The sequence below is a fragment of the Bacteroidota bacterium genome, assembly GCA_016718825.1.
GTDB lineage: Bacteria > Bacteroidota > Bacteroidia > J057 > JADKCL01 > JADKCL01.
On sequence record JADKCL010000030.1, the window covers coordinates 57,523 to 104,058 of the forward strand.

Genomic DNA, 46,536 nt, shown 5'->3' on the forward strand with positions numbered 1-46,536 from the left:
GATGCCAATGGGAACTTTGCTTGGGTCAGGCAGGTCGTCGTTCCGATTTTCGCAGATGGGCAGGCGATCGCCGTTTGTGCAAATGGGGATGTATTGGCAGGAGGCATTTTTCAAGGAAATGTTGACAGCGATCCAGGTCCAGCGACTGTCATTGTCAATGCTGTCGGAGGATGGGATGGCTATCTTTATCGCTTGGGATCACTTGGAAACCTGATTTGGTTTCATACCCTTGGTGGCCCCGACGACGAATACGTGCGTTGTATCAAGGAAGACGCTGCAGGAGATATTTTCATTGCTGGCGAATTTCGTGATACCGTCGACTTTGATCCGAGCCCTGCAACTGACTTCGCCAATAGCATGGGTGCCTCAGACATTTACGTGCAGCAACTGACCAGCGGTGGCACCTATGTCTCCCGTCTTCAATTGGGTGGCGCCGACGGAGAGTCCGCTTTTGGTTTGGTCGCTGCCAACAATGGAATCTACCTCGCAGGCTATTTTGGTGGAACGGTTGACCTCGATCCTTTTGCAGCCGTGGCAAGTTATGTCTCCGCAGGCTCCGAAGATGCTTATGTTCTAAAAATCGGTGGAATTGCGACGCAGGTGTCGAATGTTGCTTCCGATTTCTCGGCAATCGCATTCCCCAATCCGACCGAAGGGAAATTTCAAATATTAGGCTTGGAGGATGAGAAAATCAAAGAAATGTACCTGACGAATGCAGCAGGGATGGCGTTGTCGATTCGCTCCGAACTGAATGACGGTCAGATGCCACAATTTGATTTAAGTGGAAATCCAGCAGGGATGTATTTTCTGACGATTGTGACGGCAAAGGCACGGTGGACGGTGAAGGTAGCCTTAAAGTGACGGGTTAGGACTAAATGGAGATTTCAACAAAAAAAGCATGCACCCACTACATATTATTACCCTGGAATCCATTCATTACGGCGGTGACCGCATCGGAAATGACCTATGGATGCGGTTCACTTTGGAAGGCCACCGCACGGTCAATGGGCACGCAACCTCCGTCAAACCGGCTCCCATTGAATTGCATCCGAAATTTGACAAGGATACCCAAATGGCCTTGAACCTACCGGTAAAGCTGTACCAATTGCCTCTTGGAAATCCTGCCGGAGTCTTTGAAAGCGATGTCTTCGAATGCAAAATCCATGTGATGATCGTGGAAAAGGACAAATTCAGCGATCATGGACACCGCACCTCACATGTCATTAGAATTGATCGATTGGCCATCCAACCACACCCATTCGAATTGGCCGTCCACGTAAAATCCCACGGCGGCGACAAAGGGAAAACTGCTGTTTTTCAATGTCTGTTTTTGTCGGGGTTCAGGGTCGGTTTTGGAAACCGGGCTAAACAAAAACGTGGCGAAGTCCATGGTTGAGAACCCAACAGGCCCTTCCTTCGACCATCCTCGGACTTGAACGGGGCATGCGAATTCCCGGGCCGCAAGGAAAGTATGGAAAGGCGATAAGCATAAATTGTTTTCACCGTGAATGCAGCACAAATCTATTTGATTTTTCCGCACCACAATGTAACTTGATCTCCTCAACGTCATCGGCGCTTCCAATAGCGTCATTTGATCACTCTATTACTAACGTCCAATTATGAAGAAATTAGTACAATTAGGATTGTTTTTGCTGTTTTTTACGACCGTACATTTCGGATGGAGCCAAACCTACACCTTTACAACAGGTGGAGCAACGGCCAACATTGGTCCCACACAACTGCAACTCAATGCAGCGTACGCCTCCACGAACCTCGCCGGAAATGTCACATCCATGGGCGGGATCCAATATTGGGTGGTTCCTGTCACAGCCAATTATGAAATTGAAGCCTTTGGCGGACAAGGTTATGGCCCCTTCGGCGGGCGTGGTGCCCATATTTCTGGCGAATTTGCCTTGAATGCGGGTGACACCCTCAAGATTCTCGTCGGTCAACTTGGTGGGCATTATTTGAATTATCCCGCCACGACTTACAACCATCAATTCGGCGGCGGCGGCGGCTCCTTCGTGACGAGGACCAACAATACGCCTTTGGTGGTTGCTGGCGGCGGCGGAGGCAATCATTCTGCAGCCTACATCGTGGCCTGTGATGGTCAAATTACAACGAATGGTTCGGGAGGGGCATTGGGCACAACCTTGGCCGTGGGTGGCACAAACGGAAACGGCGGTGCCGCTGCTGCGAGCGCCGATGGAGGAGGTGGTTTGCTCTCCAATGGTTTGGGCATTGCCGGTGGAAAATCCTTTCTCCTCGGAGGACAAGGTGGGATTGATGAAGGCACCGGCGGATTTGGTGGTGGCGGCGGCACAAGTAGCTGGAACAACTACCGCGGCGGTGGCGGCGGTGGCTACAGCGGTGGTGGCGGTGGCAACAATGGGAGTGTTTGCTGTGCAGCAGGCGGCGGTGGCGGTTCGTTCAACGCAGGCCTCAACCCCGTCAATCTCGCGGGCGTTCAAATTGGGGATGGGAGTGTGATCATTCGTCAAATTAGCCTTCCTCCGAATGACGGCGGTGCCTACGCAATCCTTGGTTTTGTACCTCCTGTTTGCGCAGGAACCTATCCCGTCGAAGTCACCATCAAAAACTTCGGCGGCAATCAGATCAATCCGATTACGGTCAAATGGACCGTCAACGGGATTCCGCAGCCGGATAGCATTGTGACGACAGTGATTGATACCGTGGGTGGTAGCTTGCCAGATTCGCTGAATGTGGTCTTGGGCAATATCGCCATCACTGCGGCCACCAACATCAAAATCTGGACGACGTTGCCGAATAATCTGTCGGATCCAACTTCTGCCAATGACACCATTGAGGTGAATATTGCGGCGCCTGCCATTGTATCCGCAGTGGTCAACAACAACATCGCTTGCTTCGGCGCATCTACCGGCAATGCCACGGCTTCCGGCATCGGCGGATTGCCAAGTTATTCCTACCTATGGTCCAACGGTGCGAACACAGCCGCCTTGACAGGTGTTCCTGCCGGCACATATTCTGTCGTATTGACCGATGGAAATGGCTGTACGGATTCGACATCGGTCGTCATCACGGAGCCTACCCAAATGGTGATTTCCGATTCGACCGCCAACATTACCTGCAACGGAGACAACGATGGCCAATCCCAAATTGCGGTCAGTGGCGGCAGCCCCGGCTACAGCATATTGTGGTCCACCGGAGACTCCTCATGGGCCATTTCGGGACTTGCAGCCGGTGATTACAGCTATGTCGTAACCGATTCCGCCGGATGTACGATGGCGGATACGGTCACCATCACCGAACCAGCAGCAATTGCCCTGTCGTCTGTGGTAACCGATGAAATTACCTCGTCTCCAGGCAACGGCGCAGTGGACTTGACCGTCGCGGGTGGCACAGCAGGCTATACCTTCTTGTGGAGCAACGGCGCCACCACCGAAGACCTCACGGGCTTGACCGCAGGCACCTACCTCGTGACCGTCACCGATGCCAACGGTTGCACCGACACCCTCACCGCCGTCGTAGGCCTGATCGTCGGCACCCAAATGCCAATGAATGGATTCGACTTCAGCCTGTCGCCGAATCCCAGCAACGGCACATGCAAGATTGTGGTGACCGGACAATTCGACAACATCAGCATCGTAGTCACCGACCTGCTCGGCAAGCAGCTCGTGTCCATCCCCAATGCCGATGCCACCACCCGCCTCGACCTCAAAATCGACAGCGGCATCTACCTCGTAAAACTGACAAGCGGCGACGAAGTCCTGACCAAAAGGCTCGTCGTAACCCGCTAGGACATTGCGTTAGCCCATCCTCGGATGGGTTGATAGCTTCAAAACCACAATGCACTGAAAGAGAGGGGAGTGGCCCCTGGATTTTGGGGTATTGTGGTTTTTTTATTATGCTTGTCCAGACCTTTGCCAGTATCAATCTGATTTGTGCTTTGGATGGCCCGAAGGGCCTAAACAACAATAGCCGTGGACGAAGTCCATGGTTGATGGCCCCAACACCTGCTTTCCGCCGCGAGCCCCGCCGGAGGCGGGCTCGCGGCGGATCAAATCATGGGTGCCGCAACCATGGACTTTACCACTTCGCGGCAAGCGGCAGCGGGGTCGAACTAACACGCACTATCGATGATGTACAAATTTGAATCTCAAGATTCGGCATTTCAATCAAATCCCAAAATGAACTTTCCACAAACCATCAACGAAGACACTTTCAACGGACGAAATGCGACAAGGTCCTGCTCCGCAGGATGACCAAACGGCAACAATAGCTCAGCGTCAATGACGCAAGAGAAAACAGTACCACAAATTCCAATGGAAAGGCACCATCCAAGCGCTGAAAGCGCGAAGTCCCCTAGCGAAGGGTGCAGCCCTTCACGCACGAGCAACAAGAAAAGCCGTCCCGACGAACAATCAAAGTTCGAGAAAACCCATTGATTTCAATTTGCATCAAATCTGGAATTTTGAGGTTTGCCTTCTCTCATAGAGGCACCACCTTCCTATGATGTAGGTGCGACCTTGCTCCGAGGTAGGTACGACCTTGCTCTATGGTAGGTCCATCAATCTTCCCTTGCACACCTCCCAGGCCAGAAGTGTGGATATTTTTTTGTTAAGAGACACTCCGATCGCATCCGCATCCTTTTGCCTTGGAGGTAGGTGCGACCTTGCAAGAGGCTAGGTCTGAGGTACTGCTGATCATCATTCGGTTCCTGTTTGGCACTCCAAAACCTTCAAAAAGGAACATGTCCTTTCCTCGATTCTCGCTAACTTGCCCCCATGGAATCGTGTCTCGAACGCGCTCATTACGACATTGCCCCAATTTGGGCACTTCAAAAAGTCACATGGCTTCAAAAGTAAATACCATACATACGAGCCGTACACTGATGTTTTCGGAGCTAAGTGGCTTGATGGCCAATGCTGCCACGGACCTTGATTTTCAGGCGGCTCTTCAAGCCAACGCAATCGGCAAGACGACAAAGACAAACACCACTAAAACAGCGATGCTCCTTCGCAAGCTCTATCTTTTGGACCCTCTTCGGAGCGAATTTAGAGCTTTCTTGTATTTCTGGGGATTGGTGCAGCCAACCGAACGTCCAATGTTGGCACTTGTATTCGCACTTGGAAATGATACCCTGCTTGCCGAAAGTTCAGAGGTGGTCTTGAGCGCATCGCTTGGACAGCGCGTGGAGGTGGATAAATTTGAGATGCAAGTTGAACGGTTTCATCCGAACCGATTTTCCCCGATCACGTTGCATTCAGTGGGGAAAAACTTGGCAAGTTCTTGGAAACAAGGGGGCTTTCTCAGCGGAAAATACCGGAATCTGCGGATCGAAGTGCGTCCAACTTACCTTGTGGTCACGTTCGCTATGCTTTTGGCCTACCTCCATGGCGACCGTGGCGAATACATTCTTGCGAGCAAGTGGGTTCGAGTATTGGACCTCTCGCCCGAGCGCCTTCGTGAGCTGGCACATGAGGCTGCCAAACGTGAGTTGATGGTCTTTCAGTCCTCAGGTTCGGTGACAGCCATCACCTTCCCAATGTTATCAAAACAACTTGATCTCCATGAAAACGAGAATCGATAAGCTTTTGGCTGCATTTGAGTCGGCCGTGCAGGAGCCCTTGGTTGGTACATTATCTGGTCAGGAACGCGTTTGGTTTTTGGTGTACGATCCTGCGGAGCAGCGGAAGATCGATTTGCGCATGGGCGATTTCGAAATGGCAACGCGACGCGCCGGGAAAAGTTGGGTTGAGGTCTCGATGAAACGCACATTTCCCGAGTGGATGGCAGCCCATCCTTATCGAGATGCGTATTTTGCTGATCCAGAAGCTTTGGTGGATCAGCTGGAGGCAGAGTTTAAGGACTTTGCCATTCGAAGTATTCTGGATCAAATTCATGATCGCAAGACCGACGAAAATGTGTTAATTGCCATTCGTGATGTGGCGGCGCTCTTTGGTTTGGCAAGGCTTTCAGATATTTTGAAAGGTGCCTCCGGTGCCTTTACCGGACGGGTATTGGTCTTTTTCCCCGGGGAGTTTAGTCAAAATCAATACCGATTGCTCGATGCACGCGATGGTTGGAGCTATTTGGCGAGACCCATTACCGCTTAAAAATGAATTGAATCGTGAACAACAGAGAACTATTCACACTCGATCCTCAAGACAAAAACCTTCTCAATGACGGCGTTGTCGAAATCAATACCACGCGTGACACGCAAGGGCTGAAAGTGATTCACCATGAGATCAAGACTTTTGTTTGCGAGGGCGAATATCAACGTGGCATTTTCCGCATCCTCGATACCTACCTGAAGCACATCGATCAGCCCAAGCAACCAGCTGTTTGGGTGAGTGGCTTCTTTGGTAGCGGTAAATCTCATTTGGTAAAAATGTTGGGCTACCTATGGGAAGATTTTAAATTTCCCAACGGGGATACTGCACGCGCCATCAAGCCACTTCCAAGCGACGTCGGAGATTTGTTGGTAGAGCTCGGGCGCAAGGAGAAGTTGCACGGGACACTGTCGATTTCGGGAACACTCAAGGATTTTCCCACGGCCGACTGCCGGTATTCGTTTCTGCAATTGCTATTGACAGCCTTGGGACTTCCCACGCAGTATCACCACTTCAAATTCGTTCACTGGGCGATGAAGGAGGGAATCTACGACGATCTCAAGGCGATTGTCGAAAGTAAGGGCAAAGACTTCAAGTCCGAATATGAAAACTTGTTTGTCTCCTCGACGATCGCACAGGCAGTCCTGGAACTACGGCCGGAGTTTGCGGAAAATGAAGCCAAGGTTCGGGAGAATTTCAAGGCAAATTTTAAGCGTGTAGAGGGCGTGAATCGTGATCAGATGATCGCAACCATTCGCGACGAAGTGTTGCCCCTCAAATTTGGCAATAAGATCCCGTGTACAATCATCGTTTTGGACGAATTACAGCAATTCATCGGGCAAGACAGCAACAAGACGATCGATATTCAAAACCTCGCCCAAGACATTTGCAGCAATTTTGACGGCAAATTTCTCCTGGTGGCCACAGGTCAAAGCGCATTGTCAGATACGCCGCAGCTCCAACCTTTGCAGGATCGCTTTTCCGTAAAGGTATCCCTGTCAGACACTGATGTCGAGACGGTCACGCGCAAAACAGTCTTGGAGAAGAAGCCATCTGTCATTGCAGAGCTCACAAAGCGGCTTGACAGTACAGTTGGTGAGATTTCCAGAAATCTTTCGGGGACGGAATTTGGATACCTCACGGCCGATCGCGTGAATTTGGTCGCCGATTATCCGATTTTGCCAAGCACGCGCAAGTTTTGGAAACGCATCCTGTTGGTGATCGACAAGGCTGGGACGCTGGGGCAATTGCGTAGCCAATTGCGGATTGTGGACGAAAGTTTGAAACGCGTGGCCACGCTTGAAGTTGGTAAGATAATCCCAGCCGACTTTGTATTTGAACAGAAACAGCCTCAACTTCTCCAGAACGCACTTCTTTTGAATGATACCAACAACCTTATTCTCGAAAGAAAGGCCAAAGGCGGCGATCATTTGTTGGAAGGCAGGATTTTGAGTGCTGTTTTTCTCATTGATCAATTGCCCAAAGACATGCCGGGCGGCAGGATCAAATCCAATGAAACCACCATCGCCGACCTTCTCTTGGATGATTTGAATACGCCTTCAGATCCGTTTCGAACCAAGGTAAAGGACCTTGTAAGAAAATTGGTTGACGAACAGGTGCTCATGCCGATCGATGACGAATTTAAGCTTCAAACCAAGGTCGGAAGCGAATGGGAGCAGGAGTTCAGAATCCAGATTAACAAACTTACCAATGCAGGCGAAGACCAAATTGCTCAGCTTCGCAGAGAGAAGATCTTTGGCTATTTCAAAGAAAAAACTAAAGGAATCAACATTCTTCATGGGACCTCTCGGCTGAGGCGAGATTTTGAAGTATGGACAGCCGCAGAAAAGCCAAGCACAGACAACAAGCTCAATCTTTGGGTACGCGATGGTTGGTATGAGCAAGAAAGCACCGTGATGAACGAATTGCGAAGTGCAGGTGCTGATACGCCGCTCGCCTACGCCTATGTTCACAAAAAGCGTGACACAGAGCTCCGAGAGGCCATTATCAAGTTTTTGGCTGCTTCTTCCACGCTGCATACAAAGGGATTGGCGTCTTCTTTGGAGGCCGAGCAGGCACAGAAGAGCATGGAAACCCGCAAAGGTTTGGCCTTGCTCGCAATCAACGAATTGGTAGAAAAGATCGCTGCTGACGCCAGCATCTTTCTCGCAGGTGGCAACAAGGTCGACAGTGGCAATCTCCTTGACAATGCCAAGTCAGCCCTGGATAGTTTGGCAGATCGGCAATTTCCGGACTTCAGAGCAAAGGCTGATTTTGCAGACTGGGACAAGGCCTTGAACAAAGCCCTTGCCGGAGACCCCGATCCTTTGAAGCGCATCGGCTACGACAAAGACGGAAAAGACCACCCGATGGCAATCGAAATCTTGCGATTCATCGGAAACAAAAAGCTTACCGGGAGGGACATCCGGGCAAATTTCATGCGCTCCCCTTACGGTTGGAGTCAGGACGCGATCGATACGCTTTTGCTTGTCTTGACCCATCTCGAAAACTTATCCACCAAGGAGACTGGCTTAAACCAAACCAAGATTGGCAAGGCAGAATTCGAGAAGGAGGTGCATACCCTTACCGCCCTTCACAAGATTGAGATCAAGAAGCTCTATTTGGACGCGGGAATCAATTGCAAACCCAATGAGGAGTTCCTGCAATCGCTCAATTTCCTCAATTTGCTCAAGAATCTAGCTGCCAAAGTATCTGGATCTGCACCTTTGCCAAAGCAGATTCCGACGGCATTTTTGCAGGATATCCAAAACCTTGATGGCAATGCGCGGCTGCTTTCCATTTACGAGCAGGCAGCCGATCTCAAAGCAAAGTTGGTCGAATGGCGGGTTTTGGCTGAAAAGGCGGATCAACGACAGCCGTCATGGGAATTACTGAGCCATCTTAAATCTTTCCTGAACTTTGGCGCGGAGTCTGAAGCATTAACAGCACAAGTAGATGCCATTGAAGACGATCGACTTTTGCTGCACGAGCCGGATTTGGTCGCACCGTTGTTGCAGAAAGTATCTGATTTTCTCTGGGCCGAATTGAATGCCCGGAAGTCGGCATACAATTCAGTATGGCAATCTCAGATGGCTGATTTGCAAACGAACGCTTATTTCGAGAAGTTGACACCTGAGGAAAAGCATCTGTTGCTCGTGCGTCACAACATCCTGCATGGGGCGGATGTGAAAAAGCTCGACAGTGCGGCCCTTCTCAATTCGCTGCGGCATACATCGTTGGATGCGTGGAACACAAAACTGAGTGCGCTGCCAAGTCAATTTCAGGCTGCCTTGGCAGAGGCCGTTAAAATGGCTGAGCCCAAAGCCCAAACCTATGCTTTGCCCCGCAGAACCATCAGCACCCAAGCAGATTTGGAGGCTTACCTTAAGGACCTGAGAGCAGATTTGGAGGAGAAGCTGGCCGAGGGGAATTCTGTGATTCTGCAGTAAATCGGGAGACGTGGCATTCTTGCGATGGAGGCGCTTGCTACGGCATAGGTAGGCGTTCCTAGCTTCCTGAGCAATACTATTGGTTACCAAGAGAGAAGTTGACGAGGAAATCGACGCGGCAACAGTGCAATTGGGGGAAACTAATTTGGAATGCTCGGGGAAGTTTCTAATATTTACTCCTGTAAACAAAATCTACAAATGCATGATTCCAAGAAACATCAACCTCATATCCTACCTTAGGGTACTGTTATTGATTTGGTGCTTAACGGCCGCCACCTTCAGTGAAATGGCAGCGGCTACCGGCGATAGAAACCCAGTTGGTTTGGGAAATTTCACCGACGTTGACAATGGTGCAACGATGACTGCTGGGGATGGACATCCACAATTTCGGGAAAACAAAGGGCAAGTGAGTGACCAGTTTGGAAATCCGAGATCGGATGTACTCTTTAGTGGAGAGGATGCGGGGTTGATCTATCATCTCAGACGGGACGGTGTATCCTATCAAATACAGAAGGTGAACAGCAAGCTGCAAGGCGATGAGGGTTTATCTGGCTTGGAACGATTCCCTTTTGGCCCATCATTGTCCCTTTTGGAAGGAAAGGTTGTGGATTCAGATAGTATCACGTGTTACAGAGTGGATCTTCGGTGGTTAGGAGCAAATCAGGGCGAGGTACAGAAGGTGGACGAAGTAGATGGCTTCGAAAATTACTACCTGCCTGTTTGTCCTGATGGTGTCCTAGGCGTAAAGTCGTACCATGAGGTGACTTACATGGGCATTTATCCAGGAATTGACTTACGATGGCATGCAAAGGACGGACATTTGAAATATGATTTTGTTGTTGGCGCTGGAGCGGACCATCGGTTGATTCAAATCGAAATTAAAGGTGCGACCGGTATTAGGATCAATGAGCTCGGGTCGCTTGTGATAGAGACTCCCTTGGGAGAGTTGATAGAGGATGCACCCATTGTCGTGCAAGGAATGCGGCAATTGGAAGCGAGATGGGTCGTGGATGCCGATCATGCATGGTTTGATATTTCCGGATTGGAGCCGGGGCAACCATTTATCATAGATCCCTCTATTCGGCTTTGGGGAACATACTATGGTGGTCCTGGCAGTAGTGAATTTGCGATGAATTGTGATACTGATCCATCTGGCAATGTGTTCATGGCAGGCCCAACCACGTCGTCGGTCAATATTGCCACCTCTGGCAGCTTTGAAACGGTATATACCGGTGGCATCAACCAGCATGCCTACTTGGTTAAGTTCAACAGTTCCGGTACGCGGCAATGGGGAACCTATTATAACAATGTCAATGGTGGCAGATGCGTAGCAGATGCCTTGGGAAACGTGTTTCTATGTGGCACCAATACTGGCATCTTCCCGGTAGGCACCCCCGGCAGCTACCAAATGTTCAATGCAGGTGGGTTCGATGGCATTCTCGCGAAATTTGACGCCAATGGTGCTCGTCAATGGATGACTTATTACGGGGGGCCAGGCGTTGATCTCGGACTCCATTGCGATGTGGACCAAATGGGCAACCTTTACCTGGTAGGTCGCACGATGTCCACTACAGGCATTGCAACCCCTGGGTGCCATCAACCCTCCTATGCTGGTGGTGGGGCATTTGACTTGTTCATGGTCAAATTCAACAGTGCGGGTTGGCCCCTCTGGGCAACCTATTATGGAGGGCCTGCAGACGAAGGTTGGCCTTATACCACAACCGACCCGATGGGTAATATTTACCTATGTGCTAGCACACAATCCAGTTCTGACATTGCTACGCCCGGCAGTTTCCAACCTGCGATCGGAGGAGGTTTCGATGGTTTTTTGGCAAAGTTTGACGGTGCTGGAACACGGCAATGGGCTACATACTTTGGTGGTTCAGGCCTTGATGGCTTCGGTTCTTGTTCACTCTTTGGCGGTCAAGATTTGTTCGTTAGCGGACATAGCAGTTCGACGATAGGCATTGCTACTGCAGGTAGTTTTCAACCCACCTATGTCGGCGGGTTCAACGATGGCTTTCTTGCAAAATTCAACACCAATGGGAATCGTCAGTGGGCGACCTACGTTGGTGGTCCATCCAATGAAAGTGGCGTTTATTGCACCACAAATCCCGCTGGAGAGATCTTCGTTGCAGGCCTCACCAACTCTACAACCAACATCGCCACTTCAGGGGCATATTCAGCACTGTATACTCCAGCCGCGTACGATTGCTTCTTGGCTAAATTTTCATATTCTGGCATGAAGACATGTGCCACCTATTATGGAGGGCCTGGAAACGAGATTGTTCATTCTATTGAGATGGATCCCGCGGGGAATGTATATTTTACTGGCAGCACCACCTCCAACTCGGGAGTCAGTACAGTCGGCAGCTGCCAAACTGCGTATGGAGGAGGAAGCTCTGATGCATTTTTGGTAAAGTTTGCTGGAAATTGTCCCATTGTTTTACCCGAAGGCGAGATCGGCCCGTTAGATTATCCTTTCGAAGTGTGCGTGGGAGACTGCCCGGTCTTAAGGGCCAAGATTTCAGCCGGGAATCCAGCCATGTTGGTATCTTTTGACGATTTGAATCTCTCCTTGGCTGGCAAACGCGTTGGGGAAGAAATGATCGTCGATGATCTTTGTTTTCGGCAAGCCGGAAGCATGCACGGGAAAGTGATGGTCGACGGGCAAACGGTAGCCTTGATCCAAATCCAGGTCAATGAATGCGAAAAAAAGGCTTCCATTAAGACAAGCCCAAACCCCTATTCCGAGACATTCACGTTGACGATCGATAGCTGGGAGGATGGGCCATTGCACGTGGCGATGCACGATTTGATGGGCCGGAAAGTATTGCAAATTGTTGAGACCAATCTCCGAGCAAATGAATCTTATACCTTAGAGGTTACCCCTATGCTGCCGCATGGGATTTACCTCATGAAGGTAGCGATCGGCGCGAATGTACAAACTGTTAAAATTTTGCAGCAGTGATTGCACGTAGGTGGGACTCCTGCCTAGAATGAACATGATGCCATGGCCTGAAAAGCTCATGGTGATGGTGAAATCCCATTAAGGCTACAAAATTTGGAATTTGACGCTGACAAGTCGAAATTCGTCCCCAAAGGCAGCCCACTTGTGCCCGCGATGAACGCTTTGTTTTCGTAAAATTACCCGTATGAAAAGAATAATCCTTTTGGGTGCAGTGCTGCTGAACATGGCAATCAGCTTTGCCCAAGCACCCGCCAATTATCCCAACAAGGCCATTTGCACCGAAACGACCACTGGCGAGGAGGGCGAGCAACGAATTACCAAAACCTGCTTGTGGGGGGATTTCAAAACCGTAGCAATAGGAGATGAAGACTACCGCGGGCAAGTCGAATGGGACTATGCCTTATTTCGCAAGCAAAACGGGAAATATTCCAAGATCAGCAATGCTGAATTGTTTGCGAACAACCGAACGGAAGTCCTTGCAATTTTCAATGAGAAGATCGCCCAAGACTATCGATCAATTTCTAGCGATCCAGAAATGAAGGATTGCTTTGAAGGTAATCCGACCACGGCTCCCCATTTCTCCTTTGAGGACATGGGCCTGGAGTTTGATGGGGAGGATGCCAGTTTTCATGTCAGATTTGGACTCAGCGTGGCCTGTCGCGCAGCTGATGGGACCACGCTCACACTTCCACTCGAGGACTGAAGCCGTTCGTCCTTCCACAGGGCAAAGTCGTGACACCCTCAAAACCATCGCCATTGGCAAACCAAAAGGCTGTCATGCTCGGCAAATGGACAGGAAATCTGGGCGATAAACAGCTTACCGTTGTCATTGAAAAGATTGAAGGCAATGTATTGACGGGATACAACATTGTCGGGACGAATCAAAGGCCGCTGAAGGGCACCTTTGTCGATCATCATTGGGGTCAACTTTGCTCCACAGCCTACGAGGCAACCTTAAAAGAGCCCGGAGATGACAAATGGGATGGTGTTTTCACCATCGTTTTTGTGGGCTATGAAGACGACAAGCTCGTCGATGATAGTCCCGTTTGCATCGGCAACCTTCAAGGTTCGGAGGCACACGGTTCTTGGGAAGCCAACAATGGACAGATGCGCAAGATTTGCGAATTGCTGAAGCAAGATTAGAATTGAACTAAAAACTTAAAATGGAAATAAGAATGAAAACCTTGAATCGCTTTTCCTTTCTCATGTTGATGCTGTTTTTCAGCGTAGCCGGCATCGCCCAGAGTGGCACCACCATGGAAGAATTCAATTACGTGACCAAAGGCCTGAAAATTCAGCTGGATTCTGGGCTAGATATGAAGAAGGGGTATGAAATAGTGCCTTTGGATACCCTCATCATGAAGGTTCCGGGATCAAGCTATCAAGAATATCGGGGATGGGAGCTTTCGTGGTTGATGCGCGTCATCGACGACAAAAGGGAAATTGCCGCCTATATCATTCGGTATGGGGTTGTTTATGAGGGGAAAACACCAAAATTCGAATCGCAATATTATTGCATCGCTCGGCCCAATTCGAGCGAGGAAGTGATCAATACTTCACGGTACCACCTGAGCAGCAAGGTTACGGGGACGGATCGATTGCACGGGATTGTTTTTTTGTTGGGGTCTGGGTTGGATTGGGAGTGAGTTCAAAGGCCGATAGAAAACAATGTTGCGAAAAAGCTGCATGCCTATTGCAGAAGATTAGAATTTGGGCGCAAGTCTTGTTGCGGTAACTACGTGCAAGAAAATCGCATGTTGTAGCGAAATAGGCAATTTTTGTTATTTTAAAAAACTACCAGATTGTGAAAATTGCGTAATTGGTCAGGTTTATACACTTCAAGGCAAGTGGGATAAGGAGTATTGAAATTATTCTCTTGCAAAAACGTAGAAATGTTATTATATTTGCAAAGAGGTTGTAAATAAGCAAATTCTATTGGGTTTAAAAATAAATAAATTATTTAGTTATGGAAGAGATTAAAATTGGAAATTGGATCATCAAGGATGATAAGATTTCATGGAATGGAGAACCAGATTTGGAGTATTCTATCGAAAAGGAGAGGCTTGCAGAGTTCAGGCCTGGCACGGATGGAGCATTCTATGATTGGCCGCTTCATCTTGCGCAAAAAACTTGGCTGAATGCAAAGGATATCCAGGATTTCAACAAAGCGTTTAAGCGGGCATTTGAACTATATGGCTTAGTGTTGGATGAAAACATATTTGCTTTGACTCTAGAAGAGCAGAATTCTGAAATCTTGAATGGGGCTAATTAAGGTAGATTATCAAACAATTAATTATTTCCCGAAAATTTACAATTAGTGGAAAGATGAAGATGGAGGGAGTGTTGGTTGTGGACTTTGTGGCAGCGACGATAGGAAGACCGATGACGGGCGACAGTTGATGTTCCGATCATTTGATTTAGCGATAAGGCACCATAAGGTAAAGTTCTGAGCAATGAACGCTTCGCCTGAATAATAGTTTGTGCAGGAAGATTGCATTCACTATTTTTGTTGTCCCAGAATCGTGGCTGGGTTTGCAATTTATTTGAGATTGGAACTTTATGAATACGATGCCCAACTATCCTTTTCCTGCTCTTGCGCGTGATCCTCGGCAATGCGTACTCTCAGTATTCAATCAAAACCCAGTGAAGCCAACTGAAGTCGAACCGTGGATGACTCCCGATGAGATCGCCGAAATCATTTCTGAAAAGCTCATGGTGATCGTCAGGGCCCAATTTGAGGCTACTCGAATTGAATTTGAAAAAGAGCAGGCTGCGAAGGCTGAGCAAGAAGTCTAAGCTCCATGAAGCCAATGGCCCACGTCTCGGTTCCAACATTCGTGTACCATGGAACCGTCGCGTGGGCCTCGCTTTTTGCCTCAATGTATTCCATTCCCCCATTAGCTTCCCTGAAATCCGTTTCTCAATTTTCCATTCTCCATTCTCAACTATGCGTACATCTCGGGATTATATGCTAAAGCACCTGAAATACAGTGGTTTGAAAGAACTTCTGGGATGGGCCGAATACCCTCTTCTTAAACCAGCCCCAAACATTTGTGGGGTTTGGCTTGGTCAAGTAAGGGAATTCCCAGCTTCCAAGCAAGCACCTTGGATTGAGCTGTTCCAACTCCTGTCCCCGAAATGGGCAAAAAGGTTGTTGTTCGACCAGACTCGGAACAGTCCATGAGGACTCAGATGTTGGCCCCGAATGAAGGGTGAGCTTCATGGAATCCTTCCATCGCAGATGGAAGCAGCATTCGACTTATCATTCGACATAGTTGCCAACATTCCCGAAGATCGGCCTTTGCCATTCGGAGCTATCATCTTGGTTCAAATGCCCCGCCAATGCTGCGCAGATTTTGGTGACTTCGGCAAACACTGTGGAATGTGGGCTTGGGTAGAGCGATGGCTTTGTATTTACCCAGGACGAGATCGATGCCAAGCCCATTACCGATGTGATTAACAATCCTTCAAGTCCGTATGGTGGGAGAAAGGGCGGAAACGGCAAGCGTGAGACGATAAGGTAGCCGAAGTAAGACGTTGAAGGCAAATATGCAAGGGGAAATCTGGAAACAGGTTTCCCTTTTTTCATTGGGCAATGGGCTGATTCTTGAATTGTCGGGAATCGATGTAATCCATATTCGTTTTGCCACGATGCACAGAATAACCAATAACGATTTGTTAGGAATCATCGTGTTCCCTTTGTGTTCCTGATGAGTTTTGTCGTGTTTCATAACGAACTATTAGAAATTGATGAAATTGGATGCCATTTTGCAAGTTGCTCAACGACTCAATGGTAACAGCAGTAAACTCTGTTTGCAGATTTTTTACGCAACATTTGAACACTAACGATTGTTAGCCTTTTGCTCGAAATCAAACGTTAACAATTCTGTCAGCGACAGCCCCAAGGTGAAGACACGAGCCATTGACAAAACAAATCCTATCCAGCCATTGTGACTGAACCTGATATTTTATGCTTTTGAGGCGATTGGTTATAGATCGACTACGCTTTTGTCTTCACCGATCTAAAGATTCTCCACAACCAGCTTCCCAGTATGCAACAAAGAGCCACCAGCCGAAACAATGCGGTAACAATACAAGCCAGAGGGTAGTCCAGACACCATCCATTTCCCGGTTGAATATGAAATGTCACAAGCTACCTTCCTCCCAGCCAAATCCAAAACCTCCAGTTTCGACGCGCTGCTTGCCTTTGACCGCTCGCCACCCTCTATCGCAACCGTACCCCTCGATGGATTAGGATACACCTGCACAGAATTGTCAACCAAACTATGTGCCTCAATCCCCACAAGATTCCCAGACACCCGATTGATGCTGCGCCAGATATCTGAGGATGGACTCGCAAATAGGTATCCTCCCTTGCTCATGACAATTTGATTTTGAAACAGTTGGGTAGGATATGTGATTCCAGTGCCAGTTGTCGCCCATGTTGTTCCGCCATCCGCAGAGTAATGGATTCCATTCATCGCATTTACTGTCGTATAAAGGGTGTCTCCGGGAGCCTTATAGAGCGCATTTCCTCCATTGGACATCGCTGGGAGACCCACTGTCTGAATCGGAGTCCAATTCACACCATGATCCGTGGACCTGATGAGGGTATCGCTGCCTCGGGCCACCATGTCTCCGTTTTGCAGTATGGCAAAAAAACCAATGGGATACGTATTTGAAGAAGAAAGATCCACCCAAGTCGCTCCATTGTCCGTGGACTTGTACATCGTCGAACCAGTCGAAAAGTAGGCTTCCGTTTGTGACACAGCGGTTGCGCCAGATGGATAACCAGTATAGCTTTGCACAAACGACCAATTCAAACCCAAGTCAGTGCTACGATAAAGCTTGTAAATCGAATTGTTGGGCCATATCACTGCGAGCCCGACTCCATTTGCGAGGGGATAGACAAACACCACATTGGTATCCGCTCCCAGGCCATTGTTGCGTTGCTGCCAACTGGTGCCATCATCGGTGGTCACATAAACGCCACGACCGTTATAGTTGAAATTGTGATTGCAAAGCAGCACATCATTCCCAAAGGCAGAGATTTCATTGGTTGCATTAGAGGGATAGCCAGTCAACTGCGTCCAGCTAGACTGGGCACCATTTGCCATCGACATTTCCACATTCACATTATTTCTCACCGAGTAGATGTATCCATTGTCTGTCGCTGCAAACTTTTGTGGATAGCCAAAGGAGTTTTCACGCTCCCAAAAAGCCTGCCCAAAGGCATTGCCTACCAGAACGAGGCAAAGGAAAGTAAGGGAGAAAAGTGTTTTCATAACTATTGAGATAAATGATTGAAATCTATGAAAATGAGTGAGTGAAATCTGGCACAAGGACTGCTAAATCGTCAACTCCTTTTTTACAAGATTCAAGAGTCCAGCACTGTTTTCTACATCGACTCGGAAGCGATGGTAAATCGTTTCAAAATCTGTATTTTGCTTGAAGAGGGAACTTGTTGCAAGCGTGGTGCCAGACAAGGGAGTTGTCATGGATGGTGCATTCAAATGTATGCTTGGATCAACCGAAAAAATCTTTATCCAGTTGCCCTGCGCATTCAGCGTGTAAAGGTAATAAGTACCATTGTGAGCCGTCTTATTCCATGTGAAAACTACGTTTGGCAATTCGAGCGGTGAACCAACAGGCGAATCATAAGTGATCACCAATTGGGGAGGTTGCGGATTGAGGTTGTCAATGATATTGGTCATCGCCAAATTCGAGGGTTCCGAGGGCACATATTCTGTATTGCCCCGCTCATTCTTGATTTCCCGTAGGGCCACTATACGATAATAGAGCGGCTCACCAAAAGGAACATATCCAAGGTCATCAAAATCGTCCAACACAGTATCACTTACATCCACTGTTTTCGCAAGATGCATCGTGCGTACCGAAAGTGCGTCTGTGGGGTCGAATGTGCGATAAATGTCCAATTTCTGAATATATTCACTGGCCACTATTTCATTGAGTAGAAATCGTATCGCTGGCTTTGTTCCAATTGCTTCGTTACGCAATACAGTTTCAATCTTTTTGATTTTGGGAGGTTTTGCTGCGCCACTGTTTACCAATTGGATTGGACCCGCTACAGGGCTACGATCACTTACCTTCAATGTATTCGACAACTCGGCTGCAAAATAGAAGTAGAAGTTTTGGGCTTCTCCATCCAGCGTGAAATCCGTAAAACGTACAAGTCGAGTATTGCTGGGATTGCCATAACCCACATCATTGCTTTGCAGAATGTTGCCAACCGTATCCTTTTCATAACGGAAGGCCATCGGCCACGGATCATTGTCGGGAAAAGCTAGCAGATCGCTATTGCTGTCTCGCAACAATGGGGCGCGACCAGAAGTTGCAAAGGTATATGCTTGCAATTGTGAAAAGAGCACGGGAATCTCAGTAAGCGGGAGAAACGCCCCGTCGATTGCATCCTTCACAATATCCACCATATTAAGGGTCACGTTGGCATCCACGATTGTATCGAAGTAGGTAAACGTACCATTCAGGTTCAATAGTGGCATCAAGAATGGCTTTTCCTGCACCGAAGGGTCTGGATGCGGAATCAAATATTTTGGATTATCGGGCATCTTGAACCGCCAACCACCTGACACATATTCCTTGAAATTGTAGGAACCATCAATGCTCAAATTCACCAAGTCGCTCCAACGATCTTGGAAAAAGAGCGCATCGGGCGAATCAAGGGATGCAAGCTCCTGCAGGATAAGCGCAACAGTTTCTGGCTTATAAAGTGTGTCCAGAATTTTCCGCTCATTCGCCCTATAAAAGATCAACGAAAAAGGATTGTCCACCTGCACATCAAACGTATAAGTCGCCTTCCCATAGAAATTAGGTCGCGTCGCAAACAACGGACCCATGGGCACACCTGGAGGCACAGGCTCCCGCAATTCACGTGCAAGCACCACCGAGGGAGTTGCCATCGCAGAAACATACCCAGCCAAAGTAGTGTCCTTTGATCGAGCAGACATATAGGTTTCCTTTGAACCAGCATTCAATGCTGGCATGATACTCGCTTCTTCAAAATTGTTGCCTCCAGTAATGTCTTGGTAAAAATACACGCGGTAAGAAGGATGGAAATTCACATCGATTCCCGGATAAGCACCTGCCACGTTGGGGACGATGGGATCGGTCAGATAATCAGGGTCACACGCCACAAGTTTGAGCGAAGCCCCAGAATCGTCAATACTCACGACCTTGAGTAGCTTTTTCTCAGTGAGTCCCCAGGACGATACCCGCACGGAACCGACATAAAATTCCGTGTCTGGATCGGTCAAGCTAGGCAGATGAATACCAGAATCGTAAGTGATCCAATAATAGCCTGTTATCGTGTTCAGTGGCAAATTAGTGTCTGGATCATAAATATGCTCGATTGTGGCGGGGCCATACATGCCTCCATACGTAACCATTTTCGTCGTACCATCGGCATAGCTGACATTCTCGGTATGCACAGGAAGAAATGGAACAATGTCCAGCTCCTTCACCAACTGCGAATCCCATGAAGATGCCTCGTTGAGGTTTTCCACTACGAAAAAAATCTCACCTTCCAGGGGGCTTTCATAATATTCAATTGTAGAAAAGACATTGTCTCCGTCAGGATCGATGGATTCCGTCACTTTGATTTGTGCAAGCACAAACGTCGGGTCGTCGCCTGACACCGTGGATACGATATTGGAGATCACAAACGACTTTCCATTCGCAACAAAAGTACCACCGATAAATCGCGCAACATCTGCTGGAAGAATATTAGGCTTGACGGTCAAGGGCGGCGACATGCTTGCAATCACGTACGGTTTGGTTTGTACTTCCACCGTATGCATTGTGGTATTCACGGTGATTGTGCCAGAACCAGATCGAATCTCGCCCCTGACAACCAACGGCGGATTTTCCCGAAAGAAAAATTCAATCTTGTCGGCTACTTGGTATTCGGCATTGTGGATGTGGTTCCAATCAAAGGTAGCACGCACCAAAGTCTTGTCTGTTCCGACAATTGCTCCCAATCGGGCCTGCTCCGCAGCAGTCGTAAATATCCTTGGCAATTCTGGCTGAATCAGTTGCACGGCAAAATTCAACGGTGGCAGCAGCGAATTCAGCTTAGTGAATTGCGTATAGTCCGTGACAATCTCGGCACTGGGCAATGAAGGACGAGAAAACCAATTGATGCTGTACAGGGCATAGTGGTGGATGCCTTCGTTGCGTTCCAGGTGCGTGAAGACTGGATTGGTGCCAGTCTCAAAAATGACGGTTGTCTCTGCCAGACCACCAGCGTCGGTGTAACTGGGATCGTTCAAAATTTCTGGTCTCACATAGTTTCCCGGCCCGGCAATATCGTCCCTGTATTCCACGCCATAAGTCACTGGTATGCTCTCGGGGTACAAGTTGAAAAGATCAGACGTCGCGAAAAAAGATTCAAAGGGCTGCTCATGCCTGAATTTTTGACGGTGAAGATTGATGAAGCGTATATTGTCATAAGGCACATAGCCATTGGGATCGGTGATGGCGCTCGGTGTGCCACTCAATACATCCATCTCAAGGCCATAAGTTGGCGGGTTGTCGAGCGTCGGGACAGCGGGCAATTTATTGTCCAATATGCTTACAGGAGGAGCCATGTAATAGTGCCTCACGAAGGCAGGCGGATCGCCGTCCTTCAAGGCAGCCTCGGTCACATACTCCATCAAATAGACATACATGTCCGAGGTTTGGGCACCCAAGCGACCATGCACATACCCCATACCAAGCATTCGAGCAGCATGGTAATCCAACGCAACCAAATGCAACAGATCCAAGTAGCTCACCTCAAGCGTCGAGCTGTTTGCCAATGGCAAGGGGTCTGTGTTTTGAAGTGTTTTTACAGCTTGAAGGTCTGTTTGGCTCAACGTGAGGTATTCGACCACGGCTGTTTGCAAGCCGTTGTTTGGGAGGGACCACTTGGCATGATAGTTTTGCGCCTTGACCTTAAATTCACCAGATGGCGAAACTTGATTGTATTTGGGCCATTTGTTGTCGATCTGCCAATTGGTGGTGTCCTCCAATTGCTTGAATACATGCGCATTCTGATCAGATTGGCCGTCATCAAGACAAAACTTTCCAAGTTCCGACCATGTGCAATCGTAATTGGCCCCTGCGATGTAGTCTTGATAAGTCTCAAATTCAATGTACTTTGGGAAGGCACCAGAATAAGTGAACCTCAAATATTCGATGTTCTCGGCTTCAACGGCATCCATGGGTGTGGCCATGATCCACTTGCCCCTGCTTGCTATTGTCCTCGAATTGGGATCGGTATCGTCTGGCATCGAAATCGCTTCGTGTTTGATCGAGACACCCCCACCTGTGAAGGCCAAAAGCGGTTTAATCTTGAAAGAAGGCTTGCCGACGGCACCCACTTCCAAAATGCCTGCATAATCTTTGATGAAGCCCGCTGGATTCGTGTTCGGATTATGGTTGATGCGCAATGCGTCATAAAGAGCGACATCGGCAAATCGAATGAACACGTTGGTCGTTTGAGAGGCCAAACTTGCGATGGCCATCAACCCATTGTAACGCCATTCCCGCGTCGGTCCTGACTCAATCAACACTGATGGCACCGTAGTAAGGTTCGCTTTTACTGGGTAACGATTCAAATAGGGAGACTTGTAGATTTTTACAAAATCATCCGCACGATTGAACCCAATTGAGGTTGGATAGGCGGCACTTCCACCCCCAGCGAGGTTCCCTTTTGGAAGGTGGCTGTCTCCAAGGAGTTTCCTGAAATCCCAACGCAAATGATAGCCACGTACACTCCCGTCAGATGCATCCGAGCCAGAGGACTGCAGGTACACGTGTGGCGATTGAAACAGTGCATTCGGATCATAATTCAGCAGGCCGCACATGCAGTCCTTGATGACCGCAGGGGACTCCACCAGTGTGCTGAAATTTGACGTAATCGCAATGGTCGTGAATGGGGGCGCAGGAGCGGTGGAGAGCGCAAAGTTTGTAAGTGAAAAACTGAGGTTTGTGACTGCGGGTTGCGGCACCTGCTGCGTCATGCAGGTAACAAGATCCTCATTGGTTCTTGCAAAAAGCCCTTGCCATTCCATGACGTTGGGGACATTGAATCCCGCGAATACAAATTCATTGGTTGGCGAAGCTACCCAATCCATGTCGAATGGGCCACCTGCCAACGGAAGGGCAAAATACCGAATCCATTGCACGTCCAATGCCAAGTTCAGCTTCATCACGCAATGCGTCCACGCATGCATTTGCAACACATAATAATTGTTGTTGACAAGCAAAATCTTCTGACTCGGAGGATCCAGGTTCCAGGGAGTCCCATTGATTTTGCGACCCGTCGCAGTGTTGGTATTCAAATTAATTTCCAAGATCGCTGTTCGTTTCACCATTCCTGACTCAACGTAAGGGGCTGCGACGAGGTATTTTTTTGTCCCAGTCGGATAAACGGCCAGCGCTCCAGTAACATAGGGATTCGTAAAGGAAACGGCGGAAATTGCGGACAGCGAATTATCGAGAGTAATGACAACATATTTTTGAGTGAGCGTGGCGTCTAGATAAGTCGCCATGATCACGCAATTGCTTCCCGCCAAGGTAATCGAAGCATGGGTAATCGTGCCGGAGGAGCTGAATATCTGCTTCGAATTGAGCGCAACGCCATTGCCATCCATCACCATTGCAACAAGCCTTCCAATGTCTTTGGTCCATACAGCCATATATTTATCAGAACCAAGATGCACGATTCGAGGCTCTGATAAGCTATTGGAAGGCGGTGTCTCAGGGTACTTGACCGCCCATTTAAGGTCTCCATTCGGAAAAAAGCGCATCATCAACTTTTCCGTGTTGCTCGAGCCAGCGATGGTCTTTATACCACAGGCAACAATTTCACCGTTTGGAGCCAGCGTCGCATCTGCTATATGAAACGTATCACCCGCAAGTGTATGCCTCTTGCTGAATAGAATATTGCCATTGGCATCAATTTTTGCAAACATCAAGCTATCGGAGGACAAGACCTCAGATCCCAGAGCATAATATTCTCCCCCACCAGCTGGAAGGATTTTATTGAACCCAAAGTTTTGGGTGCCGTCATAGTATTTGATGAACTTCGACATGGTGAATGTTACTGATTTTAGAGTGATAAAAGGTCAAACGTCACTACTTCTGAATCGAACGCACCATAAGCCTGCCCGTTCCACAATTTGAAGAGAAACTTGAAGTAGAGGCTGGAATTCACGGGCAGGGACATCGTATTGTCCGTATTAGTGACGAATATGTTGGCATTGTCCTTGGAAAAGATGCATCGGTAATCGGCAAAAGGGCCACCTTGCACGGAAAGTGACAGTGTTTCTGTCAGGTCCAGCGCTGGCATTTTCGGATCGTTGAACGGTTCTGGGTTGCGCACCAAGATGCCCAAGACATTTCCAGTAACGGAATTGCGCACAATGTTGAATTCTGTAGTCAAGGCGGGTGGCAATGCTACCATTTGGAAAGCACCTTCCATCAGGCGGTTATACGGATCTGCAAACGCCTGCATAAAAGGGTGATCCAGTGCCATCATACCCGCAAGAATGTCAGTTGCCACGACGATTTGCGTGGAATTGTCAAATGCTTTCACAACATCAAAGACGGCGATTTTCAACACTGTAGGGCCTGGCCCAACCAATAGCTTATAACTGTTCACTTGATCCTTGAAGTCGCTGTAACGAGATGTTTGGAATCCATACCGATGAACTTCGTGGACGACATGGTCAAGGTCGGAGTCGCGCTTGTAGCGGGAGTTGAAGATCGCAGTGTACAATTTCAGGGGTTTCAGGGCGGGTAGGGAAAATCCCGAATGCACGCCCATTGGCTCGATGATTGTCACCGAAGTGCAGGGCCCTCCATTCGCATTCATATTATTCAGGAGCGTCACCTCTTGGCCCACTATCGGGATGGAATCGTCTAGCCAACTGGCAACCACAGGCAATATCTGAGACAATGATGGATCAGGTGCCGGGTCTTTCACAAGTACTTCCAAATTGGACCAAATTTTCTCTTTCCCTGCATAAGCGTCCCAATCCGCAAACATTTCATATACATAAGCTTGGACATAATACAGGGACAGCTTCGGATTTAGATAAAACAATGGCTTGGCATTGATCAATTGTCCGTCTGCATTGGGGTAACATTTCGGAAAATCGAGGTAATGCCGCAAACGAGAGAGCTTGAACTCATCCTCCCTGTCTGCATCCAGCAGGGCTTGGTAATCCAGCCGAGCCACTTGCGCCCCGGTAGCATCATAATATTGATGGAAATGCCCAATTGGTCCCGCAGTCTTGAAAGCCATCACATAAGCGTGCTCGTAATTGGCCAGTGACGGAAATGCTGCGGGGTTGTTTTCATAAGCAAGATCGTCACGCGTAGAAATGCGAATCGCAAAATGCGTATCAGGCCGCCAAATGGGCTGGATCGATCCTGAAAACCCGGCGATCATGGAATTGTTTTCCGCTTGCACTTGGGTAAAAGTTGGTAGCGTTTGATTGTAAACCGCAGCCGTAAATTCCTGATAGCAAACCAAATAAATATAGGCCGCGCAATCGTGCGGATCATCTTCCGGGTTGGCTGGGTCTCCTATGCAACCAATGGGAGAGACCACAACCTTGTCCACAGGAGCGTTCAGGTTCGAATAGGAAACCACGCCCGGGCTGCCAACATAGCTGTAATTGTCTGTGATCAAGATGTAGCCGTAAATCGCCATGCCACTGCCGTCAGTGCCAATGACCTCTTTGCGGTAATAGGAAACCTTTGCCTGGTCGGCGAAGGCTTGAATCGTCAATTCAACAAGAGGAGTGCTTGGATTGAAGAAAATTTCCAATTGTGAACCTTCTGCAATGCGGAGGCCTCGCCCAAAGCCACTGAATGCCATGGGTGCAATCGCACCATCGACTCCAATGATCCTAAACACGATGTCGCCATAAGCAATCATTTGATTGCTTGACACTAATGGGTTACCAGCAATGTTGATACCCATATCCACCCTAAAGAACCCTTGGAATTCTGTACATGTTCGGTTGAGCTGGGCTGGTGTGCAAAAAATCGTTTGGGTCGTGATGCCCAAATCCTCGGGAATGATGTCTCCCGATCCTTGGGAAACAAAAGACAGCGGACTTTGGGCCAAGATCCTGAGCTTGTTGTGGAGATTGGGTTGCTCGTACTGCCAATAGCCATCTTTGAGGTCGTTTAAAGGTGCAGTCACAAAGGGTGCCACCGCTAGGGGGGTAGCCGCATCATAGATGTCATAATCCAGCCAAGTCATTGTAACTGGATCATAATACTTGATTTCCACGGTGTCGAGTCGGTACTCATGCCGCACGCGGTCGTGCTTGCCCCGTTGCGGTGCAACAAAGTCCATGTAATGGGAACCCATGGTGTTCCCGCCAAACCTGTCGCGCACCGTGAGTGAGGGCAGCAGACCCTTGACAAACTCGATGTCGATGAAGCTGTCCATTGGAATGATGTAATCTTCCAGTACCACGGGATTTGGGAAAGTGTTTCCATCTGTCACAAGCAGGGGAAAGGTCTCCCGCGTCTGGATGTTCAGCGCCTTGCCCGATTGGCTCAGGTTGTCGTTGAGCAGCGCGATTTCCGATGTATCGTGTTGGTTTTCAAAAACCCAAGAGAAATTGAATTTTGCGCATCGCTCCTTTTTCAAGATCATCACGCAAACTTCCAATGATCCTGTCACCGTAAACGGTTTAGGAGCCTCCGCCGCAAGGTTGGTCCTGGCACTGAGGTTGAAACCAAACCCAAATGCAGACAATGCAACATTGCCACCCAACTGGATCGAGCCGCCAATCTGTTTGGGCTTGAAACTCAGTTGGCCCTTGACATCCAAATAGGCGCTCAAGTCCGCTTTGAGTGGGCCAAATTCCTTGTGCAAGGCGTATGAGGAACCCGCCCCAGCCCTGATGCCGCTCGATGCGATCATCATGTAGAAATAGGAATTGAACAGGTCAAAGAGCCGCGCCTGAATCCTACGGTTTTCAGGTGTCTCACGCCCGATATTCACATACCAACTGGTGGAATTCCCAAAGAAGAAGCCCAATTCAATCACACCTTCAAGCGTTGCAATCTTGCCGATCTTCGGGCCTGAATCCGGGATTTTGTAGTTTGCACCCAATCCCGCCTCAATCGACGTGCTTGTGATGGCGATGAGGGCAAAAAAAGGCGGGTCTGTGGCATCGTTCAGCCCAATCCGCTTTTTCAAGATCGCCGCCTGCCCTTGCAACAAAAACACATTCGGCAGCGAGAGCAAGAAAAACAGCTTGCTGGAAAACGTCTTGCCCGCATCGTAAGCCGTCGCAAGCGACACGCCAGCGCCGAGGGAAAATCCATCCTCCTGGCTGAACTTGTCGATTTGGATGCCTTCCTTAAAAGTGCTAGGCACCTTGGCCTTGTAATATTGCCACCATTCCGTGTCATCGCCCAAGAAGGCTTTGGACTTTGAAGCCACATAACGTTGCCCCACCAATGCACGAAAGCCATAGATTCCCAGCCCCGTCGTGCCAAGCAAGATCGGACTAGAAATCTCCAGCCCGACATCTACAATGAAAGCAGGGACCTTTGGATTCAGCCGCATCGCAGCGCTGCCACCCATTTTCAACTTAGGCAGGGTGAAATCCACGCCACCAGCATATTCCGTACCATCGCCACCATTTTCCGGGTTTTTCATCGACAAGAAGCCCTTCAAGAGCAAAGCCGCCGTTGCTGGTTTGGCATCGCCTGGAATCACGATGTCGATGGCGATGCTCTGGATGCGGAGGAAATAATGCCGCTCACGTCCGAGACTCAAATTGTCGTCGGTTGTATAGTAAAACGTGACGCCGTTGCCTGATACATCCACGCCGCCAGGCCCCGTGTCAATTCCGCCGTCAAAGGTGAAGTATTTGTATTGTCGTGTTTCTGGGAGCAGGGAAATTGTATTCGTATGCTCCTGCTCATGGGAGCCCAGGCCGATGGCGGTCACGCTCAATTTTACGGGGCCGACTTCCAAGGAAATCGCCTTGGGCAATGTGATTTTGCCTCCCTTGATCTCGATTTGGCCGTCTTCCCAGATGATGAGTTTGGTGATGTCAAACTTGTCTGGCAAGAATTGCCCGATCGGCGGAGCCAACGCTTCAAAATCTATCGCCCCAGAGACCGCAATATAAAAGCGGTCGTCTTCGCGCCCGACTTCAATGCTTTTCAAGTTTACTGAGAAAGCACCAGGAACTTTGATCAGGGTAATCCCTTGGTCTTCCGAAGCCGTTACGGAAAAATCCCCTTCGGGGCCAAAATGTACCCTAATATCGATCTTTGCATCGTTGCCCAAACTATCCTTGAAGCCAGGAATCACAAGATAGCCCTTGACATTTGACCCGACAATCGCGTTTTGGTGAAACCGAATATCAAATGACGTGAAGCAGGCCTTCAATTTGTCTCCAAAGGTCTTGAACAGGCCTGGGCCACTGGTTTCCAATCCAATGGTGCCAGACAAGCCCCCTGTGCCGATCAGCAAGTTTCTCCCAACGATTGCGACGCCCACGGGATTGATATTGCTCGCATCGTTTTTGATGAAAGGGGGTAGGCTGATCGCGCAATCCTGTATATACACTCCCATGAAATCGTCGGGTCGCCCGTCCAACGTGGCCTCAGGAATATTGGTTTTGCGGCTGATGTCAAGCTTCGCGCCAAGAATTTCAATCCCCAAGGGGAGGTTCCCAATCTGGGAAGGATGGTTTAGGCTTGCCGATACATCTGCATTGTAGCCGATCCCCGTTTCCGTGCTAAATGAAAACGTCTCACCCGTGGTATTGGCAAAGAGCAGCATCGACCTATCCGTTGCTGGCAACGGGACTCCGCCGCTGTCCAAAGATGCCGTAAGTGGGGTGAGAAATTCCCTGGGGAACTCGATACCCACGCTCAGATTGAGTGAGGCATTGATACGGGGCGTCACCAAGTTTAAGAGGTATTCCTTGGTAGGAACTTTGAACAGGCTTGAGAACAATTGATCCAACTTGGCATGTGTGTTGCCCTCGTCGAGCGCATCCAAGATGTACAACACAAACACCGCCACAGACACTCCCGGCACCGAGGGCGCATTCTTGATCGATGTGACGACCTCCTGGGCTGGATGAGGACCTGATGGATGGGGTATAGTCGCAGTATATAGCCCATTGACATCATCGACAAATTTGTTGATCGGGATGGGCGCAGTGATAAAGATTCCGAGCACACGGGTCACCAATTCCGCCTCCGACAGATTCAAAATCTGCAACGCCAACTGGAAGAATGCCGCAGGCGTGAACGCAAAACCCGACAGGTCAAACCTTCTGAGGTATGCCAATACAGGCCATTCGTAATGCATCTTGACGGGAAACTCCGAAAAATCACCCGGCACAAAGCTGGGATTCAATACCAACTTGATGCCGGTGCCTGGTAGTTCAAGATCCAAGCGTTTCTTGCTCATCAAAGACAAGCTATAAAAAGCACCGTCTCCACGCGCACTTTTTGACACTTGTAAATCCTTGTAATACAGATCGTCGAGCAAGCTGCTAAGGCCTGTATTGACAAAGTCCAACTGCTCTGGAAGAAAATCGAGCTGTACAATCGAGGACAAGGGTGGGTAAAAGACTGGCACTGGCATTATTTTTCTTTTTGCAATGGTTTAACAAATTGTATCGGGATCAGGCGATACCCTAGGAACATCCCTTCCTTCTCTCTCTCCGGGTGTTCTTCGCACCATGCCGCAAGCAATGCCTCATCGACAAAGAAATCACCTTTTTTGAATTGCAGAGATACGATGGCATAACTTCGCGTGTCATAAGCTGGGAGATTTTTTACACTGATTGTCATCCTCTTGCGTTTCATTTCAAGTTTGACAACCAACTCTGAATTTGGCCACATACCTGCAGAAATGTATCCCTCCCACTTTTCTATTGGCTCCGTTAAGTCAATTCGTCGATCATACATATTCACGATTGAATAGGAAGCAATGACTGTAGGTTTTCGATCAGGGGATACCGCTTGCTTTCCCTTAAGAACCCGAACGGCAAACGTCCCACAGCATACCTGAGAATGCAAAGTTGTGGACACACCCCCTACAAGGATCGTCATAAAAATAAAGAATGAATTGTATAGTATTTTCATAGAAATCAAGGTTTGTTTCCGTCCAAAATAATCTCAGTTGTTCGTTCGATAAGGTGCTGGAGGCTTTCCAAATCCAAGTGCATGGGACTCGGATAACCACGCTGATCTCCGCCGTCGGGACTCATCAAACGTGGCACTGTCAAATGGCCAGTTTGGAGTGTGGCATTGAATTCCCCACGTAGCCATGCTGTACGATAAAAAGCTTCATTGGGAAAATAATGCCCCGCAGAGCCATATTTGCTCCTGATATTTTGAGGGTTTGGATGTTGTGTCGGTACAGGGCCTTGAAGCCTAAGATCACCAATAAGTTCTACCTTGCCTATCCCATCCGGCAAACTTTCAAACCCTTGTCCATCCTTTACAATGTCTTTATATTCAATCTCATTATAGTAACCGAACGCAGGCCCTTGCCCAGCGGTGTAATTGAAGATATTGTTGTAATACAGTGAAAATTCGATCTGTTGAATCGTCGTTCGCGTCTTCAAATCCTCTAATGGAAGAAACCCTTGATTTAGCAATCGCTTGAACTTGGCAGGGTCTAGCGAAGTTTCAAAGAAATCGCTGGCTTCCTTCAATCGGATGCTAGGCAATACCAAGGGGCTTCCTATATTGTTATTGTCTGAAAATCCACCTCGACTCTTGCACGCAAAACGATCGATCATAAAATCGCCAGCATAGCCTTCTCCCAGCGTAATCACCATGTCTGGAGCTAGGTCTATCGTATGTTGGGGATCGTTGCCATCAATGCACTTCTTGAAAGCAGTTTCAATCACTCCCAAGTCGTTCTTGCCATCAAAATCGGCGTACCGATTGGGAAAGACAACAGACTGGATGAACACAGACGTTGCGCCGTCCACATGTGTCGTGCCATGCAAGGCAAGGGCGACTGCTGCGGACGAATTGTTTCGCAAACGAAACAGCGTAAGGCTGTTAAGATCAAACCCAGCAATTAAGATTCGTTTGGCACCTGATGGAGCCGTGGAGAAATCAATCGAATCGTATCCCCGTGTCACGCTCTCAAACAGCGCCAGGACTTCACTTTGCCCTGTCCCACCTGGCGTATTGAGCAAATAGCGATGGCTCTTGAGAAGCACAGCCATTTTGATTCGGGTCCAGTACAAGATGCGATCGTCGGCATTCGCATAATTGTTTTGTTTGGCGATAAGGCGGGCACGCTGAAGCGCCTTTGCTGGCTTATCGCTAATCGCAGCCTCGATGGCCACCTGTGCATTCGCATTGTTTGGAATGGCGAGAAGGTCGGCTTCAAACCCTGCTATCAAATCGACCATCTCAGGGATGCCTGACAATAAGCCCAAATTGTCAAAGGCAACAAAATGATCCTCGATATTGCGCACAGGCAACTTTATTCGGCCGTCAGCCGTACTGGTGTTCACAAGTGATGTCGTAGCGAGCTCTAGTATTGTATGTTTGGTGGTAACATCAAACTTTCGGCTCACAATCGCATAAGGTCCTCCAGTATTTCCAATCAAGGAGCCTTCGATCATCAAATTGTCCTTGGGTGAGATCAGGTCCACAATATTCCCTCCGATTAGTATCTTGTTGCCGACTGCAACTTCACGGATGGAAAAATCCAGTGTCGATCTTTTTTGGATGATTCCTTGCCCCTCCTCAAAGGTGCGCGTGTAAGAGACAGGAAGTGGCTCTGCAGCAGAGAAAGCACTGCTAAAGCAAAGCAGATCATCAGTCGTATAAACATGGATGTCTGTCGTAGGGTAGGCGACTTGAGCAGCACCCGTACTATCATAACCTTGCAAAACCACCTGAAACTTCTTAAAATTGGACGTGATAGCCACATTTAGTAGTTTCAGCATTGTAGGGTAATGCGGACTCAAGCTCGCCCCCAACGTTTTCAGTGTCTGGTACTCATCCTTGCCCAATCCCACAAACAACATGCTCTCAGGCTGTGGCGAACTCGTATCCACAGGCGCAAGGCGCAATGTCCGCACATCCGTGCCGACATCGTTCACCATATCAAATTCCAGATTGAGCTTCTTTGAAACCAGCATTTCCTGAAAGAAGCTTGGCAACTTGCTATACCCTCCAGTCATGCCCTTGGAGCGTACAAATTCATCGGCAGACTTGAAGGCGGCAACTGCGTTGGCAAAGAACAGCACCCGGCCTGGGTTTGGGCCTGCGCTTACTTCCCCTTCAAACACCACGCCTCGGTCGGAAGCATAGCCAAAATTGCGCGTGCTGCCGTCGATGAACTTGCGGGCCTGTGTGGCCACCCAACGCACCTGGTCAAGCCCGGTTGACCAAAAATCAGCAACTTCCAATGGCCCAAAACGGTTGTCATAGAGGTTTTCCGTTGGAAGTGCTTGTGGAATGCTTGCCCAATTGGCTCCATTCTCTTGCAAGCCTAGTTGCAATTTGATGAGCCAAGCGACATTGAGCTTGTCATCTGGCCCGCCACCCACCGCGAGGACATTGGGATGCGTGAATCCCAACTCTTCTGTATGTGTATTGGTGGTGAGATAGAGCGCATCCCCCTCCACAAAACATTCTTTTTGCAGTAGGTCTGGATTTACAATGTCCCCATGCTCCACATACAAGATAGGCTTTGTATTGTGGCCGGTACGCACCTTTAAATAGACTTGATTGAGCGCATCGACATTTACGATAGGCGCACCCGTATTGCTGCGAATGAGCAACGGCCAATCACTGCTCTGGTATTCTTGCGCTAGGAGGCTACCTGTCGCGATGCCAATTTCAATATTGTCTCCCGTGCCGCTGCTTGGATGGTGACCAAAGAAATTGTAGGAGTTCCCGATTTCATTGCGCACGTCCACATATAGGGTGTTTTTGGACAGGAAGGGAGTCAATACTTCATTGTAGATGTCTTCGGGCTGAATCTTTACCACATTTCCCGATACATTTTTTTGAGCATAGCCGTGTTCCCGCACATGCAAGCCATAATATGCTGCAGGATCCAAGAAGTTGAGGATTTGTTCCCGCATTGCTTTACGCTGAAAGGCATCGGTAATCCCTGTCAAATCCACGGCGTGACTCGCTGCACGGACGTAATTGAGGTCAGGTTCAAAAAAGCCTTCCTCCAAGACGAAATCAATGCCCGCCTCATTGGCAACGGTAGAGAAATGTCCCAGTGCCATACCCTTCAAAGCTGGCGGCAGTTGGTAATCGGGATCGGGATTGAAGAAATATTGCTCCAGCACAGTCCCTGAGGCCTGATTCAGAGAATCAAAGCCCAGCGCCTTCGACTTAAAGGCGACACCTACGCCATTCAAATCTTCGTGAATGCCCCACAACCAAGCGATCCACTTTGAATTGGTGGTAGTATTGTGCGGCACCACCAAGGCCGCATTTGTACCGTCTATAAAATCAGAGCGCATCAAACCGCGATAGACGATATACTTAACGGGCGTAAGGCCGCCGATCCCTTGATTCAAAGGCTTCAAGACCATGTTCACCAAATTTGCATTTGCTCCCTCCTGCACAAAGACCGTACCATCGACTACGGCATAGGCATTTGTATTCGCAACAGCGGTGAAACTGCTTGTGATGCGAAATATGTCTGTACTGATTGGGCCAAAACCCATACCTGCACTTTGGGTGAGGTTCGCCATGTCTGCGAAGACAAAGGAACGGGGGTAGAGAGGGGGTGGTGTGGAGACATAAGGAATTGGAAGCTGGGCCAGTTCCGTCAAAATAATCTCATGCTCCTCGCGGCTTATGGGCGTCTTTATATTGTGTAAACTGCTTTTTACATTGCCGCGCAAAATCACCTTCTTAAATTGCCTGGATGATTTGAACGTACCTTCAAAGGTGATCTTGGTTTGGGTTCCAGTTGCTGGAATGGCACCTCCTGTAACCACAGGGTTGGCAAAAGTAATCCATCCGCACACAACTCCACTGCGATTTTTCACAACCCAGTTTCCATTCTCCCAATAAATGGTTCCTTCGTCGATGATGTTGCCCGATACATCGAGTCGCTCAATTTCAATATAAGAGTCTTCCGCTTCGATATTTCCGATTTCTATTTCAAGGAGTACCTTGAAACCAGTAATCACTTCGGTTCCGAGGTCATCAACTTCGATATTGTTTTCCAAGACACCGCCAGTGGGCTTTTCAAATCCCCATTCAGCGAATAATATTTCACGGTAGGAGAGGTTGCTGTTCCTTTCGGCACCTACCCCATTTCTTTCTCCATCATGAGGTGATACTTGAACTAGGAGAAAAGTTTTACGATTAATATTGGCAAGAGGTTGGTCAGCAGCATTCCATTGAATCTTTACTAATTTAGCGCTTGCATCGGTTGCATTGAATGCACCTAGAGTAGGTAGAATTTCATCTTCAAGCAATGGCATTTCACCAAGGTAGTAAACAGTATTTACGCCACCATTTGTAGGAATAGCACTGCTTGTAAATTCCTCATCCCAATCAAACGGAAATCGGAAAGGTGTTTGAATAACGGGATCTTGTACCGTCGGTGGTTGTGAAATTGAACCATCATGAAGCGCAATGTAAAACCTCACGTAAGCATCCAGGCTGGAATATCTTGTACCTCGATTCTTAATCCGCGCAAAAATATAATTGTCTTGTCCTTTCTTTGGACCCTCATTTGGAGCATCTTTATCAAAGGCAGGTAAATTCACATATGGAGTCCCATTACGTTTTACCCAGATGTCAGGACTGTGGACTGGGTTCGTGGGAACATGGGTATTAACCGTACCATTATCCCCTAAGTGGTCACGGATCATAAGGTCGCGCTCGTCGTGACGATAGATCCATGCTGCTTCTACTGCCCCAAATGCATCCACTGCACCGTAGCCATACCATTCACTGTGATTAGCTGGCCCGGCCAGAGGATTTCGAGCGTGAGGTGGGTTCAGGTCAACTAGCTCTAGGCCAGACTTATCTTTCCAACGCCCAATTCCTAATGGGCGCAAAGGCACGTTAGGGACTTGAAATCCTGGAGTATTATCGTCAAATTTCTTGGCGGTTGATCGAAGAATGTGGCGAACCTCTATCCACGTGAGTTTTGAATTTGCTGATAAGATAAGTGCCCCAATTCCCGCAACAAAAGGGCAAGCTGCTGATGTCCCGCCAAAAATTGACATGTAATTAGCTGGGCCAAATGAAACCAATGTCCCAATCGAATGGGGATGTTTAGTAAGTTCAACTTCAATTGTTTCATGATCAACAATCGAAATTACACGAAGAGTCTCAATATTTTCTCCTCCCTGATGATTTTGATTATTGGCTGGCGTTAAGAGAATAGCCTTGGGAGGATCTGAAATTATCATTAAAGCAGTGTTCCCGATCTTCAGGTTCTGACTTTGAAATTGTTGATTCGGAACAGGAACCCCAACAGCAGACGCCACAGTAAGGGTTCTCTTCAAAGTCAAACCGATTACATATACATTTTTCGTCAGACTACCAATTGTATAATTTTGGGTAAGGGGATTAATAAAGGTAAGCTGGCTATTTTGGACACTAATTCCATTAATCGAAATTGTTAAAATTTCGTGATTCGAGGTAGCTCCCGAGCTCGGAGGGCTGCCCAATAATATTTGTTGCCCACTTTCAAATCCTAAGACTGAATCAACCGTAATCGTCATATCACCAATCGAGGCATTCGCAACAATATAAGCACTTCCAGCACCAAATTCATCAGCGACTGCAGTAACCTGTTTATTCGCAGGAATATTGACAGAAATAGTTCCGTCCAATAGAAGGAATCGCGAACCTTGAATTTGGAGTATTCGAATGAAAGTGAAACTTGGAGACCCGGGAAAATCAATAATAATATTTTGGCCAGCTGAAAAACCTGATGTATTTTCCAATACAAGGAAATCATCAAGTATCTGCACTGGTTCAGATAACACGGTTCCACAAATAGCTGCTCCACCTGGCATATTCCCCCCTCCAGGAACTCCAGTGGTAGGGATAGCCCAGCTATTGTATGCAACATATTGGCTATCAAATTCAGGACCGTTAGATGGCCCCACAATGTCGATTTGTGGGCCATAACAACTATAGTTCGTTCCCCGTTTGGTTAATCCATCGGTTCCTAGCGTATATGCACCAACATTGATTATTTCGTGCGATTTCGCAAATATAGTTTCACTTTCAGTGGCCGTATTGTGTGCCCCATGAACTGTGGGCGATAATTGATTAGGAAGATGGCCATACTCTCCATTCCCACTTGCATAGAACATTACTTGGCCTCTACCTTCTCTTCCATATACGGTATTAAGATGTACTGTTGCCAAAATTGCAGCTTGTTCCGCTAGAGAAATTCCATTAGGGCTAAAACCGTAACTATTCGTAATAATTTGAGTAGCCAGAGGTGCCTGTAGTGGAATTTGTGACAAGCCTGCTATCCATTTAAGAAACGAAGGGTAATCGGCAGCTAGGCTTGGACAATTCACCAATGCTAATCGGATATTCGGGGCTGCGCCTACTACTCCCTCCGCCAGCCCATTTTCAAGCGGATCATTGTTCACTTGCGCTGCAATTATCCCAGCTGTAGCCATTCCATGAATTGAGGATTGCGCCGAACCAAAGTCGAAATCAGATCGATTAGTAACAAAATCATAGAATCGCTCAATTTTTGATAACCCATTGCTAACTTTCCCCAACAAATCAATATTATTGATCTGAGGGTTAATCGTATTAAGTGCAGGATGTGGGACTGTCCAAAATTCATCAATCGCAGCAACAATAATTGTGGCATCACCATATGTTTTGTCTGAAGCACTACCAATAGGACCCGAAGATATATCTCGCATTTTTTGCCATGCAGCTTTAAGATTGGAAGCAGTATGGTGCCAATGCATTAGATACGTCGATTCTGTCGGATCAACGGAAAAAAATGTAGGTTCGATATGGCTGCTCGGGTATACTTGAATGATACACTTTTCAGTCGAAAGATGATCTGCAATTTCAAACAAATCCAGACCTATTTTTTCCATACTACTTACAAGATGAGTTCTGTTTCTCGCAAGTTTCGAGTTATAATTCAAATGATAGGTTTTAAGTAACCGTTCTAACTCGAGAAGATCGCAATCTGCTGAAATCTCAATTACCAATTTGTCAGAATAATACGATAAACATTTTGAAACATGCCAAGCTTCGCCTACACATTGCACCATGGGGTCCTTTTTGAGAATTTGCAAAACTTGTTGCTTTCCCAATTTTATGTTTTTCCAAGACGCACTTATTAAATCTAACTTGTTCCTCTTTCCTATCTCTTTCTCTCTTTTTTTTGGGAGACCTAAGTTGAACAACACTTCACCTATCCCCATAATCAATTTCTGTTGCCTCTGGCTTGTACACCACCACCAAATACTCAACATCAAGAGCTACGACAATTGCAGAATCTCCCTTGCCGTAAACCCTGTCTTCGCTGCCAGGAAGAACAAAGAATTCATAAATCGACTGCTTTTTCCTCTTTAGATACCTTTTCACTTCCGAATACCCTGGAGCACGAACTAAAATGAGAACATTTCCCTCTGGCAATGACACATAACCACTTCGAAGTGCCTCGCCTTCGATCATTTCACCAGTATCAAACCTCAAGAATATATCAGGGTTTGCAATCACCTTACCATGACTATTGAATACGTGAACACGAAGGTTAATCTTCATTTTTGATATTTTATCTGAGTTGTATTAAGCATCGTAGTATACGATTTCCCCAAAATAATGATTAATAACTCTTATTCAAAAGGCTAGGCGAAAAACAGTCAATAAATTCTGGTAAGAGCCTCATAGAGTCGATAGTTTCAAGAATCAAACTTCCTCCATCTGCGGGGCCTCGACAATAATGGATGAAAAAGTTTGGTGAGGAAAACGACTTAATATAAACCAAGTCGTGCTTGCTAAATAATTCCATATCTCGTGCTTCCAATGGATGATTAGTGCTAAATCCAATTTCGTCAAACACAAATATATTATCATTTGTGAATACGCCCACATACTTTATCATTTCCCGATTTTCTCGCAGTTTGCTAAATAACATGTCCTTTCTCAAACTAACCTTTGACGAATCAACGTCAAAGGCAAAGAGGAACCTTGTATATCCCCTCTTGTGAAGATACTCTGACTGAGCATTGTTCAGCGTGAGGCCCAAACTAGAAGTAAACGAAATGAACTTGTTCCAAACACTGGAATCATTCAAGTTGAATCCTTCAACCATTATACCGATGTAAGGTTCGACCTTTGCCGTTTGCCTTTCTAGAACAGCCTCTTCATCCATATCTAATTGCTCCTTTATTCTATTCGTTCCTTGTAGAAGACGTCCCTCCAAACTACATCCTCCAATGCACAAATCTCCTCCAAGGCTCCCTAACAGCCCCAAAACAAAAATGATACAAAACATCAGCCTAACCATACCATTAAATTTACATTGTCCAAAAAAAAGAGCTATCCACAACCCAAACCCTGCAGTACCAAAAAAGACAACAAATCCCATGCCTACATCTCCATATACGACGCCAAGCCACACTTCTCGATCCCGCCGCATGCCCCTCCGCAACCTATCTATTGCCACTGCTCTCCTTACAAGCAGCCTTCTGAAGGCTGGATTTTGTCATTTTTTGCCCAGCTGAGCAGAAATCCTTCCTCACCCCCATGTAACCGAAGCTAAGCGAAAATTTGCAGGAATGAAAGTTTGTGTTGCACTTTTTTTGCAGCTTCTTATTACCAATGTCAAAGGCTATCTGAAAGCGATGCACACTGCAAGGAACGGGTAAATCCACTCCTACCTAAGGCTACTCAATTGCTGAAAGCAATGGCCGTAATGCGATCAGGCTCGGATTCCAAGTTCTTGCTTTCGGCCATACAGCACCTTTCCGCAAAGCGTACCCGCCTGAGCTTGTCACATTTCACGTACTCGTGGATGCTCCGTGAGATGCGATCCTTGATAGCAGGCGCTGCTATCAACTCATTGAGCCGTGCTTCTGGCTCTACCTCTAGGACACGGTCCCAAGGCTCTGGATTCAGGGGCTTGAGCTTCGCTTTGTTTACCTTGGATTTGTCCACCAATCGGCTCACCTTGTCTGCGATGGACGAATGCCCCATACGTGCCTCATGCGCTGCAATTTTGTTACGCGAAGGTATTGAAGTGTTCTTGCTACCTCTCTTCGGAATGCCTCGTGGCGGCATGTACCGTTCCTTGGCGTTGCTGATGCTCTCACAGCGACAAAGAACTTGCCGCGATGATGCACCCTGGCGCACACGTCCAGCGCAACTCCTGCTCCTCAGCTTCCAGCATTTCCTTGATTGCCTCGATCTCGGCGTTGTTTTTTCGTTGATTTCCTGCCATTTCAGGCGCAAGCGAGTTGTTGCTTGAATCCCCGATGATGCGAATCTAACCCAAAACAAGGAAATCGTTAATGAATGGTTTGGTATGGGTTGAGTCCGTATTCCGTTACAGTTCGGTAAGTATTTCGGAAGTGTTGAATTTGATCGGGTTTCGCAGCGTTTGTCGATTCTTGTTTGAAATGCCCCCATTTCCCTCACAGCCACAAATCCTCCAAGCGAAAGGGGGAAAACCCGTTTCCAGATTCTCCCCCTTCCTGCCTTGGAGCCGACGCACGCCGTCAGTGCGTCGGCTCATTGGAGTCCGCGCACGACAGTAATTTTTAACTTGTCCTGCGCATGGATTGCAGCAGGGCTTTCACCGCCTCATTCGGGATCAGCCACGAGCCTTTCACCCCCGCTTGTTGAATTCCCTCTAACTCGCGTTGGCGCAGCTTCCTGCGCAGGGTATGCTCGCTGATTCCCGTCAGCGCTGCGACTTGCCTCGGCTTGTAAAACATCGGCTCGGCTTCGCCCTGGGACTTGCCAAGCAATGCCTTAATCGTTCCCAACAGGCGTTGCTCCAGGGCGAGGATGTCCCCGACAGTTGCAAGCGTCCTGTGTTCGATGCCGCCAAATCCATTGTCGGCAACGATGTGCAAAGCGTCTTTGTTCATGAGGCAAACGTAAGGCGGCTTTGGGGGCATGTCAAGCACCTGAATTCGTGCCGATGGTCAAAATATGCCGTTTCTGGGATTTGTTGGCGCTATTTGGCAAACGGTTGAACATATCACCAATGGGGTGCATAACTCGGCAAGTGATGTGAATAAGTGGTTGCAGCCTCAAGCTCCCTTTTTCAAGGATTCCACCAAAGCCGCCACGGCATCCCTCGGCACGAGCCACGATCCTTTCACTCCCGCCTCCTGGATACCCGCAAGCTGTCCATCCCGCAGCCGCCTACGCACTGAATGCTCGGTGAGGCCCGTCAAGGCTGCGACCTGTTTGGGCTTGTAGAAGAGCGGTTGAGCCCCGTCGCTTTTGGCCTTGCCCAATATGGACTCGATCTTGGCGATGATTCGGCCCTCAAATTGCATGAGGTCTTCGAGTGTCACCACCATCATCCGCCCGTAGCCGCCAATCCGTTCGTCGGATACACTTTGATTCTGCTCTCTAGTCATGGGGCAAACCTAGGTAGTGTATCAGGGGAAATCAATCCCCCGATTTTGGCTGGAATGTCATAAACACCGCGCTAACACGGGTTTACCGATTTGGTATTGAAATAAACAAGACCGTGTTTGTGATGTCCTATTGTGGGTAATCGGTTTCCTTTTTGTGGATAAATGGGATTTTCGGTAACGCAACACGATACCGAAACCGATGCGCCGGAATGCGCTGACAAACCTCCCGCATCCAGCCAGTAACAGCGTTTGCTGCGACCCCGCCAACCTTATAATGACAGGGCCGCGCATCGCGAATTGCTCGATTGTTCAATGGCCCTCCTCGATCTCAAGCCACTTGTCCTCCACAAAATCCTCAAGATAATGCAACGTCGCCCGCTCGTCTGGCTCATACTCCAGGACGACAATCACGGCGTTCTGGTCTCTGTCAGCCCCTGCGATCACGGCTCGCACGTTGTTTTCGCAGACAAGCCCCGCGAACTCATGGAATGCATCTGTTGGCACATTTAATTGCTTGGTCTTTCCCATATATAAATCGATTAATGGTTTACGTTTCGTGTTCCTCAGTCGCCCCCGCTTTGGTTGGCCCTTGGGTCGAGGACTACCCAATCGAAGGCCGTACCAAGGTGGGCGTACTTGTCGGTGACTTCTTTTCGCCTTTTCACATAGCTGTGCAGCCCGTTTTCCTCCAAGTGCTTGCCCGTGCTATGAAGTACCGCCCCTATGGACTTCGCTAGGTACTGGTATCGGTCCCTAGCCTTCTCGGCCCGTTTGCTGGTCATCCGCATGTTTTCCAGCCATTGGGAAGTTCTGTCGAACCCGTTGAGGTTGCCGGGCGCGAGATACGTGGAAGGGATCGGGATGTACCGCCCTGGCTTCTTTTTGGCCCATTTGTCGGCAAGCCCGATCCTGAGCCAGAGGTTGCGGTAAGTTTCCTCGCCCTCAGCCGCCGTCTTGCAGACGAATTGGCCGTGGAGGAACGCCTTCATCGCATCCAACTGGCTCGTGGCTAGGTAGTCGAGCCGCGACCACAAGGTTCCGACCATCACCGTTAGGAGCCGTGCGCAATGGTCTGCGAACTGGCCCGAAATCGGGGCTTTTTGGGGTGTTTCATCGAAATAGCCCCAATTTCCTTGCTTCTCTATGGGCGTTTTTCCACCGATTTCGCGGGCAGTGCGCCGCGCCCCTCGGTGCTTTTTGGGCTGCATCTGGCCATCTTGCAATCGGGCGTCGCTGGCATCCGATTTTCCGCCAAGGGCGGGGTTGCTGGCCACAACGGCTTTGCTTTCAGCTTTGTTGGCCGTTTTTTCGCGTTTGCTGCTGAATTTTTCCTGATCTTGAAACGGGGGGTTGCTAGCCTCAAGCACTTCCATTTCCGTGTCTTTGGCCGTTTTTTCGACCATCGGGCTTATTTTTCCGCCCTCTCGCAATCGGGCGTTGCTGGCCCTTGTCTTTCCGCCTAGGGCGGGGTTGCTGGCCTCATCTTGCTTGGGGGTGGGGGCTTTTTCTTTTTTATCCCCCGTCCCATCGGACAGTTTATTTTCTTTTTTGAAAGAGCCAGCTTCTAAGGACTGCTGCAAAGTTTCGCCTTCTTCCTCCCAAGGAGCCTGATAGCCAGTATCGTTGTCGAGGATTCCATTCAGGGCCATTTGCCGCCTCCGATGGAGTTCAGGGTGGATAACTAGAATCGAAGGGTCGAACCGCAGCGCGAACTTGTTGCACCTGCCGCGATGATCCCGCTCGGCAACGAGACCGCTTTCCAAAAGTCGGTTCAGGAGGTTGTTGATCGTCCCCTTGGACACATCAAGCTCCGATGCAAGCTCCCCACAGTGCGTCCTGAACGGCGGCAACTCCGTGGTCAGGTGCAGCCACTCCAAGCCCGTGAGCTGATGCGAGTAAAGGCGAATCATTTCCTTGAGCAAATGCTGGTGGGAGGCGCGAAGGACTTTCTTGAGGTCGTAAATCGCCCTCCCGTCCTTGCGCCGCCCGACAACATGGGCCTTGTTGTGGTCGCGGATCGCCGTCTCCACGAGCGGCCACGATGTCTTCCAGTCTATTGCAAACATGGCCGTATGGTCTGTTTTGGTTGTGTACCGATGCCTGAAAAGTAGTCTTTGGTCATGGGGCAAACCTACGTCGGGATTTGGGTGGATTCCAGCCCCTTTCGGCCTGTGTACGCCCTTGCACGCGCTGCAAAGGGCGTTTTTGCCCGTTTTGTACGTGACATGGTACACCAGTATATATGACGTTTAAGATGTGGGGAACGATGGGCGGTTTGTGGAGAAGTCGGATTGGTGGATGTGCATCACGTACATCCGACAAATTGGCCTTGGAATGGGGATTCTTGCAATTTCCAGTTGCCTTCCAATAAATTCCCGTGATCTTCGTTCAATCATTTCAATGCGGCGCCATTTTTGCCGCCGACGAACACCAAACCCAGGAATGACAAGATGATTGACTACAAGATGAAATTGACCGCCCGTGATGCGGTCGCTCACTGCAACGTGGCATTGCCCTCCCTCCGTTGGGACATGGGGACTATCGGGCTTTTCTGCCAGTGCAACCTTGTCGATTCAGCCCACGATGAAGAGACGGGGCAATGGCTCTTGGGGCTTGCCTCCCTTGAAGCACTGCTACATTACCTTGCCTCGGTCAATCGATTGGCCCGCGCCCAAGGCAGGGATTGAAGGATTCGACCTTGGCCACTGTGATCAGGGGACAAGGCCGAATTTCCTTGAAGTAAGCAGATTCCTTTCAAGCCCCTTGCACCTGCACCGCCTCGGTGGCGGGTTTCATCCTCGACATGAAGGCATCCATCTTGGACATTTCGCGGGTCTTTTGCGAATCCACCACACGGGCATAGACTTGGGTGATGGACAGGTTGGAGTGGCCCAAAATGTGGCTAACGACCTCGATGGGCATCCCGACCTCCAAGGCCATGATCGCGAATGTGTGCCGACCACTGTGGAAGGTGATGTGCTTGCCTATCCTCGCAATCTCCATGATCTCGGAGAGCTTGGAGTTCATGTGGCCGTTCACGAATGTGCGACCATGGAACACGCTCCCTGCACCCTCCTCCAAGTTCAGGATCGACCGCAACGGGGTGTTGATCGGAATCCGCAACGGCTCGGCGGTCTTCTTCATCACTATGCTCAGGTAGCTGCCGTGGAAGTCTCTAGGCTTGAGCTTGGCGATGTCGGAAAACCTCAATCCGCAAAAGCATGAGGCAAGGAATTGTTGCAAGCAATGGTGATGCGAGTCCTTGCCACCAAAGGTGTACTTGGTCGGAAGGTTCTCGGAGCGTAACGCGCCGCAATGGTACAGCTCCATGAGCCTCGTGAGTTCGTCGCTGGTGAGGTATTGCTTTTCCACCGTCTGCCATTTCACCTTCTTGAAATGTATGAAGGGGTTGCTTGAGATGTCGCCGTGCTTCGCGGCATGGCTCATGATCTTTTGCAGGTAGCGAAAGATGCTGAGGATGGAATTGGTCTTGTGGTGGCCCTCGGAAAACAACCATTCTTGATACTCCTCAAGCCATCTTGGGGTTATCGCCGCGATCTCGATGTCGGGGTCGTACTTTCTGAGGTTGGCCATGTAGGCGTTGTAGCCCTTCACAGTTCCGCTTGCCCTTTGCGCGGCCTCGCAGTCGCGCCGCCAGATGCAGTAGTCGATCAGCTTGGTCTTGCTGCCAGATGCCATCCGCCTGTCCACCGATGCGAAGGTCACGGCCTCGCCCTTGCCTTGCAGGTCTAGCAGCACCTTGTCCAGCGCGGCCTTTTGGGCTGTTAGGTTTGCCGCGATCTCCCTTGCATTGGGAAGGCCCGACATGTTGAGCTTCACTTGCTGCTTGGCCTTGTCCCAAAACTTGGCGGGGATTGCAATTCCAGTCGGGAATGTCCTTATCTTGCGGTCGATGGTGAGCCGAAGATAGATGGTCTGGGTTCCGTCCTTCTTAACGGTCGCATCTTGGTACGCCGCAGTGGTTGCCGAATGTTGCTGTTTCATAAAGAGTTTTTTTGCATTGTGATAACTGGACACTTCTTAAACGATTCCCAAACAAATCTGTATTTGACATACAAATTTTGCCATCCGTTGTTTCAAGTACAGTGCAAAAAACCCCATTTTAGCCGTGAGGAATGTCCTTACGGAGTTGACGTACACAGTTCATAATCCATTCTCCATTCTCCATTTTCCATTAATCCCCATGCCCGTCCTCACCTCCGCCCAACGCTCCCTCCTCGAAAAGACCGTCATCAAAGCCCGACGCCTCGCCGAGACAGGCGCACGCAACGCCCTCAGAGCCATGGCCGTTGACCACCACGAGCCCTACGCGCACATGGACACCCCCGCACGTGAATTGCGCAACCGCCTGCGCAGCAAGGGGCGCTTGCTCGGGGATACACGCGCCAACGACGGGAAACAGCCGATCGACCACCTTGCCTACGAGCTCGCCTACGAATACTGGCACAAAATGCTCTTCGCCCGGTTTTTGGAGGCCAATGGCTTGCTCATGCATACGAGTTTGGTGCCTGTGAGCTTGGAGGACTGCGCCGAACTCGCGCCGGAAGAAGGCTTCGCCGACAAATGGGATGCTGCGGCTTCCTACGCCTCGCGCATGTTGCCCGCCATCTTCAGGCCCGAGGATCCGCTGATGCAGGTGAAATTTGCAACCGAGGACCGTGTGGCTTTGGAGAGTCTGCTCGATGGCTTGGAGACCGGCATTTTCATTGCAGACGACAGCTTGGGATGGGTATATCAGTTTTGGCAGAGCGAGGCCAAGGCCGCGATCAATGCCAGTGGGGACAAAATCGACGGAGCACGGCTGCCTGCGGTAACTCAGCTTTTCACCGAGCCTTATATGGTGCATTTTCTCATCGACAATACCCTTGGTGCTTGGTGGGTGGGCCGGCATCCGGGTGAGACAGCCCCGGTGGATTTTGCCTATTTGCGGCGATTGGACGATGGTTGCCCCGCCGCAGGCAAGTTTGAGGGATGGCCCGCAACGACCGCCGAAGTCACCATGCTCGATCCCTGCATGGGGTCGGGGCATTTTGTGGCAGCGGCTTTTCCCGTGTTTGCAGCTTTGCGCATGGCCGAGGAAGGCTTGACCAAGGAAGAGGCAACCGCAAAAGTCATCTCGGAAAATCTGCATGGCCTGGAACTCGATGCGCGCTGCACACAGATTGCTGCGTTTAACTTGGCTTTGACGGCTTGGAAATTTTTGTGGAGGCTATGGCATTGCCACCAATGAATTTGGCCTGCAGCGGAGTGGCGCCACAAGGCAAAGTCGAGGATTGGGTGCAATTGGTAAGCAAGGTTGAACCCATACAGGAACGCAGTCGCATGGAAAATGGAATGCGTGCTTTGTTTCAGTTGTTTCAGAAGGCTCCGGAATTGGGGAGCCTGCTTGATCCCTCGACGGTCAAAGCTGACTTGCTCATTGCAAGCTTCGACGAGTTGCGGCCACAATTGATGAAAGCCTTGGGTGCTGAAGCAGATGCAGATCGTGCCGAGCAAGGCGTGATGGCAGCAGGAATTGCCATGGCGGGGATGATTCTCTCCAAGCGGTATGTGTTGCAAATCACCAATGTACCTTATCTCTCGCGTGGGAAGCAGGAGGAGACGATTGCCAAATATTGCAAAGAGCATTTTCCTTCGTCTAGCGGAGACTTGGCAACTGTTTTTCTGGAAAAAATGCTGCAAAGCAATACGTTAGGTGGCATTTCCTGCTGTGTCACCCTACAGAATTGGTTGTTTCTTGGGTCTTACAAAAAATTCAGAGAAGGTCTCCTTTCGAAAAGTTCTTGGAATTTTGTTGCAAAATTGGGAGCAAAAGCCTTCCAGACTCCAATGTGGGATTTTAACGTGATGCTTACAATCATTCAAAATAAAAGGCCATCGAATTCGCATAGTTTTTCAGGCTTAGATGCAAGCACATGTCAGACTGCTGAGACAAAGTACATCGGACTTAAATTTGAAAGTGTTCGAGAAATGAACCAAGCAGAACAAATGAATAACCCAGACTCAAGAATTGCATTCGAAGAGGTTCAAACGAATACTCCATTGGGGGACTTTGCCCAATGCTATCAAGGTCTTCGAACAGGCGATAAGGATCGGTTTTTTAGATCCTTTTGGGAGGTCAATATGGGGAACGGATGGGATTTCATACGAACGACGAATAGCACATTACTTCCGATTGGTGGCATGAGTGAGGTAATATTTTGGGAAGAGGGGTTAGGCCAATTACACCAATTTGCAAGCGAGAATAGAAACAAATTGCATGATATGCATGAATCTGGTAACTCGGCTTGGGGTAGGAGAGGTGTAATAATAAACGAGCAAGCTAATTTGAAAGCAAGTCTATTTTTCGGCGAAAAGTTTGATGCTAG

28 protein-coding genes (1 of these 28 only partly in view) are annotated in these 46,536 nt (G+C 48.8%); 15 read left to right on the forward strand and 13 right to left on the reverse strand.

The features are described 5' to 3' along the window. The 12 genes from IPN95_23760 to IPN95_23815 all read left to right on the forward strand — a co-directional run. A protein-coding gene (locus tag IPN95_23760) for a T9SS type A sorting domain-containing protein (protein MBK9452382.1) crosses the window boundary here: on the forward strand, positions 1-861 show its 3' portion. The gene continues 840 nt to the left of window position 1, outside the view; the window shows 861 of its 1,701 coding nt (coding positions 841-1,701); its start codon lies beyond the left edge, outside the window; its stop codon occupies positions 859-861. Between the two features lie 37 nt (positions 862-898). Further along, the gene (locus IPN95_23765; protein ID MBK9452383.1) at positions 899-1,396 is read left to right on the forward strand and encodes a hypothetical protein; all 498 of its coding nucleotides are present in this window, start codon (positions 899-901) and stop codon (positions 1,394-1,396) included. A 223-nt stretch (positions 1,397-1,619) separates the two neighbouring features. Beyond that, complete coding sequence (locus IPN95_23770) at positions 1,620-3,779, forward strand: T9SS type A sorting domain-containing protein (protein MBK9452384.1); 2,160 nt, start codon at positions 1,620-1,622, stop codon at positions 3,777-3,779. A gap of 1,052 nt (positions 3,780-4,831) precedes the next feature. Next, the gene (locus IPN95_23775) at positions 4,832-5,572 is read left to right on the forward strand and encodes a hypothetical protein (protein MBK9452385.1); all 741 of its coding nucleotides are present in this window, start codon (positions 4,832-4,834) and stop codon (positions 5,570-5,572) included. Then, entirely contained in the window at positions 5,553-6,098 is a 546-nt protein-coding gene (locus tag IPN95_23780) for a DUF1788 domain-containing protein (GenBank protein MBK9452386.1), read from the forward strand. Before IPN95_23775 ends, IPN95_23780 begins: the two co-directional genes overlap by 20 nt. 14 nt (positions 6,099-6,112) lie before the next feature. Beyond that, positions 6,113-9,544, forward strand: coding sequence for a BREX system P-loop protein BrxC (gene brxC / locus IPN95_23785; GenBank protein ID MBK9452387.1), 3,432 nt, complete (start codon positions 6,113-6,115; stop codon positions 9,542-9,544). A gap of 286 nt (positions 9,545-9,830) precedes the next feature. Continuing rightward, entirely contained in the window at positions 9,831-12,515 is a 2,685-nt protein-coding gene (locus IPN95_23790) for an SBBP repeat-containing protein (GenBank protein ID MBK9452388.1), read from the forward strand. Positions 12,516-12,699: 184 nt separating this feature from the next. After that, entirely contained in the window at positions 12,700-13,218 is a 519-nt protein-coding gene (locus tag IPN95_23795) for a hypothetical protein (GenBank protein MBK9452389.1), read from the forward strand. A gap of 53 nt (positions 13,219-13,271) precedes the next feature. Then, complete coding sequence (locus IPN95_23800) at positions 13,272-13,658, forward strand: hypothetical protein (protein MBK9452390.1); 387 nt, start codon at positions 13,272-13,274, stop codon at positions 13,656-13,658. Positions 13,659-13,690: 32 nt separating this feature from the next. Next, the gene (locus IPN95_23805; protein MBK9452391.1) at positions 13,691-14,161 is read left to right on the forward strand and encodes a hypothetical protein; all 471 of its coding nucleotides are present in this window, start codon (positions 13,691-13,693) and stop codon (positions 14,159-14,161) included. A 320-nt stretch (positions 14,162-14,481) separates the two neighbouring features. Beyond that, positions 14,482-14,787: a hypothetical protein gene (locus IPN95_23810; protein ID MBK9452392.1), complete on the forward strand. Its 306-nt coding sequence runs from the start codon at positions 14,482-14,484 to the stop codon at positions 14,785-14,787. A gap of 287 nt (positions 14,788-15,074) precedes the next feature. Next, positions 15,075-15,311 carry a hypothetical protein gene (locus IPN95_23815; GenBank protein MBK9452393.1) on the forward strand — a complete coding sequence of 79 codons (237 nt, stop codon included), beginning with the start codon at positions 15,075-15,077 and terminating at the stop codon, positions 15,309-15,311. A 1,226-nt stretch (positions 15,312-16,537) separates the two neighbouring features. Here IPN95_23815 and IPN95_23820 read toward each other — a convergent pair. The 12 genes from IPN95_23820 to IPN95_23875 all read right to left on the reverse strand — a co-directional run bounded on the left by IPN95_23820 (position 16,538) and on the right by IPN95_23875 (position 42,213). Beyond that, complete coding sequence (locus IPN95_23820) at positions 16,538-17,800, reverse strand: T9SS type A sorting domain-containing protein (GenBank protein MBK9452394.1); 1,263 nt, start codon at positions 17,798-17,800, stop codon at positions 16,538-16,540. A gap of 63 nt (positions 17,801-17,863) precedes the next feature. After that, complete coding sequence (locus IPN95_23825; protein MBK9452395.1) at positions 17,864-23,629, reverse strand: hypothetical protein; 5,766 nt, start codon at positions 23,627-23,629, stop codon at positions 17,864-17,866. Between the two features lie 17 nt (positions 23,630-23,646). Then, positions 23,647-29,181 carry a hypothetical protein gene (locus IPN95_23830; GenBank protein ID MBK9452396.1) on the reverse strand — a complete coding sequence of 1,845 codons (5,535 nt, stop codon included), beginning with the start codon at positions 29,179-29,181 and terminating at the stop codon, positions 23,647-23,649. Continuing rightward, a complete protein-coding gene (locus IPN95_23835) occupies positions 29,181-29,684 on the reverse strand; it encodes a hypothetical protein (GenBank protein MBK9452397.1) in 504 nt (167 codons plus the stop codon). The genes IPN95_23830 and IPN95_23835 overlap by 1 nt, the downstream gene beginning before the upstream one ends. 5 nt (positions 29,685-29,689) lie before the next feature. Further along, complete coding sequence (locus IPN95_23840; protein ID MBK9452398.1) at positions 29,690-34,969, reverse strand: S8 family serine peptidase; 5,280 nt, start codon at positions 34,967-34,969, stop codon at positions 29,690-29,692. Between the two features lie 1,990 nt (positions 34,970-36,959). Then, positions 36,960-37,316, reverse strand: coding sequence for a hypothetical protein (locus IPN95_23845; GenBank protein MBK9452399.1), 357 nt, complete (start codon positions 37,314-37,316; stop codon positions 36,960-36,962). A 61-nt stretch (positions 37,317-37,377) separates the two neighbouring features. Beyond that, the gene (locus IPN95_23850) at positions 37,378-38,175 is read right to left on the reverse strand and encodes a hypothetical protein (GenBank protein MBK9452400.1); all 798 of its coding nucleotides are present in this window, start codon (positions 38,173-38,175) and stop codon (positions 37,378-37,380) included. A 269-nt stretch (positions 38,176-38,444) separates the two neighbouring features. After that, entirely contained in the window at positions 38,445-38,750 is a 306-nt protein-coding gene (locus tag IPN95_23855; protein ID MBK9452401.1) for a hypothetical protein, read from the reverse strand. 563 nt (positions 38,751-39,313) lie between these two features. Continuing rightward, positions 39,314-39,646: a helix-turn-helix domain-containing protein gene (locus tag IPN95_23860; GenBank protein ID MBK9452402.1), complete on the reverse strand. Its 333-nt coding sequence runs from the start codon at positions 39,644-39,646 to the stop codon at positions 39,314-39,316. 165 nt (positions 39,647-39,811) lie between these two features. Further along, positions 39,812-40,147 (reverse strand): helix-turn-helix domain-containing protein, encoded by a 336-nt coding sequence (locus IPN95_23865; protein MBK9452403.1) that lies wholly within the window; start codon positions 40,145-40,147, stop codon positions 39,812-39,814. Between the two features lie 309 nt (positions 40,148-40,456). Then, positions 40,457-40,675: a hypothetical protein gene (locus tag IPN95_23870; GenBank protein ID MBK9452404.1), complete on the reverse strand. Its 219-nt coding sequence runs from the start codon at positions 40,673-40,675 to the stop codon at positions 40,457-40,459. 35 nt (positions 40,676-40,710) lie between these two features. Further along, positions 40,711-42,213, reverse strand: a complete 1,503-nt coding sequence (locus IPN95_23875) for a MarR family transcriptional regulator (protein MBK9452405.1) — start codon at positions 42,211-42,213, stop codon at positions 40,711-40,713. 399 nt (positions 42,214-42,612) lie between these two features. Between IPN95_23875 and IPN95_23880 the strand changes: the two genes are divergently transcribed. Continuing rightward, positions 42,613-42,834 carry a hypothetical protein gene (locus tag IPN95_23880; protein ID MBK9452406.1) on the forward strand — a complete coding sequence of 74 codons (222 nt, stop codon included), beginning with the start codon at positions 42,613-42,615 and terminating at the stop codon, positions 42,832-42,834. A 67-nt stretch (positions 42,835-42,901) separates the two neighbouring features. Here IPN95_23880 and IPN95_23885 read toward each other — a convergent pair whose 3' ends face one another. Then, a complete protein-coding gene (locus IPN95_23885; GenBank protein ID MBK9452407.1) occupies positions 42,902-44,152 on the reverse strand; it encodes a site-specific integrase in 1,251 nt (416 codons plus the stop codon). Positions 44,153-44,351: 199 nt separating this feature from the next. Here IPN95_23885 and IPN95_23890 point away from each other — a divergent pair, with 199 nt between their 5' ends. Next, positions 44,352-45,398, forward strand: a complete 1,047-nt coding sequence (locus tag IPN95_23890; GenBank protein MBK9452408.1) for a hypothetical protein — start codon at positions 44,352-44,354, stop codon at positions 45,396-45,398. Further along, the coding region (locus IPN95_23895) for a type II restriction endonuclease subunit M (GenBank protein MBK9452409.1) at positions 45,359-46,536 on the forward strand (1,178 nt) is incomplete at its 3' end. The genes IPN95_23890 and IPN95_23895, both read left to right, overlap by 40 nt.

Coding starts and splice junctions, on each gene's coding strand:
- IPN95_23765 (MBK9452383.1), top strand. CDS start 899: ATGCACCCACTACATATTATTACCCTGGAATCCATTCATTACGGCGGT.
- IPN95_23770 (MBK9452384.1), top strand. CDS start 1,620: ATGAAGAAATTAGTACAATTAGGATTGTTTTTGCTGTTTTTTACGACC.
- IPN95_23775 (MBK9452385.1), top strand. CDS start 4,832: ATGGCTTCAAAAGTAAATACCATACATACGAGCCGTACACTGATGTTT.
- IPN95_23780 (MBK9452386.1), top strand. CDS start 5,553: ATGAAAACGAGAATCGATAAGCTTTTGGCTGCATTTGAGTCGGCCGTG.
- IPN95_23790 (MBK9452388.1), top strand. CDS start 9,831: ATGGCAGCGGCTACCGGCGATAGAAACCCAGTTGGTTTGGGAAATTTC.
- IPN95_23795 (MBK9452389.1), top strand. CDS start 12,700: ATGAAAAGAATAATCCTTTTGGGTGCAGTGCTGCTGAACATGGCAATC.
- IPN95_23805 (MBK9452391.1), top strand. CDS start 13,691: ATGAAAACCTTGAATCGCTTTTCCTTTCTCATGTTGATGCTGTTTTTC.
- IPN95_23810 (MBK9452392.1), top strand. CDS start 14,482: ATGGAAGAGATTAAAATTGGAAATTGGATCATCAAGGATGATAAGATT.
- IPN95_23815 (MBK9452393.1), top strand. CDS start 15,075: ATGAATACGATGCCCAACTATCCTTTTCCTGCTCTTGCGCGTGATCCT.
- IPN95_23820 (MBK9452394.1), bottom strand. CDS start 17,800: ATGAAAACACTTTTCTCCCTTACTTTCCTTTGCCTCGTTCTGGTAGGC.
- IPN95_23825 (MBK9452395.1), bottom strand. CDS start 23,629: ATGTCGAAGTTCATCAAATACTATGACGGCACCCAAAACTTTGGGTTC.
- IPN95_23830 (MBK9452396.1), bottom strand. CDS start 29,181: ATGCCAGTGCCAGTCTTTTACCCACCCTTGTCCTCGATTGTACAGCTC.
- IPN95_23835 (MBK9452397.1), bottom strand. CDS start 29,684: ATGAAAATACTATACAATTCATTCTTTATTTTTATGACGATCCTTGTA.
- IPN95_23840 (MBK9452398.1), bottom strand. CDS start 34,969: ATGATAATTTCAGATCCTCCCAAGGCTATTCTCTTAACGCCAGCCAAT.
- IPN95_23845 (MBK9452399.1), bottom strand. CDS start 37,316: ATGAAGATTAACCTTCGTGTTCACGTATTCAATAGTCATGGTAAGGTG.
- IPN95_23855 (MBK9452401.1), bottom strand. CDS start 38,750: ATGGGGCATTCGTCCATCGCAGACAAGGTGAGCCGATTGGTGGACAAA.
- IPN95_23860 (MBK9452402.1), bottom strand. CDS start 39,646: ATGAACAAAGACGCTTTGCACATCGTTGCCGACAATGGATTTGGCGGC.
- IPN95_23865 (MBK9452403.1), bottom strand. CDS start 40,147: ATGACTAGAGAGCAGAATCAAAGTGTATCCGACGAACGGATTGGCGGC.
- IPN95_23870 (MBK9452404.1), bottom strand. CDS start 40,675: ATGGGAAAGACCAAGCAATTAAATGTGCCAACAGATGCATTCCATGAG.
- IPN95_23875 (MBK9452405.1), bottom strand. CDS start 42,213: ATGTTTGCAATAGACTGGAAGACATCGTGGCCGCTCGTGGAGACGGCG.
- IPN95_23880 (MBK9452406.1), top strand. CDS start 42,613: ATGAAATTGACCGCCCGTGATGCGGTCGCTCACTGCAACGTGGCATTG.
- IPN95_23885 (MBK9452407.1), bottom strand. CDS start 44,152: ATGAAACAGCAACATTCGGCAACCACTGCGGCGTACCAAGATGCGACC.
- IPN95_23890 (MBK9452408.1), top strand. CDS start 44,352: ATGCCCGTCCTCACCTCCGCCCAACGCTCCCTCCTCGAAAAGACCGTC.